This is a genomic window from Bordetella genomosp. 5, assembly GCF_002261475.1.
Lineage (GTDB): Bacteria > Pseudomonadota > Gammaproteobacteria > Burkholderiales > Burkholderiaceae_B > Bordetella.
Map to the genome: position 1 here is coordinate 173,015 of NZ_NEVN01000010.1, position 52,688 is coordinate 225,702.

Genomic DNA, 52,688 nt, shown 5'->3' on the forward strand with positions numbered 1-52,688 from the left:
AAGACATGAATCGCGTCTGGAGCGCCGAGCGCCTGGACTCGCCCACGACGCCCGATCGCCAGCGCGGCGCGGCGCTGCGCCCCTGGGTGCGGCGCGCCGACTGGCTGCTGGACCTGCACTCGATGCACGAACCGGGCGCACCGCTGCTGCTGACGGGCGTCCTGCCGCGCAATATCGCGCTGGCGCGCCGCCTGAAGGCGCCGCAGCACGTCATCGTGGACGCCGGCCACAAGGACGGCGTGCGCATGCGCGACTTCGAACACTTTGGCGACCCCGCCCGCGACGACGCCTGCGCGCTGCTGATCGAATGCGGCTTCCACGGCGACCTCTCCTCGCGCGACGTGGCACGCGACATGGTGGCTCGGATGCTGGTCGAATCCGGCGTCGTGGACGCCTCGGACCTGCCGGCAGGCTGGTTGCTGCCCGCCCCCGACGCACAACGCATCCTCGAAGTGACCGACGCCGTGGTGGCCCCGTCGATGAACGTGCGTTTTGCCGGCCCCTGGTCGGGCCTGGAAACCTTCGAACAGGCCGGCTCGCTGATCGGCTGGGCCGACGAGCAACCGGTCGTCACGCCCTACGACAACTGCACGCTGATCATGCCGTCGTTGCGGCAGCTGAAGCCCGGCGTAACGGTGGTGCGGCTGGCCCGCGATTACGCGGGCGCCTGACGCTCGCGTAACCCTGCCGGCCCTCGCCCACCCGCGGTAGCGGGTGGCCAGCGCGGGTCGGCGCGGGTCGGCGCGGGTCGGCGCACTACCCGCGCCATGCCGCGCGCCGAGCGGCGCAGCGGCCACGACCTGGCTGCGGGGCGCACAGCCACTTGTCGCGCCCGCAACGGCGGTATGCGCACGCGGTTATCTTTTCAGCGGCCCGGGCAGATCCACGTGCGGCGGCACGTCGTCGACGGGCCCGGCGGCACGATCTGGCGCCCGCTCCCGCTTGTAAGCCATCGGGCTGCACTTCATTTCCGAGCGGAACGCGAAGATGAACGACGATGCGGAGCTGTAGCCGAGCTCGAGCGCGATCCCGGTTACGTCGCGACCACTTTCCAGCAGCTCGATGGCTCTGAACAATTTCAGCCGGCGACGCCAATCGCTCAACGTCAGGCCGGTTTCCGCGACGAACTTCCTGGCCAGTGTCCGGCCGGACATCCCCAACTCGCGGCCCCACTCATCGGGGCCTCGGTAGTCGGCCGGGTGGTTGTACAAGGTCTCGCACAGCGTCAGTAGCGGCGCGCTGGTCGGCCATGCCAGGACCAGTGAAATCGGCGTCGCACGGCGGAGCTGGTCGAGTAGCAGCCGATACAAACGGCCGAAATAGCCATCCTCGTCCGTCTGCCCTTGAACTGCCGCCGCCTCGACGACGAGCGCCTTCAGTAGCGCAGACACGCCAAACACCGCGACCTCACTCGCGGAAAGCGTTCCGCCGGGATGATCGGCGAGCCAAAGGCTACGGTATTCGGCGCCCAGGAAAGAACCGACGCGATGGACGGTCCCGGCGGGAATCCACGCCGCCTGGTTCGGCGATATCGCAAAAGACTGCCCGTCCGCCGTCACCATGAGGACGCCCGAGACCGCGTATACGACCTGGTTCCACGCGTGCGTATGCGGCGCGAAGTAATTGCGCGCGCCGATCGACTGCACCCTCAGGGTGATCGGTGCAGGCGGCAGGACATCCGGCGGCGCGGTAATGGCTTCCCACGGTATGAGCGCGTTCATATGTCGCGGATTCTATATAGCTTGGCAATCTGTCGATAGACCAAGAATATAAGCTTGCGTTGTAATGCCAGCTTCCCTGTTCCCGCCGCACGCCGTTCTCAGCCATGAGCCAAAGTCACGTCTCTCCCGGGCATGATCGCCCCGATGTTCTGCCCGAAAGCGTTCAACAGGGCAACATTTGGCGCCTGAGCACCGCCCAGGCACTGGCCGGCGCGAATTCGGTCGTGGTGTTCGCGACAGGATCCATCGTGGGCAATATGCTCGCCCCGACGCCCATGCTGGCGACGCTCCCGATCTCCATCTTCGTGGTGGGCATGGCGGCATGCACGCTGCCCCTGGGCGCCGTCGCCAGACGCCACGGCAGGCGCGCGGCGTTTCTGCTGGGCACCGGCGCGGGCATACTCACCGGCCTGCTGGGGATGCTGGCGGTCATGATCGAAAGCTTCTGGCTGTTCAGCCTGGCCACGTTCTTCGGCGGTATCTATGCGGCCGTGGTCCTGTCGTTCCGCTTCGCCGCCGCGGACGGCGTCGAGCCCAAGCGGCGGGCGCGCGCGCTCTCGCTGGTCATGGCGGGAGGCGTCGCCGCCGGGGTCGTGGGGCCACAGCTCGTCACCTGGACCATGAACCTATGGCAGCCGCACATGTTTGCCGCCACCTTTCTGGCGCAAGCGGCGGTTGCCGCCATCGCCGCGTTCATCCTTCTCGGGGTCAGGCTGCCCCCACCCACCGCCGCGGAAGTCGCAGGCGGACGCCCGCTGTCCGAGATCGCGCTGCAACCGCGCTTCATCGGCGCGGTGATCGCAGGCGCCGTCTCGTACATGCTCATGAACTTCCTCATGACGGCAGCCCCGCTGGCCATGCACATCTGCGGCCACTCACAAGAGTCCGCCAACCTCGGACTGCAGTGGCACGTCATCGCCATGTACGCGCCTAGCTTCTTCACCGGCAGGCTGATCTCCCGCTTTGGCGCGGGACGCGTCGCGACCTCGGGGCTGGTGTTGATCGGTGTGTCGGCCGCGGTGGGGCTGGGCGGTATCGACGTCATGCACTTCTGGTGGTCGCTCATCCTGCTCGGCGTCGGCTGGAACTTCGGCTTTCTGGGCGCCTCCGCGCTGGTCCTGGAGTGCCACCGGCCAGAAGAAAAAACGCGCGTGCAGTCCCTCAACGACTTCCTCGTCTTCGGCCTGATGGCGATCGGCTCCTTCTCGTCCGGCGGCCTGCTGTCGGCGTTCGGCTGGAACACCGTCCTCTGGGTATCGTTCATCCCGCTGGCCCTGTCCGTCGTGGCCCTGGGTGTGGCCATGCAAAAACGAGTGCCGCGCTGAGCCGGTGAAGGCGCGTGGGCGTCGACCCGATTAATCGGAGTCAGACTACGATTTTTCGGGCAGCCTTCGGCATCAGCGGATTGCGCTTTGCGCGTTCTATTGCCCAAGGGTCCGCTGTGCAGCCTCCGCGGCGTCTCGAGCCAGCGCAGTGACCAAATTGGAGTCAGACTACGATTTCCTCGCGCAACTCGGAGTCAAATCGGAGTCAGACTACGATTTCCTCGAAGACCCCGCCTCGCCAGGTGCCGCCGAAAAGCAGGCGTCCATTCCAAACCCGATCATCTTGGGATGCTTCGCCAGATAGGCCCAGATTTCATCCCGTGACGTCAAAGGCTTGTGACCAAACACCACGTCCAGCCTTTGCACCGTCTCGATCACCGGTCGTCCCTTGCAGTACTCCCCGATTTCCGGGTGCCGCTCCCGATGCTCCACCTGCATCTGCGCAATCAACAGCAGGGCGGGCCGCCACCAGTCATAGGCAAAGTCCACGTGCTTGATGACGTCCGATGCCGAGTTCCGCTGCGCCAGCATCGCGAAGAAGTTGAAGATGTCGTCCAGCTTCAGCCGGTCCGCACGCTCCATCTTCCAGAATTCCATCGTTTTGGCTCGCTCGGCGTTTCCCTCCAGATCCATGATGGACTGCTTGATCGACTCCGAAGCGGGAAACGGCAACTGCGCCACGGCGTACAGGCGGCTCGCCACAAATTCCGCATACGCCCTGTGCCTGATCGCGGGGATCAACACCCGGAACGCCGCATCCTTGGTTTCCTGGAATTCGGCGCTCGTGAAGATCTGGAACATCTCGGAGATCGATCGCTCGACCGACTCCTGCTGTGCCTCCTTCGCCTGGTTCACCTGGAAAATCAGGGTAATAACGACACCGCCGAACGCCAACGCAGTGAACAGGACGTTCAACACTCCATACGAAGAGTTGAGCGGCTCTTTCAGCGAGTTCTCGGGCAAGCTTGCCCCGATAGGGTAGGCCAGCGCCCAAATAAGGACGGTAAGCGCCATGATCAGAATGGCGGTACCCCGCAAGGACGGGCGTTTTTTGTCGTTCATGGTCCGGTGAGGAAACAGAGTCGCAGGGGGGCACACCTTAGCAAATCGATAGCCTGTCTTGGTACTCGCCTTCAGGCGACGGACTTCATGGCCTCGACGCGATCCCGTATTCGCACGACCGCGCATCGTTCACGCCTTCGATGCCGCACGACCTGATGCGGCACGCCCATTACCCGGACACGTTACGGGCAGCCCTCACCTGAATCGGTTATCCTCGCTCCCGCCGGTTTGCGGCATCACTTCTATGCCCTCGCGGCCCCTCCCTGCATGATCCGGTTTCAACAAGTCTCGCTAGCAAGAGGCGTCAAGCCCTTGCTGGAAAAAGTCGATCTCATCCTCAACCCCGGCGACAAGATCGGCCTGATCGGCGCGAATGGCGCCGGCAAGTCCAGCCTGTTCTCCCTGCTGCGCGGCGAACTGCACGCCGACCAGGGCGATCTCAGCTATCCCCCGAACTGGCGCGTGGCCTACGTGGCGCAGGAAACGCCTGCGCTCGAGCGTTCGGCGATCGACTACGCGATCGACGGCGACGTGGAACTGCGCCGCCTCGAAGCCCGGCTGGCCGAGGTCGAAGCCGCTGACGACACGCCCGAAAACGGCCTGCTGATCGGTGAGCTGTACGGCGCCCTCGCGGATGCCGACGCCTACACCGTGCGCTCGCGCGCGGAACAGCTGCTGACCGGCCTGGGCTTCTCGATGGAGCAAATGGACCAGCCCCTGACCAGCTTTTCGGGTGGATGGCGGATGCGGCTGAACCTGGCGCAGGCGCTGATGTGCCCGTCCGAACTGCTGCTGCTGGACGAACCCACCAACCACTTGGATCTGGACGCCATCCTGTGGCTGGAAGACTGGTTGAAGCGCTATCCCGGCACGTTGCTGGTGATTTCGCATGACCGCGACTTCCTCGATGAAGTGGTCAACGTGGTGGTTCACGTCGATGAGCGCAAACTGAAGCGCTACGCGGGCAACTACTCTGCCTTCGAACGCCAGCGCGCCGCGCAACTCGAACTGGCGGCCGGCGCCATGGAAAAGCAGCTGCGCCAACGCGCGCATCTGGAATCGTTCATCAATCGCTTCAAGGCCCAGGCCTCGAAGGCGCGCCAGGCGCAAAGCCGGATCAAGGCACTGGCGAAGATGGAAGAGCTCGCCCCCTTGCGCGCCGCGGCAGAGTTTTCGTTCGAATTCCGGGAGCCGGACCGCGCCCCCGATCCGCTGCTGCGCATGGACGCCGTCCTGGCCGGCTACCCCGCCGCGGACGACGGCGGTGCCGACAAGATCATCATCAAGGACATCAATTTTTCGCTCCAGGGCGGCCAGCGTATCGGTCTGCTGGGCGTGAACGGCGCGGGCAAGTCCACCTTCATCAAGACCATCGCCGGAGAACTGCAGGCGCTGGGCGGCGAAGCGATTTTCGGCAAAGGCCTGTCGATCGGCTATTTCGCCCAGCATCAGGTCGAGATGCTGCGCCATGACGAATCGCCCTTGTGGCACATGGTCAAGCTGGCCCCCGGCACGCGCGAACAAGAGCTGCGTAATTTTCTGGGCGGCTTCAACTTCGCTGGCGCCATGGCAACCAGCAGCATCGCGCCCTTCTCGGGCGGCGAGAAAGCCCGCCTGGCCCTGGCGCTGATCGTCTGGCAACGGCCCAATCTGCTGCTGCTGGACGAACCGACCAATCACCTGGACCTGGAAACCCGCGAAGCGCTCACCATGGCGCTGGCGCAGTTCGAGGGCACCCTGGTGCTGGTCTCGCACGACCGCCACTTGCTGCGTGCCACCACAGACCAGTTCGTCATCGTCGCCGACGGCAAGGTCGCCCCGTTCGACGGCGACCTCGACGACTACCGCGACTGGCTGTTCCAGACCAAGCTGAACGCGAAGAAATGAGGTGCGGAAATACGGGGAAATCGGAATAAGGTGTCAGACTACCTTTTCAATAAGGTGTCAGACTACCTTTTCGACGGTTTCGACAGCTTCATCGAAAACGCAGTCTGACTCCGTTTTTCCGGTTTTCCGAAAACGCAGTCTGACTCCGGTTTTCCGTGCGGTGGCGCAATGGTTGGCCAGCCATGGCGTGGACAAGTCGCGGCTGACGGTCAAGGGACTGGGCGATACCCAGCCGATCCAGTCGAACCGGCTGGCCAACGGTTCGGACAATCCGCAAGGACGGGCGCAGAACCGGCGCGTGGAGTTCGTGCGGCCCAAGCGTTGAGCAAGCACTGCGTGGGGCCGGCAGCGGCCTCAGCCGGCCGACATTTGCGAGGAGTCCGCGGCCGTCAGTGCCACGTCCATGCTGACCAGCACCGGCGCGTTGCGCGGAAGCTCGCGCACGCCAATGACCGAGCGTGGATGCTCACCCTGGCGGCCGAAGATCGCGACCAGAATAAGGTGTCAGACTACCTTTTCGACGGTTTCGACAGCCTCGAACGAAATAAGGTGTCAGACTACCTTTTCGACGGTTTCGACAGCCTCATCGAAAACGCAGTCTGACTCCGGTTTTCCGCGGGCAACAACCAAAACTGGCCGCTTACGGCCAGTAGCGGTCATTACAAGGCAGTCTTGGATTTGGGAAAATTCCATCTCGTAAGCCCCGCCCCTTGTCCAACATGGTTCCGACCAGGTCGTTAGAATATTCGGACCTATAGTTTGCAGGCCCGCAATGGTTCTTCTGTCTTACGCGAGATCGGTCCGAGAAATGGCACGACATATACACCAACCATTAGCTACCGCGATCCACCGGCCTACGCCAGCTCATCTGGCGGAAATGCTCGACAGTCTGAGCGACGGATTCATGTCGATAGACAAGTCTTGGCGTTTCACGTACCTCAACGAGACCGCCGAGCGATATTTGCAGCAGGACCGGAAAAACCTCCTCGGACGCGGAATCTGGGAGTGCTACCCGGACTTGGTAAACTCCGGCTACTACCGAATCTATCGACAGACTGCTGCGACAGGACTTCCCGGGAGTCACACGGGCTATTACCCCCCGCTCCGCACTTGGTTCGAAGCGCGCTCATTTCGCCACGATGAGGGCATTACCGTACTTTTTCGCGACGTCACGCGCGAACACGAGCACGCTGCCCAGTTGGAGTTTGAAGCGAATCATGATTATCTGACCGGGCTGGCGAATCGACGCAGCTGCATGGAAGCGCTGTCTCGCGCGGTAGCTGAAGCTGCCTTGTTAAGCACGCCGAACGGCTTTTCTGTCGCCGTGCTATTTGTCGATTTGGACCATCTCAAGGAGGTCAACGACGCGTTCGGCCATGCTGTCGGTGATGAACTGCTGCGCAATTTTTCGATACGGCTGACCGCAAGTCTCGGCCCTCCCTATTTTGCTGCGCGCGTAGGCGGCGACGAGTTTGTTGTACTTTTGCGCAACACCACGAAAGACGCGGCAGAAGCGTGCGCATCTTCGGTGCTTGACACGCTTGCGATGCCGTTCGAAATAGGCGGCCTAGCGATCTCGCTGTCCGCCAGCATTGGTATCGCGCTAATGGGAGACGATCCGAAGTCCGCCGAGACATTGCTGAGCCATGCCGATACGGCCATGTACGCAGCCAAATCGGCAGGCGGACTTAAAGTGCGCACGTATGACGTGATACTGGACCGGGGCATGCGCAACCGTGTCGCATTGCGCTCCGATCTCCGTGCGGCATTTGCGGAGAACCAGTTCGAACTGCATTTTCAACCTCAGATCGCACTATCGGACGCCTCCCTGATCGGCGCTGAAGCACTCCTTCGCTGGCGTCATCCCGAACGTGGTTTACTGACACCTGCCGCGTTCTTGGCTTTGCTGCTGGAGTCTCCCTATGAAGGCAAACTTGTGGAATGGCTGCTCAATGCGGTTTGTCTGCATATCGCGGAATGGCAACGGATGGGCGTCATCGTCCCGCGAATCAGCCTGAATCTATCGGCTCGGCAACTACTCGATATGGGGCTTGCAGATCGAATTCACCATGTCGTCACCAAACACGGCATCCCCGTTTCCGTGCTTGATGTGGAAATCACGGAGGACTGCTTGGTAAGCGATATCGAAATGGCGACTTCAGTTCTCGCCACGCTGAAACGAGCTGGATTATCGACGTCACTTGACGACTTCGGCGCGGGATACTCAAGTTTGAGCTACCTGGTCCGACTGCCTGTCGACACACTAAAGATCGACAAATCCTTTGTCCGCGGGCTGGCCGCGTCAGACAAGGCCTCGGCGGTGATTCGAGGCATTGTGGGTCTCGCTCGCTCTCTCGGCATGAAAACTATCGCCGAGGGGGTCGAACACCAATGCCAGGCTGATGCATTGAAGGCCGCGGGCTGCGACTCCATCCAGGGTTATCTGGTCAGCCATCCGTTGAGTTCAGACGCCTTTGTCGAGTTTCTGCGACGAGGGTGACGGCAGAACGTGGGGCGTTGCGCTTTCGTGTGGGTGGTGAGTTTCACGGTCGGCTTTGGATCGTCATCGGCCGGCCATCGAGGGCGGCTCGCGGCCAGGAGCTGCCACTCGCGTTTCCGGTGAACGCTTGATCGTGCCTGATCGTCCAAAGTAGCTTTTTATTCAATATTTGTTGTATGATTGAATAATGAATGAAGATCAAGCCATTTCCGCTCTCGCAGGCCTTGCCCATCCTCAGCGGCTACGCACGTTCCGCGCCCTGGTTGTGGCCGGGCCTCTCGGCCTCACGCCCAGCGTGCTTGCCGACCAACTCGGCGTTGCAAGGAACGCATTGTCCTTTCACCTGAAGGAGCTAGCCCATGCCGGCTTGGTGAGCGTCGAGCAACAGGGCCGCAACCTAATCTATCGCGCCGACTTTTCCCAAATGAATGGGTTGCTCGGCTACCTCACCGAACACTGTTGCGAAGGTGCGCCCTGCGAGGCTTCCGCCATCGCCAACTGCACGACCAGCTAACCGGGAGTTCCCCATGAAGCGCTTTCATGTTCATTTGCACGTCGACGACTTGGACAGAAACATCGGCTTCTACTCCCGGTTGTTCGCGCAGGAGCCTGCACGCGTCGAATCGGATTACGCAAAGTGGATGCTTGACGACCCTCCAGTGAATTTCGCTATATCAACGCGCGGCGCTGGCGGAGGCGTAGACCATTTCGGGATTCAAGCCGATAGCGCGGAGGAACTGGAGGCGTTGAAGTCCAGCGCTGAGGCTGCCCGCTTGGTCCTAGAGGATCAGGGGGAAGGATCCTGCTGCTACGCCCGCAGCGAGAAATACTGGATCACAGATCCACAAGGTCTGGCCTGGGAACACTTCCACACGCTCGGCACCATTCTGACCTATGGCGCGCCAGCCGGCCAGGCCACCGCACCGATCTGCTCTGCACCGCCGGTGAAAGCGCCGGCGCCCACTAGTTGCTGCACCCCGAAGGCAACCATCTCCACTCGCTGCTGATAGGAATTTCTATGTCGCACCCACCTTTTAACGTGCTGTTCCTTTGCACGGGCAATTCCGCGCGTTCAATTCTGGCCGAAGGGCTGCTCAATGGACTCAGTCCTGATCGTTTCCGGGCGTACTCCGCCGGCAGCACACCCAAGGGCGAAGTCCATCCCCTGGCACTGAACAATCTCAAATCGTATTCGCTGCCGACAGGCGGCTACCGTAGCAAGAGCTGGGACGAGTTCGCGGGCCCCGAGGCTCCAAAGATGGACTTCATCATCACGGTGTGCGACAACGCGGCAGGCGAAGTTTGCCCCGTGTGGCCCGGCCACCCGATGACTGCGCATTGGGGTGTGCCGGACCCTGCCGCGCATGAGGGAAGCGAAGAAGAACGCATCAAGGCCTTCCACGACGCAGCGCGCATGCTCAAGCGTCGTATCGAACTGTTCCTGTCTTTGTCGCTTGATCGTCTTGACGCCATGTCGCTCCAGACCGAGCTGCGTGGTATCGGCCAGTCGCGGGAGTAGTCCGATGACGTCCAATACTCAGGCGGCGCCGGCTCCGCGCCAACGCCCAGGGATGAGTGTATTCGAGCGCTACCTCACGCTTTGGGTCTTCCTTTGCATCGTGTTGGGCGTAACGCTGGGCCAGCTCATGCCGTCGTTGTTCCAGACGATTGGACGCCTAGAAATCGCCCAGGTAAACCTGCCAGTTGGAATCCTGATTTGGGTGATGATCATTCCGATGCTGCTCAAGGTGGACTTCGGTGCACTAGGCCAGGTCAAGCAGCATTGGCGCGGCATCGGCGTGACGCTCTTCATCAACTGGGCCGTCAAGCCTTTCTCGATGGCCTTCCTGGGGTGGCTTTTCATCCGCCAAATTTTCTCCCCTTGGTTGCCCTCCGACCAATTGGATAGCTACATCGCCGGCCTGATTCTCCTGGCCGCGGCGCCGTGTACTGCCATGGTCTTCGTCTGGAGCCGGTTGACCGGTGGCGATCCGGTCTTCACGCTGTCCCAGGTGGCTCTGAACGACACAATCATGGTGTTCGCCTTCGCGCCCGTGGTTGGACTATTGCTGGGTCTTTCGGCCATCACCGTTCCGTGGGACACGCTCTTGGTGTCAGTCGGGCTGTACATCGTGATTCCGGTCATCCTCGCCCAGCTCTGGCGCCGCGCACTGCTTCGCCGCGGCCAAATGGCGTTTGAAGCGGCGCTGGAGCGAATCGGGCCGTTCTCGATGGCGGCGCTGCTCCTGACGCTGTTGCTGTTGTTCGCATTCCAGGGCGAAGCCATCATCGGCCAACCTCTGGTGATCGCAATGCTGGCCGTGCCGATCCTCATCCAGGTGTTCTTCAACTCGGGCTTGGCGTACTGGCTCAACCGCCGCGTTGGAGAGAAGCACAACATTGCGTGCCCATCTGCACTTATCGGGGCATCCAACTTCTTTGAGCTTGCCGTCGCCGCCGCGATCAGCCTGTTCGGATTCCAGTCTGGCGCTGCCCTGGCTACTGTCGTGGGCGTGCTTATTGAGGTGCCCGTGATGTTGCTGGTCGTACGGATCGTCAATCAGAGCAAAGGCTGGTACGACGCCGGCGCCAAGCGGAACTGATTCATGTCCGGCGCTCCGATTCGAGTAGTCGGCACACTGGGAACTGCTCAGACCCTAGCCTGGGCGTCGTCCTACTACTTGCCCGCGATGTTGGCAGATCCGATAGCCCGCGACCTGGGTGTATCCGCGCCCACGGTGTACGCGGCCTTTTCGATCGCCATGGTCGCATCGGCGTTGGTAGGTCCCTGGGCAGGACAAGCGATCGATCGTCGCGGCGGGAGAATCGTCCTGGTCAGCACGAGTTTGTTGTTTGCGTCGGGGCTGGGAATGCTTGCCGCCGCTCAAGAGGTGTGGACAATGGTTGCCGCCTGGCTCGTTACCGGGGTGGCGATGGGATCCGGACTCTACGAAGCGGCCTTCTCCTGCCTGGTGCGCCTGTATGGTCATCATGCCCGCGGCGCCATCACCGGGATTACGCTGATTGCTGGGTTCGCCAGCACTGTGGGTTGGCCGCTTTCCGCCTGGATGGAAGCCCAGTTTGGTTGGCGCGGCGCTTGCCTGGGGTGGGCAGGTTTGCATCTATTGGTCGGCCTGCCTCTGAATGCATGGCTCCCTAGGGCGGCAGACGTCTCAAAGGCAGAAACCCCAAGTGTCTCCAACAACGCACACGTCCAGTCGTCCCCACCTTCTTCCGAGCCGAAACAGCAGAGGTACGCCACGGCCCTCCTTGCGTTCGTCTTCGCAGCAACGTGGTTCATCAGCACTGCGATGGCAACGCATTTGCCGCGAATGCTGGAAGCCACAGGCGCGACGCTCACAGCTGCGGTGGCGGTCGGCGCGCTAATCGGTCCCGCACAGGTGGCTGGACGCCTGCTTGAGTTTGGATTCCTGCGCCAGGTTCATCCGTTGTTGTCAGCCCGGCTGGCGGCGCTTGCGCATCCCGCCGGCGTTGCGGTGCTGCTGACCGGCGGCCCCGCGATGGCCCCGGTATTCGCCATTCTGCACGGGGCTGGCAACGGCATTCTAACTATTGCCAAGGGCACATTGCCCCTGGCGCTGTTCGGCCCTCAGGGCTATGGCGCTCGCCAGGGCTGGTTGATGATGCCGGCGCGAATCGCTCAAGCGGCTGCCCCGTTTCTCTTCGGCCTTGCCTTGGACTCCTTGGGGGCCAACGCGCTGTGGCTATCCGGTGGCATTGGCTTGGCCGCATTCGGCGCGCTTGTGGTGTTGAGAGCGCGGTCCACGGCCAATTGAAAATCTAGCTTTGTATCAACAGAGAGATGTCATGAGCTCCATCACGATCTATCATAACCCTGCCTGCGGGACATCTCGCAATGTCCTCGGGTTGATCCGAAATAGCGGCGAAGAGCCGACAATCATCGAGTATCTGAAAACTCCACCCAACGCTGAAACGCTAGGGAAGCTGATTTCCGCTATGGGTATGCCGGCGCGCGACGTGCTGCGACAAAAGGGAACGCCCTACGATGAACTGGGATTGTCGGATCCGAAATGGACTGAGGAACAGTTGATCGGTTTTATGCTCCAGCATCCGATCCTGATCAACCGCCCTATCGTGGTGACGCCGCTGGGCACTCGGCTGTGTCGGCCGTCGGAAGCAGTCCTGGACATCCTGCCCCAGGCCCAACGTGGTGCTTTCAACAAGGAAGACGGCGAGCCTCTGATCGACTCGGAGGGGAATCGTGTCTAAGGTTCTCGCCGATTTGCCCAACGTTGACTCGTCCCTGTTCGCACAACCGAGCACGGCCGAGTTGTTTTCACCCGCGCGAGCTACCCATGCGCCTCGCTTCTTGCTGCTGTACGGGTCCTTGCGCGAGCGTTCCTACAGCCACTTGGTCGCCGAGGAGGCCGCGCGCCTGCTTCAGGCCCTAGGTGGCGAAACCCGGCTGTTCAACCCCTCCGGGCTGCCGCTGGTCGACGCCGCCAGCGAAGACCATCCAAAGGTCCGAGAGCTCCACGAACTGGTCCAATGGGCGGAAGGCATGGTGTGGAGTTCACCAGAGCGCCACGGCGCGATGACGGGATTGATGAAGACGCAGATCGACTGGATCCCGCTGTCAGTTGGGGCGGTGCGCCCGACGCAAGGCAAGACGCTGGCGGTCACTCAGGTTTCAGGAGGATCGCAGTCATTCAACGCGGTGAACCAAATGCGGGTTCTGGGGCGTTGGATGCGCATGCTGACCATCCCGAATCAGTCATCGGTCGCGAAGGCTTATCAAGAATTCGACGATGCCGGTCGAATGAAGCCCTCGCCCTACTATGACCGACTCGTCGACGTCATTGAGGAGCTTATGAAGTTCACCCTACTCACACGCGATGCCGCGCCATACCTGGTAGACCGCTACAGCGAACGCAAGGAATCTGCCGCGGCCTTGTCCGCACGGACGAGGCAGCAATCGATATAGCCCAAGGGGTTCGAGCGCTCAAAATTGCGCTATCTCGCGCGCTGGAGGAATGTCGGCTTTGGGTCGGATGCAGTCGGTCGGCTCGAGGTACTGTCCGCCCAAGTTACGGCCAAGGTCTCAAGTTGAATGAAATTCGACATCGGCCGCATACACCGATCTCCTACCCTCAACTTGAATGAACTTTTCGGTGCGAAATCCAAGTTGAATGAACTTTTTGGACAAAAAACCAAGTTGAATGAACCAAATAACAGCCGCTGGCTGCGTGCCGATCTAGGGCCCTTTTCTCGTTGAATTTTGGACCTCATAGGCCAAATCGGGATGCAACCCGCGTGGACTGGTCATCGACACATTTGTCAGCTGCCAACTTGAGTGAACCAAATCTCAAGTTGAATGAACTTCGACATCAGGAATTGGCCCCCACCCGACCCCAATTCCCCGCCCCACCAAAGATGTAACAGCACCGCCCCTCCCCCTTGAACCCTCAGAACTCATCCCTATAATTAGCACTCGTCGCCGGTGAGTGCTAACAGCGCTCCCGCGCTAAACCGATCATTTCTCTCTTCTTTAGAAACAGGAGTTCCTCATGGCCCTGCGTCCCCTGCACGATCGCGTGATCGTCAAACGCCTGGACAACGAGCGCAAAACCGCCTCGGGCATCGTCATTCCGGACAGCGCCGCTGAAAAGCCTGATCAAGGCGAAGTCGTGGCTGTCGGCCCCGGCAAGAAGACGGAAGACGGCAAGGTTCTGCCGGTCGACCTGAAGGTCGGCGACAAGGTCCTGTTCGGCAAGTACGCCGGTCAGAGCGTCAAGGTCGATGGCGAAGAGCTGCTCGTTATCCGCGAGGAAGAAATCCTCGCCGTGATCCAGTAACTGCGAAACCGATTTCAAGAAGGAAGCTGACAAAATGGCTGCCAAACAAGTTCTGTTTGCCGATGACGCCCGCGTGCGCATCGTGCGTGGCGTGAACGTTCTCGCCAACGCTGTTAAGACCACCCTGGGCCCCAAGGGTCGCAACGTCGTGCTGGAGCGCTCGTTCGGCGCCCCGACCGTGACCAAGGACGGCGTCTCCGTCGCCAAGGAAATCGAACTGAAGGACAAGTTCGAAAACATCGGCGCCCAGCTCGTCAAGGACGTGGCTTCGAAGACCTCGGACAACGCCGGTGACGGCACCACGACCGCCACCGTGCTGGCTCAAGCCATCGTTCAAGAAGGCCTGAAGTACGTTGCCGCTGGCTTCAACCCCATCGACCTGAAGCGCGGTATCGACAAGGCGGTTGCCGCCGCCGTCGGCGAACTGCAAAAGATCTCCAAGCCGGTCACCACCAGCAAGGAAATCGCTCAAGTTGGCTCGATCTCGGCCAACAGCGACAGCTCCATCGGCCAGATCATCGCTGACGCGATGGACAAGGTCGGCAAGGAAGGCGTCATCACCGTCGAAGACGGCAAGTCGCTGGAAAACGAGCTGGACGTCGTCGAAGGTATGCAATTCGACCGCGGCTACCTGTCGCCCTACTTCATCAACTCGCCCGAGAAGCAAGTTGCCGCTCTGGACGATCCGTTCGTTCTGATCTACGACAAGAAGATCAGCAACATCCGTGATCTGCTGCCGGTGCTGGAGCAAGTCGCCAAGTCGAGCCGTCCGCTGCTGATCATCGCCGAAGACGTCGAGGGCGAAGCCCTGGCGACCCTGGTGGTCAACAACATCCGTGGCATCCTGAAGACCACCGCCGTCAAGGCGCCTGGCTTCGGCGACCGCCGCAAGGCCATGCTCGAAGACATCGCCATCCTGACGGGCGGCACGGTGATCTCCGAAGAAACCGGCATGTCGCTTGAAAAGGCCACCCTGCAAGAACTGGGTCAAGCCAAGCGCATCGAAGTGGCCAAGGAAAACACCACGATCATCGACGGCGCCGGCGACGGCCGCTCGATCGAAGCACGCGTGAAGCAAATCCGTGCCCAGATCGAAGAAGCCACCTCCGACTACGACCGTGAAAAGCTGCAAGAACGCGTGGCCAAGCTGGCTGGCGGTGTTGCCGTGATTCGCGTCGGTGCTGCCACCGAAGTCGAAATGAAGGAAAAGAAGGCTCGCGTCGAAGACGCCCTGCACGCTACCCGCGCCGCAGTGGAAGAAGGCGTTGTGGCTGGCGGCGGCGTGGCTCTGCTGCGTGCCAAGCAAGCCATCACCGACCTGAAGGGTGACACCCCCGACCAGAACGCCGGCATCAAGCTGATCCTGCGCGCTGTCGAAGAGCCCCTGCGCACCATCGTCGCCAACGCCGGCGAAGAGTCCAGCGTCGTTGTCAACAACGTGCTGAACGGCAAGGGCAACTACGGCTACAACGCCGCGACCGGCGAATACGTCGACATGGTCGAGCAAGGCGTGCTGGATCCCACCAAGGTGACCCGCACCGCTCTGCAAAACGCCGCGTCGGTGGCCAGCCTGCTGCTGACGGCTGAAGCCGCTGTGGTCGAGCTGGTGGAAGACAAGCCCGCTGCTCCGGCCATGCCCGGCGGCATGGGTGGCATGGGCGGCATGGGCGGCATGGACTTCTAAGTCCCGCTGCACTGCCGGCGCCCCCGCCTCACTGGGGGCAGCCCAAGCAACAAAAAGCCTCGCAAGGTTCGCCTTGCGAGGCTTTTTTCATTGCGCGAAGCGCGGGCCGAGGCGTTGATCCGACGACGCCGCTCAGAACACCTTGATGTCGCCCTCTTTCACGACACGCGCCCAGTGATCGGTTTCTTTGCGCAGCCACTGGCCCATCTCGGCCGGCGTCATCGTCACCGGCTCGGAACCCAGCTCCGCGAAGCGCTGCTTCGTGTCGGCCTCGTTGACGATCTCGGCGATCGTCGCGTGCAGCTTCTCGACGATGGCGGGCGGCGTGCCGGCGGGCGCCATCAGCGTCTGCCAGGAGCCCGTGACAAAGCCCGGCAGGCGCTCGGACAAAGCCGGCGTGTCGGGAATCGGCGCGAAGCGCTCCGTACTCGCCACCGCCAGCATGCGGATCGTGCCGCCCTTGACCAGCGGATAGGTGGCCAGGAAGCTGTTCATCGCCACGTCGATCTGTCCGCCTGCCAGGTCCGACAGGACCTGCGAGCCACCCTTGTAGCCGATGTAGTTCCAGTCGATGCCGGTCTGGCTGGCGAACAACACGCCGGCCAGGTGCGTGATCGACCCCGGTGTTTCACCGAAATTGAGACGGCCCTTGTTGGCCTTGGCGTAATCGATCAGCTCCTGCACGTTGTGCACGGGCAGCTTGTTGCTCACCACGAGGATGTGCGGCGAGTACGCCACCACCGAGACCGGCGCGAGGTCTTCGGTCGGGCTGTAGTTCAGCTTCATGATGCTGGGCGAGATCGTGAGACTGCCCGAGTCCATCAACAGCAGCGTGTAGCCGTCGGCATCCGACTTGGCCACGTAACTGGCGCCGATGCTGCCATTGGCGCCCGCCTTGTTCTCGACTACCACGGCCTGCCCCCACCGTTCGGTGAGCTTCTTGCCGATCAGGCGTGCCATCACGTCGGACGCGCCGCCCGCGGGGTTGGGCACGACGATACGAATGACTTTCTGGGGATAGGCCGCGGCAGGATCCGCGGCGAAGGCGGTGCTGCCGGCGCTGGCGCCGAGGGCCGCGCAAAGGCCGGCGACCAGGCGCGCCAGCGTGCGCCGCTTGGCGGGCACGACGGCCGGCCGGGAAGGCAAGAACATGATGTCTCCTTGTCGTTATGCGGGCGCGGCCGACTGGAGACGGCGTGTGCCCGTGCCGGCCCTGGAGGACACGGCGGAGACATCTTCCGCTTAAGCTGTAAAATCTGTCAATAGCTGATTGCGCGAATGCGGGTTATCCAGCAGCGCCACGGCCGCCGAACAGCCGCGCGATCCCGCCTTGCAGATGCGCCACCATGGCCGCCCGCGCGCGCTCGGCGTCGCCCGCCTCGATGGCCTGCACGATGGCACCGTGCTCGGCAACGACGCGCTGGCGCCGCTCGGCCGAGAAGGGGCCCGACAGCTGGCGCACGAGATCGATGCTGAAGCGCGTCTGCGCCACCAAGGCCGTCATCGTCATCTCGAAGAAGCGATTGCCGCAGGCGGCCGCCACGGCGGCATGAAACGCGATGTCCTCGTCGATGCCGGGGTTGCCCGCCTGGAGCGCGCGCTCGAACCCCGCATGCCTGCGCACGATCTCGGCCACCGCCTCCGGATCGCGGCGGGCCGCCGCGCGCGCGGCGATTTCGCCTTCGAGGGCGCAGCGGAAATCCAGGAACGACTGGATGTCCGGAATGCTCGACAGCGAGCCGAACTCCACGATCTCGGCCTGCGGCTTGAGCGCCTCGACATAGTTGCCGGAGCCCTTGCGCGCGGAGATGCGCCCCTCGGCCCGCAGGCGCGCCAAGGCCTGGCGCAGCACCGGCCGCGACACCGACAGGCGGCGCGCCAGCTCGATCTCGCCGGGCAGGCGGGCGTGGATCTTGAAGCCCTCGCTGCCCAGCAGCGCCAGCAGTTGTTCGTAGACCTTGTCGCTGAGAAGCCGGTCGGTGGATGCGTGATTCATGGGGCGGGAGTTTGAAGCAAGCCACTGCCGCGAGCAAGGCGCCGCGCCAAAAGCTGTAAAGCAAAACGAACTTCTATTGACAGATTTTACAGCATTGCCGACACTATAAGCCCGCTTCCCCGATCAGGCCGTCTCGTCATGTCCCGCATCACCCAACTGCGCACGTATCGCCACCCCGACCGGCCCAGCCTGCTCTGGCTCGAGATCGACACCGACGACGGCCTCACCGGCTTGGGCGAGACCTTCCGCGGCGCCGCGACGGTCGAGACCATGATCCACGCAGAAATCGCGCCGCAACTGCTCGGGCGCGACGCCAGCGCCATCGAAAGCATCAACGCGCTGCTGACCCAACCCTATGTGGGCTACAACGCCTCCGGCGCCGAGATCCGCGCCGCCAGCGCCGTCGATATCGCGCTCTGGGACCTGGCCGGCCAGCGCCAGCAGGTGCCGCTGTATCAGGCGTTGGGCGGTGCCGCCCGCACCGGCATCCCCGTGTACAACACCTGCGCGGGCTACGCCTTCAACACGAGCGGCAAGCGCCGCGACATCGGCGCGGCCGATGTGTCGACCGGCCCTTACGACGATCAGGTCGCCTTCATGCGCGACGCGGGCGCCCTGGCAACCAGCCTGCGCGACGAAGGGTACGCGGCGATGAAGATCTGGCCGTTCGACATCTATGCGCCCAAGACGCAGGGCCAGACCATCAGCCTCAAAGACCTGAAAACCGGGCTCGAGCCCTTCAAGCGCATCCGCGACGCGGTGGGCGACGACATCGAGGTGATGTGCGAGCTGCATGGCTTGTGGGGCAACCACGCCGCGCTGCGCATCTGCCAGGCCCTCGAAGACTACGGCGTATTCTGGGCCGAGGATCCGATCTCCAAGATGGACGACGTCCATACGCTTGCCGACCTGCGCAGCCGCACCCGCACGCCGATCTGCGGCAGCGAATCGCTCGCCGGCCTGCCGGTGTTCCGCGACCTGCTCGCCGCCAATGCGCTCGACGTGGTGATGCTCGATCTGTGCTGGTGCGGCGGCATCACCACCGCGCGCAAGATTGCCGCGTTGGCCCAGGCCTACGCCAAGCCGCTCGCGCCGCACGACTGCACCGGTCCGGTCGCGCTGATGGCCGGCCTGCATCTGGCGCTGCATGCGCCCACGGCGATCTACCAGGAGGTCGTGCGCGCCACGCTGGCCACCTGGTACCGTGACCTCGTCACCGACCTGCCGCATATCGACGCAGGCGTGGCCCTGCCGCCCACGGGCCATGGCCTGGGCACGCGCCTGTCTCCTGCTTTCAAGGCACGCACCGATCTCCTGGTGCGCGCCAGCCACGTTTCCTGAGGACGTCCGACATGAAGATTCTGGTTGCGGGGCTGCATGCCCCCAACGCACCGCGCCTGGCCGCCCTGCTGGGCGCCGACCACGACGTGCAGGCCGCCAGCGCCCTGCCCGCGCAAGGGCCCATCGAAGCCGATGTGCTGGTCACCAACCGCCTCGGCGCCGACGAAGCCGCGCGGTTCCAGGGCCGTCTGGTGCATGTGCCCGGCGCGGGCGTCGACGCGATCTCGCAGGATGCCCTGCCCGCCGCCTGCCCGGTCTGCAACGTGCACGGACACGAGATCCCCATCGCCGAGTATGTGACGCACGCGCTGCTCGAGCATTTCCTGCAGCCCTGGCGCCTGCCGACCGAACTCGACGCGCGCGCATGGCCGGCGGTGTATGCCGCTCGGCCCTATCACCGCGAGGCCGCCGGCAGCACCGTCGCCATCCTGGGCTACGGCCACATCGGCGAAGAGATCGCGCGGCGCGTGCGCGCGCTGGGCATGCGGGTGATCGCCGTCACGCGCAGCGGCAAGGTCGATGCCGACATCGTGCCCGATGAGATCGTCACGACCGCCCAACTCGAAGACGTGCTGCCACGTTGCGCGGCGCTGGTGCTCTGCTGCCCGCTCACGCCCGAAACACGCGGACGCGTGGGCGCGGCCGCGCTCGAGGCCCTGGGTCCGGACGGGCTGCTCATCAACGTGGCACGCGCGGAGGTCGCGGACGAACAGGCGCTCTACGCATGCCTCGCCGACGGCCGGCTCGGCCGGGCGGTGCTGGATGTCTGGTATCGCTATCCCGCGGAAGGCGAGGTCGATGTGGCGCCGTCGGCATTTCCCATTCATGCCTTGCCCAATGTGCGCTGCACGCCCCATGTGTCCGCGCTCACGCCCGGCCTGCTCGAACGCCGCTACGCCTTCATCGCCGACAACATCCGCGCGCTCGCCGCGGGCACGCCGCTACGGGGCGTGGTGCGAGCCGCCGGCTGAGATCGGCTCAGCCGCAGAGTCCAGCCAGTTGTGCGCGCAACCAACCCAGCGCCGCATCGCCATCGCGACGAGGGTGCCACACCTGCTCGAACGCAAAGGCCGGCAGCGCCAGAGGCGGCGCGAAGCGGCGTAAGCCTTGGGGCAAGCGGCCGGCCACCAGGGTGCGCGCGGCCACGGTCAGCACCAGATCCGTTCCCGGCACGACATCCAGCGCGGCGCTCCAGTGGGGCAAGACCAGCGCGACATGGCGGCGCCCGCCGCGCGCGGCCACCGCGGCGTCGATGTCGTTGTCGCCATCCGGCCGCATCGCCACCAGCACATGCGGCCGCGCCAGCCACGGCTCCCACGACAGCCCCCCACGCGCGGGCAGGGTCGCGGCGTCGGCCACGCTCGTGAAATGCTCCTCGAACAGCACCTGGCGGCGCAGGTGATCCGGCATCGCCGGAAACACGCCGAGCGCCAGATCCAGCTCGCCATCGTCCAACTGGCCCAGCATGGTGTCGCGCCCGGCCTGGCTCACGGCCAGATCGATGCCCGGTGCCTGCGCGCGCAACTGACGCATCAGCGGCGGCAGTACCAGCCGGGCCGCGTAATCCGACATGCCCAGCCGCAGGCGCCGCCGCGCGGCACCGGGCTCGAAGGCGGGCGCGCGCAGCACATCGTCGAGTCCCGACAAGGCCTGACTCAGCGGCGGCAATAGTTCCTGAGCCCGCGCGCTGAGCTGCAGGCCGCCCTCGCGCCTGACCAGCAACGGATCGCCGAAATGGGCGCGCAGCTGCGCCAGCGCGTGGCTCACGGCCGGCTGGCTCTTGTGCAGCCGCAAGGCGGCACGCGTGACGTGGCGCTCGCTCAGCAGGGCATGCAGCGTGAGCAGTAGATTCAGGTCGATGCGTCGCAATTCATCCATGCGACGAATAATGCACGTTAGAAATAAGAATTTCCATTCGCATAGAGCATCGTTCACGCTGTCTGGGTCGAAACCGAACCAGGAAATCCCTCATGCCCGCGCTCGTGCCTCTGTTCATCGCCGTGCTTGCCGGCGCCGCCGTCCCGCTTCAGGCGGCCAGCAACGCCGCCCTCGGCCGCGCGCTGGGCCATCCGCTGTGGGCCACGCTGTGCTCGCTGCTGGTGAGCGTGGCGGTACTGGCGCCCGTGCTGCTCGCCGCCCGCGTGTCGGCCCCCACCCTCGCCCAGGCCACCGGCGGGCCGACCTGGCTGTGGCTGGGCGGTGTGGCCGGGGTGGTCTACGTAACGGCGGCGCTCGTCCTCGCGCCGCGCCTGGGCGCGGCCAATTTCATCGTCTGCGTGATCGCGGGCCAGATGCTGGCATCGCTGGTGCTGGACCATTTCGGTCTGATGGGGCTGCCGGTGCGGCCGACGAGCGGGGCGCGCCTCGCGGGCGTGACGCTCATTCTGTTGGGCATGGCGGTGGTGCAGTGGGACAACCGCTCGCCGCCCGCCGACACCGCTGGCACCCCGGCGTCATCGCAGCGCTGAGGGGCCGGGCACGCATCGTGCTGGGCAGGCTGACACGAAGCCGGATCGGCTTCCCTAAAATGGGGCTTGGACTCAGATCGGCTTGATTCAAGCCTGCCCCTGCAGCATTGCAGCAAACACGGACTGTACCCATGCGATTGCGCGCGCCCACCCTGCTCCGCTTCCTCCGCCCCAGAGAGCTCTTCGGCTTGCTGAAAGACTCGGCGAATCAGTGGTCCCGTCATCGGGCCTCAAGCAAGGGTGCCGCGCTATCGCTCTATATGGTGTTCTCGCTCGCGCCCATGCTGATCCTCGTGATCGCGGTGGCGGGCGCGTTCTTCGGCGAAGAGGCGGTGCGCTCGGAGCTGTTCGGCCAGGTGCGCGATCTGACCGGCGAGCGTGGCGCTGAGGTGATTCAGACCGTGCTGGCGAGCGCCCACGAGTCGGGCAAGGGCTGGCTCGCCGCCCTGTTCTCGATCTCGGTGCTGGTGTTCTCCGCCACCACGGCGTTCGCCGAACTCAAGGCCAGTCTGGACGAACTCTGGGAGGCCGATCCCGACCAGAGCAGCGGCATCCAGGGCCTGGTGCGCAGCCGCATGCTGTCCTTCGGGCTGGTGCTGGTGCTGGGCCTCTTCCTCCTGCTGTCGCTGATGGTCAACGCCGCGATGGGCGTGGCGCGCGGCTATTACGGCGACCTCTGGACCAACTCTTACGTCGCCATCATCGGCGAATGGATCTCCAGCCTGTTTTCCTTCGCGGTGGTCACGGCGCTGTTCGCGGTGGTCTTCAAGCTGCTGCCCAGCGCCAATGTGCTGTGGCGCCATGTCATTCCCGGCGCCGTCGTGACGGCCGCGCTGTTCCTGATCGGCAAATGGGGCATCGGGCTCTACCTGGGCAACGGCGCCGCCACCTCGGCCTATGGTGCCGCCGGCTCCCTGATCGCCCTGCTGCTGTGGATTTATTACTCCGCGCAGATCTTCTTCTTCGGTGCGGTATTCACGCGGCAGTACTCGCTGCGGGCCGAGCGCCTCGAACAAGGCGCGGCCACCGGAGACGCGCCCGCAGGGGCGACCGCGGTGCCGCCAGCAGGGTCTCCCGCCGCGGATGCTGCAACCGCCCGCCCCGTGTCCATGACGCCTGAGACCGTACCGGGCACCGCCCACCCGCAGACGAACACGGTGCCCCAGACGCCGTCCGCGCCGCCACGCCAAGACCTGCCCTGATTCAGGCGGGCGGCGGCACGCGCAATCGCGCGCTCCACGCCTGGATCTCGCGCCAGAGCCCGGCCTCCACCGGAATGCCGCCCGTTTCGCGCTCGCGCTGCGCATGCGCCTCGGGTTGGCCCGGCACCTGCGGGGCGCCGGGCTGTTGTGCCAGCTCGCTCGCCATCAGCGCCACGACACCGGCCAGCACGGCGCCGCCCGCGAAACGCCGCGGGTCGATCACGATGAAAAAGGCGCCGAGCCGACGCGGCTCATCCAGCCGCTCGTACATCGGCGATATATGCGGCCCGAAGGGATTGCCGTTCAACGGCCCGCAGAGCACCTCGATCATCATGGCGAGCCCGTAGCCCTTGTAGCCGTACTCGGTCCCGCCGAGCGGACGTAATGCCCGCACGGACTGCGCGTCGGTCGCGTCCTCGCCCGCCTCGTCCAGCGCCACACCCGGCGGCAGGCTCCGCTGCTCGCGCCGCGCGTTCATCACGCGGTTCCAGGGAATCGCCGTCGTGGCCATATCGAGGCACAGCGGTTCGCCGCCCTCGCGCGGCACCGCGATCGAGATCGGGTTGGTGCCGAAGAACGGCACATGGCCGCCAAAGGGCGCGGCGATCGCGTCGGAATGCGTGAAGGCCAGCCCGATCAGGCCGGCCTGCGCGGCGCGGCGGCTGTACAGCCCGACGGCTCCGCAGTGCGAGCTGTCGCTCACGCCGACGGCGGCCACACCCGCTTCCCGCGCGAGCTCGATGGCCAGCGCGTTGGCACGGTGCCCCACGATGATGCCCAGCCCTTGCCCGCCGTCGACCTGCGCCGTGGCGGGCCCGCTGCGGGTCACGCGGATACGGGGCCGCGCCAGGATGGAGCCATGCGAAAGACGATTGAGATAGTGCGGCAGCCGTGCGATGCCATGGGAGTCGATCCCCCACAGACTGGTCTGCACCAGGCTATCGGCGAGGCACACGGCATCGTCCTGATCCAGGTCGTGCGCGCGCAGGCAGCCCACGGCCCAGTCCCGCAGCGCCGCGGCCGGTACCCGGCGTATCAACGCCTCGTTCATGGCAGCACCTCCCTGACCGTCGCGGCCACGCCGCGCACGCGCAGCGCGCCGAGATGGCGGGCCAGCAGATTCGCGAGCGCCTCGTTACCTTCCAGATCGCCGAACACCGGACGGAACGTCAGCAGACAGGCGGCCTCGGCCAGCGGCCCCGCCTGGGCCTGCGCAGCGGCCAGGGCCAGGTGCTCGGCCAGCTCGCCGGCCAGGGGGTCGTCGATCTCATAGCGTGCACCGGTTTCGTCGTAGCCCCGCAGATAATGCAGCCAGCCCGCCACGCCCAGCGCCAGCAGCGTGGCCGGCTGACCGGCGCGCAGGCGGTCGCGCAAGGTATTCAGCAGCCGCTGCGGCACCTTCTGTGATCCATCCATGGCGATCTGCCGCGTGCGATGCGGCAGCGCCGAATTCGCGAACCGCGCCATCAGCTCGGCGGCATAGGCACGCGAGTCCAGGCCGTCGACCACGCCGAGCGTGGGCGCCACCTCGTCATTCAACAGGCAGCCGATCAACGCGCGCAGATGCGGATCGCTCACGGCCTGCGGCACCGTCTGGTGTCCGGCCATCGCGCCCAGATAGGCCAGCGTGGAATGCGCGCCGTTCACCATGCGCAGCTTCACGCGTTCGTAGGGTTCGGCATGCGGCACGAAGCGTACGCCGGGCACGCGATCCCAGGCCGGCCGCCCCTGCGCAAAGCGATCTTCGATCACCCATGCAAGATAGGGCTCTCCGACCACGGGCCAGGCATCGTCGGCGCCCAGACTCGCCGAGATGCGCGCGCGGTCGGCCTCGGTCGTACGCGGCACGATGCGATCCACCATGCTGCACGGAAACGTGCAATGCAGCCCGATCCACCGCGCCAGGTCCGGGTCGTACTCCTGCGCATAGGCGAGCACCAGGCCGCGCAGCGTCGCGCCGTTGGCCGGCAGGTTGTCGCACGAGAGCAGCGTGACGGGCGGCAGGCCGCGCGCCTCGCGCAACGCGAGGCCATGCACGATCATGCCGATCGCGCTGCGTGGCGCGTCGGGCGCGTCGAGATCGTGCTGGATGTCCGGGTCTTCCCAACGCAGCTGGCCCGTGGCGGGATCGTGCGCGTAGCCTTTCTCGGTGACCGTGAGGCTCACGATGCGGGTATCCGGATGCGCGATGCGCTCCAGCACGGCCCGCGGATCCTCGGGCGCCACGAGCACCTGCAGCACCGAGCCCACCACCCGCAATCGCTCGCGGATCGCGCCACCCGCCGCGCCTTCGCGCAACGCCAGCGTGTAGAGCCCGCCTTGAGGCGCGAGGGCATCGCGCGTGTCGGGATGACGCAGCGACACGCCGATGATGCCCCAGTCGCCCTGGGCCGGATCGGCGAGAACGCGATCGGTCACGTCCGCGAGGTGGGCGCGATGAAAGGCCCCGATCCCCAGGTGCACGATACCGGCGCGCAGGCGTTCGCGCGCATACGCTGGCCGTTCGACCCCGGCGGCCAGGAGCGCGAGTGAGGTGGGCGAGAGACGGGCGGCCATCGCGCTCACCAGTGCCAGAGCGTGCCGTCGTGCGCCTGCCGGTTCACCGGCAGGTAGGCACGCTGATACGGATACTTCGCGGCCAGGGCCTCGTCGATCTCCACGCCATGGCCGGGCACGTCGCCCGGAAACATCATGCCGTCGTCGAAGGTGTAGGCGTGCGGAAACACGGCATCGGTCTCTTCGGTATGGCGCATGTATTCCTGCACACCGAAGTTCGGCACCCACAGGTCGAAGTGCAGCGCGGCGCCCATGCAGATCGGTGAGAGATCGGTGGCGCCATGGCAGCCGGTGCGCACCTGATACACCGCGGCAAGATCGGCGATGCGGCGCAGATGCGTGATCCCGCCCGCATGCACGACCGTGGCCCGGATGTAATCGATCAGCTGATTCTGGATCAGGTCCTTGCAGTCCCACAGCGTGTTGAAAATTTCGCCCACCGCCAGCGGCGTGACGGTGTGCTGACGGATGAGGCGAAAGGCGTCCTGATTCTCGGCCGGCGTCGCGTCCTCCATCCAGAACAGCCGGTAGGGCTCGAGCGACTTGCCCAGCCGCGCCGCTTCGATGGGGGTGAGCCGATGATGCACGTCGTGCAGCAGATGCGTGTCCCACCCGACCGCGTCGCGCACGGCCTCGAACAGCCGCGGCGTATGGTCCAGATATTTTTCGGTGGACCAGTCGTGCTCGGAGGGCAGATCCGCGTCGGCGGGCTCGTAGAACATCCGCCCGCGCCCGACGCCGTACACGGCGTTCAGGCCCGGCACACCGCTCTGCGCCCGGATCGCGCGGTAGCCCATCTCGCGGTAGCGCAACACCGCTTCGACGGTCTCGGGGATGTCGCGGCCATTGGCATGGCCGTACACCATCACCCCCGTGCGGCTCTTGCCGCCCAACAATTGATACAGCGGCATGCCGGCCGCCTTGGCCTTGATGTCCCACAGCGCGGTATCGACGGCAGCGATGGCCGACATGGTCACCGGCCCGCGCCGCCAATAGGCGCCGCGATAGAGGTATTGCCAGATGTCCTCGATCTGGTGCGCGTCGCGTCCGATCAGGCAGGGAATCACGTGCTCGGTGAGGTAGGCTGCGACCGCGAGCTCACGGCCGTTGAGGGTGGCGTCGCCGATGCCCGACAGCCCCTCGTCGGTGTCGATCTTCAGGGTCACGAAGTTTCGTCCCGGGCTGCAGACGATGACGCGGGCTTGAGTGATCTTCATGAATAAACGTGCCTTCGATGAATGAGGGTTGCTACATCACCGCGCCCAACTGCCAGGGCACGAACTCGTTCTGGCCATAACCATGTTCTTCGCTCTTGCTGCGGCGCCCCGACGCGGTCTGCAGCATCAACCGGAAAATGCGCTCGCCCATCTCCGCCACGCTCTGCGCGCCGTCGACCACCTCACCGCAATTGATGTCGATGTCGTCGGCCTGCCGCTCCCACAGCGCGGTATTGGTCGACAGCTTGAGCGAAGGCGCGGGCGCACAGCCGTACGCCGAGCCGCGCCCCGTGGTGAAACAGATCAGGTTGGCGCCACCCGCCACCTGCCCGGTGGCCGACACCGGGTCGTAGCCCGGCGTGTCCATGAACACCAGCCCCGGCGTGCCGACGGCCTCGGCGTACTCGTAGACGTCGGTCAGATTGGTGGTGCCGCTCTTGGCGATCGCGCCCAAGGACTTTTCCAGGATGGTGGTGAGGCCACCCGCCTTGTTGCCGGCGGACGGGTTGTTGTCCATCTCGGCATCGTTGCGCGCGCAATAGTCCTCCCACCAGCGCACCCGCGCCAGCAGCTTGTCGGCGACGGCCTGGCTCTGCGCCCGCCGTGTGAGGAGGTGCTCCCCGCCATAGATCTCGGGCGTCTCCGACAGGATGGCGGTTCCGCCGTTTTTCACGAGGATGTCGACCGCTGCGCCCAGCGCGGGATTCGCGCTGATGCCCGAGTACCCATCCGAGCCTCCGCATTGCAGGCCCACCACCAGATGGCGCGCGGGCACCGGCTCGCGGCGCACGCGGTTGGCCGCTTCCAGCATGGACTCCACCAGCTCGATGCCGCGCGCCACGGTCTTGCGGGTGCCGCCGGTGTCCTGGATGTTGAACGTATGCAGCAGCCCGCTTTCGTGCAGGCCCTCTTGCGCCATCAGCCCGCCGATCTGGTTGGTCTCGCAGCCCAGCCCCACCACCATCAGCCCGCCGAAATTGGGATGCCGCGCGTAGCCACCCAGCGTGCGGCGCAGCACGCGAAGCGGCTCGCCCTCGCTGCCGGTCGCACAGCCTGCGCCGTGGGTCAGCGCCACCACGCCGTCCACCTCGGGATAGGCCGCGAGCGCGCCGGGATGCACGTCGCGCCGGAAATGATCGGCAATGGCGCGCGCCACGGTCGCGGAGCAGTTCACGCTGGTGAGGATGCCGATGTAGTTGCGCGTGGCGACACGGCCGTCGGCCCGCACGATACCGTCGAACGTGGCCGGCACCGCCGCGAAATCCGTCGGATGCGCGTCGGCGCCCACGGCGTAGTCGCGTTCGAAATCCGAGAACGCCAGATTGTGGCTGTGCACATGCTGGCCCGCCGCGATGTCCTGGCGCGCCACGCCGATCACCTGGTTGTAGCGCCGCACCGGCGTACCGGCCGCGATGGGGCGCACGGCCACCTTATGGCCGGGCGGCACCAGGCCGGACACCGTCACGCCTTCTGCCTCGATCCGGGTGCCCGACACCAGCTGACGCCGGGCGATCACCACGTTGTCCGCCGGATGGATCCGGATCACCGCCGCCTGCTGTGTCTGTGTCGTCATGGCGCCCCCTCAGGGCCAGCTAGTCGTCGATGCGCGCCGGATCCCAGGCATACACGCGCTGACGCTGCTCGCCCAGGCCCGCGATGCCCAGTTTCATCTCGTCGCCCGCCTTGAGATACACGGGCGCCGGCTTCTGGCCCATGCCCACGCCGGGCGGGGTGCCGGTGCTGATCAGGTCGCCCGGATAGAGCGTCATGAAGCGGCTCACGTAGCTCACCAGCTGCGCCACGCCGAACACCATCGTGCGCGTGCTGCCGTTCTGGTAGCGCTTGCCGTTGACCTCCAGCCACATGTCGAGCGCCTGCGGATCGGCCACCTCGTCGGCCGTCACGAGCCAGGGGCCGACGGGGCCGAAGGTGTCGCAGCCTTTGCCCTTGTCCCAGGTGCCGCCCCGCTCGATCTGGAACTCGCGCTCGGAGACGTCGTTGACCACGCAATAGCCCGCCACGTGCGCCAGCGCATCGGCCTCCGACACATAACGCGCGCGTTCGCCGATGACCACGCCGAGCTCGACTTCCCAATCGGTCTTGACCGAGTCCTGCGGCAGCACGACCGCATCGTTCGCGCCGACCAGCGCCGATGTGGCCTTCATGAACACGACCGGCTCGGCCGGCACCTGCAGGCCGGCCTCGGCCGCGTGGTCGGCGTAGTTCAGGCCGATGCAGATGAACTTGCCCATGCCCGACCAGGGCGGTCCGATGCGGCCGGGCCGCTCCACCAGCGGCAGGCTGGCCGGGTCGAGCGCGCGCAGGCGTTCGAGCGCGGCGCGGCCCAGGCCCGCGGCCGTCAGGTCCGGGATCACGCCGGACAGGTCGCGCACACGACCCTCGGCGTCGAGCAATGCCGGCTTTTCCTGGCCTTTGGCGCCATGGCGCAGCAATTTCATGGTGAGCTCCTTCTCATGTGTCAGTTGGACCAGCCACCGTCGATCAGTTGCACGGTGCCGGTAGTGAACGCGGATTCGTCACTCGCAAGATACACGGCCAGCGCGGCGATTTCTTCGGTGCGGCCGATGCGGCCCATGGGCTGGCGGGCGACGAACGCCGCCTCTACGGCCTCGATCGGCACCCCGCTCGCGGCCGACTGCTGAGCCATCCGCAACCGCAGCGACGGCGACTCGACCGTGCCGGGGCAGATCGCGTTGGCCCGGATCCCGCGCGCGACGAAGTCGGCCGCAACCGACTTGGTCAGCCCGATCACTGCGGCTTTGGTGGTGCCATACACGAAGCGGTTCGGCACGCCCTTCACGCTCGACGCCGCCGAGGCCATATTGATGATCGAACCGCCACCGCGCTCGAGCATGCCCGGCAGGCAGGCGCGGATGAGCCGATACATGGCACGCACATTCAGCTCGAACGAGAAATCCCAGGCGGCGTCGTCGCATTCGAGGATGGTGCCCGCGTGCACGTACCCCGCGCCGTTGAACAGAATGTCGAGCGGGCCCGCGGCGCGCGCCAGCGCTTCGACCGCGCCCGGATCGGTCACGTCGGCCACGCGCGTGTCGCACTCGCCCAGCCCGGCGAGCAGGTCGGGGTTGATATCGGCCGCCAGCACGCGCGCGCCCTCCCGCACAAAGGCCTCGGCGGTCGCGCGGCCGATCCCCTGGCCGGCCGCGGTCACGAGCGCCGTCTTTCCTTGCAGGCGTCCGGGCATCATTTCGCTCCCATACCCATGGTGGTGGGCAGCCACAGCGTGATCTGCGGGATGTAAGTGATGGCAATCAGCGCGATGAAGAGCGGCACCAGCCACGGCAGAATGGCCATCGTGGTGCGCTCCACCGACAGCCGCGCCACTCTCGCGAGCACGAACAGCACCATGCCCAATGGCGGGTGCAGCAGGCCGATCATCAGGTTGAGCGTCATGATGAGGCCGAAGTGAATCGGATCGATGCCGAGCTTCAGCACGATGGGCAGCAGGATCGGCACGAGAATCGTGATCGCGGCGATCGTGTCGATGAAGCAGCCCACGATCAGAATCAGCAGGTTCGCCATCAGCAGGAACACCCACTTGTTCTGCGTCACGCTCAGGATGGCGTCGGTGAGCGTCTGGGCCGCCTGCGTGGTGGTCAGCAGCCAGGCGAACACCGAGGCCGCCGTCACGATGAACAGCACCGATGCCGTGGTCTCGATGGTGTCGAACGATGCCTTGGCCAAGGTGCGCAGCGTCATGGAGCGATAGCGCACCAGACCGAGGAAGAGCGCCCAGATCACGGCGGCCACGGCGGCCTCGGTGGGCGTGAACCAGCCCAGCGTCATCCCGCCGATCAGAATCACCGGCGCCATCAGAGCCATCACGGCCGAGAAGTTGAAGGTCCAGTCGAGGATGAGCAGCGCCGCGAACGCGATGCCGGTGGCGATGTTGGGCGTCACGCCCATCTCCACCATCACCCAGATCGAGAACGGAAACGCCAGCACGATCAACACTTCGAGCGCCGCGCCGCCCAGCCGCTTCCAGCTGAAGGCCACGTCGCCGCCCCAGTTGTTGCGCCGTGCGTAGTAGGCAACGGTGAACATCATCAACACCGTGAGCACGGCGCCTGGAATCAAGCCCGCCAGAAACAGCGAGCCGATCGAGACGTTGGCCATCATGCCGTAGATCACGAACGGCAGAGACGGCGGGATGATGGGGCCCAGCGTGGCCGATGCGGCCGTCACGCCCACGGCGAATTCGGTTTCGTAGCCATGGTCTTTCATGGCCTTGATCTCGATGGTGCCCAGGCCCGCCGCATCCGCGATGGCGGTGCCCGACATCCCGGCAAACACCACCGAGCCGATGATGTTGACCTGACCCAGGCCGCCACGCATCCAGCCCACCAGCGCGACCGCGAAGTTGTAGATGCGGCCGGTGATGCCGGCGATGTTCATCAGATTGCCGGCCAGGATGAAGAACGGCACGGCGAGCAGCGGAAACGACTCGACGCCCGCGATCATGCGCTGCGCCACCACCACGTCGGGCACGCTGCCCGACACCAGCACGAACAGCAGGGCCGCGCCCGCCATCGAGACCGCCACGGGCAGCCCGAAGATCATCAACAGCAGAAAGGTACCGATCAGTATTGCCATGGTTCGCTCCGCAATGGCACCGAATGGGTGGGTGGCGTCGAGGCCGGGCTCAGTCGACCGCGTCGTAGGCCGAGGGGTTCTCGAGAATGGAATAGCCCTGACGCCAGTTCTGCACCGACACCTGCACCGAGCGCACGAACATCATCACGAAGCCGGCGAATGCCAACCAGTACACATAGGCCTTGTTCCAGAACAGCGTGGTCATGGGCTCGTCGCCCACCAGCGAGATGTAGCGGTACACCAGCCAGATGGCATAGGCGAAGAACGCCGTGCGGATCACGTCGATCACCGTGGACAACACGCGCCCGACCGGCTTGGGCAGGTAGCGATAGAGAAAGTCGACCTGGATGTGGCGGCAGGCCCGCACGCACATCGAGGCGCCGAGAAAGACCACGCCGATCAGGCAGTACACCGCCAACTCTTCCGTCCATGCGTACGAGTCGTTCATCACGTAGCGCGAGAAGAACTGCAGGAAAACCAATCCGGCCATGGTCCAGAACAGCGCGAGGCAGACCCAGTCTTCGAAGCGATAGCCGGACAGGTCGACGTGCTGCACGACCTCGTCGGCCTCTTCGAAACTCTGCACGATGTCCTGCACCGACGCGGTCGGGTGCGCCGCGCCCTGTGGCGTGGCGGTGGTGTCGGCCGCGGCCAGGCGCGCCGGCTCATGACCGGGCAGACCGGCCGTCTTGGCATTGGAGTACATGGGCTCCCCCTCGGGTGGCATGACGGCACGGCGCGGGGCGGACCCGCGCCGCCCCCCTTACTTGATGGCCTGGATGCGATCCCAGTCGGCTTTTTCGTAGCCGTACTGTTTGAACGGCACCTTATCCAGCACCGTCTTGCGGAAGTCCTCCACGTTGACCTCCGTCACGGTCAGCCCACGCTGCTTGAACACCGCCACCATCTTTTTCTCGCTCTCGGCCACCTCCTTGGAGGCCTTCTCGGCGGCCTGCTGCGCCACCTCGGTGAACACCTTCTTGTCCTCGTCCGACAGACTCTTCCAGAGCTTGCCGGAGATCACCGTATTGAGGTGATCGACGATATGCCCCGTCAGGATGATGTTCTTCTGCACCTCGTAGAACTTCTTGGCCTCGATCGTGGTGAGCGGGTTTTCCTGCGCCTCGACCGTGCCGTTCTGCAGGGCCAGATAGACCTCGGCGAAGGCAATCGGCGCCGTGTTCGCGCCGCACGCCCGCGGCATCGCCAGATAGGCGGCCACGTCCGGCACCCGCATCTTCAGGCCCTTCATCTCGGCACACGTCTTGAACGGCCGGTTGGAGGTCGACTGGCGCGTGCCGTAGTAGGTCGTCGCGACGATGTGGTTGCCGCTCTTTTCGTCGTAGCCGCGCGTGAGCTCTTTGTAGATATCGCTCTTGGTGTAGGCGAGCAGATGCTCGGGGTCGCGGAAGATGTAGGGGTAGTAGGTCACGCCGATGCGCGGGAAGGTCTTGGCCGCGAAGCTCGACCCGGAAATGATCATGTCGACGGTACCGAGCGTCAGGCCCTGGTTGATGTCGTTTTCCTTGCCGAGCTGCGAGGCCGGATAGACATCGATCTGATAGCGTCCGTTCGTGCGCTTGCCGATCTCCTGCGCAGCCCATACCGACGCGGTATGAAAGGGCTCGGAGGTCTCGTACACGTGGGCCCACTTCAACTTGTTCTGCGCCAGCGCACTACCCGACAGGGCGAGCACGGCGATAGCGAACAGCACCTTGGCGTTGCCTTGTTTCATGTTGTCTCCTCTCCTGAGGTGTTGGTCGCCGGCGGCCTGCCCTTGTCGGGTCGTTATGCGCCGCCGGCCCCGCTGAGGTCATGATTCACATACGAGTTGCACCTTGGTACTACGGGTACGGTCGGCCGCCAGTTCGAACGCCTCGGCGGCGCGTTCCAGCGGCAGCTGCGCACTCATCAACGGCCGCACATCCACCTTGCGCGTGCGCAGGTAGCTGACGGCCCAGTCGAATTCCACGCCCGCGCGAAAGGCACCCACGTAATCGAGCTCGCGCGCCATGATGTTGTTGGCCGGAAAATGCACGCCTTCGGCGGGCAGCGTGCCCACCTGCACGATGCGCCCGCCGCGCCGCGTGGCGCTCAGGCAGGTAGCGAGCGCGGCCGGGCTGCCGGCGGCTTCGATGGCGACATCGGCCACGTCGGCGAGCGGCTCGCCGGTGTCGGCGCGCACGCAGGTGTCGGCGCCGACCTGCTCGGCCATCACGAGCGCGCGGTCGGCGATGTCGCTCACGATGATGTGGGCGGCGCCCGCGAGCCGCGCGGCGATCACGCTCATGCAGCCGATCGTGCCGCCCCCGGTCACGAGCACGGTTTTGCCGAGCAGGTTGCCGGCGCGGTTCACGCCGTGCAGACCGATCGACAGCGGCTCGGCACAGGCGATCTCGCCCAGCGAGATGTCTTCGTCCACCGCGGTGAGCTGACGTTCGCCCATGACGAAGCGCTCGCGGAACATGCCCTGCACGTGGGGATAGACGCTCGCACTCCCCAGAAAACGCATATTTCGGCAGAGGTTGTCGCGGCCGCCGCGGCAGTAATCGCACTGGCCACAGGGGTGGGAGGGATTGATGGCGACCTTCATCCCGGGCGCCACGCGGGTCACGGCCTCGCCGACCCGCAGCACGATCCCCGACGCCTCGTGCCCCGGAATCAGCGGTTCGCGAATCACGAATGCCCCGACCTTGCCGTGCAGGAAGTAATGCAGATCCGAACCGCAGATGCCGGCGGCGCCCAGGCGCAGCTCCACCTCGTGCGGCGCGAGCGGTGCGCCGGCGGAATCCGACTCCAGGCGCAGATCGCGCGCGCCATGAATGCGACAGGTCAGGCTCATCATGAAGACTCCGCGGCAGCGCGGCCGGAAACGGCCGGAACGCCATCGGGCGCGGCCCAATTGGCGGTAAGACGATCGTGCGAGCACGACAGGTGATGGCGCATCGCCTCGCGCGCGCCGGCCGCGTCGCCGCGTGCGATCGCATCGATCACGCGGCGATGCTCGGTGATTGCGGCGGCCCAGCTCGCGGGGTTTTCAAAGTAGTCGCCCAGCTTCATCGATATCGGGTTGTGCCGCTCATCGAACAGCTCGCCCACGACGCGCACCAACACCGAGTTGTGCGCCATCTCGGCCACCCGCACATGGAACAGCCGGTCGCCGCGTATCGGCACGTTGCCGCTGTCCGCCTCGTCCTGCATCAGCGCGACCGCGTCGCGCAGCCCCGCGACGGCGCCGGGCGCAATCAGCCGCGCGGCCTCGGCGGCCAGCTCACCCTCGACCATCTGACGCGCCCGAATGGTCTCGAGCGGGCTCTCGGCCACCAGGCTGTCGCCTGCGCGTTCGGTGGAGCGCTTCACATAGATGCCCGAGCCCATGCGCACCTCGACCCAGCCCTCGACCTCGAGGGCGATCAGCGCCTCGCGCACCGACGGCCGCGACACACCCAGCTTGAGCGCCAGATCCCGCTCGGGAGGCAGGCGCGCCCCCTCGCGAAACTCGCCCGCCTCGATCAGCAGGCGCAGCTGATCGGCGATCTGGCGGTACAGGCGACGAGGTTCGATGGTCTGGATAGGCATGGGGCGGGACTGGGGACGACGTGAGACGGGCCGGGCGATGCAGGACTGCAAACGACGTGAGGCGGAAAGGGCGGAAAGGGCGGAAAGGGCGAAACGGGCGGTACGGGCGGTACAGAAGGTACGGGATGGCGAACGGCGTGCTGCGTGAGACGGCGCTGCAAGGGGCGGAGATACTGCCCCGATTTCGGTAAAGTGGCCTTACCAATTGACCGGAAGTTTGCGCTCGTCCGAATCTGCGTCATATTAGGGTTTATACTAGTTCGATCGATCCGGGCTTCAACCTTTCCACCCGCCCGCCCCCGCCCGCATTCCAATACGGGTGCCATGGTTATCTGGTAAAAAGCCGCCACCCCTGGCCAAAATTTTTCCTGCCCATGACGCACTCGCCGCATCCCTCGCCCTACAAAAGCACCGGTGGCCTGCGCCGCATCCTGAATGCGTTGCGCTACTCGCTGCAGGGCCTGAAGGCGGCGATCAAGTACGAGGCGGCGTTCCGGCAGGAGCTGGCGCTGGCCATCCTGCTGATTCCGGCGGCGTTCTTCCTGGGACGCACGACCGACGAGGTGTTCTTCCTGATCGCCTCGGTGATCCTGGTGCTGGTGGTGGAGCTGCTGAACTCGGCAATCGAGGCACTGGCCGACGCCTTGTCGGTCGAAACTCATCCCCTGCTGGGCCGCGCCAAGGATCTTGGCAGCGCCGCGGTGATGCTGATGCTCCTGTTCACCATCGCGGTGTGGGTGGGCGTCGCCATCAGCCGCTTCGTCATGAACTGAGGTCGGAAGCCCGAGCGCAATCACACTTGCGTAGGCTCCCCATTGTCGCGTGGCCCACTTATACTGATTTACATGATGCCCAACGCGACTTCAAATACCGACCGTATCGTCATTGTCGGCGGTGGCGCCGGCGGCCTCGAGCTGGCCGCCCAGCTTGGCCGCAAACACGGCCGTGACCGCGTCACGCTGGTCGATGCCCGCCCCTTCCACATCTGGAAGCCCTCCCTGCACGAAGCGGCCGCCGGCACGCTCGACATCCACCAGGAAGGTCTGTCCTACCTGATGCTGGCCCACCTGGCGCACTTCAGCTTCGCGCAGGGGCGCCTGCTGGGCGTCAACCGCGAACAGCGCAGCATCACGATCGACGCCGTGTCCGACGCGCATGGCCAGGAGGTGCTGCCGCGCCGTGATCTGGCCTACGGCACGCTGGTGCTGGCGCTGGGCAGCACGTCCAATTTCTTCAACACCCCGGGTGCGGCCGAACACGCCGTGACGCTCGACACCACCGAAAACGCCGAGCAGTTCCGCCTCACCATGCTCAAGGCCATGGCGCTGGTCGATCAGGCCAAGGTGCGTGATCCCGCGGCCCGCCTCGATCTGGTGATCGTGGGTGGCGGCGCCACCGGTGTGGAGCTCGCCGTCGAGCTGACCGAAGCCAGCCACGTGGTGAGCGCCTACGGCCTGCCCAACTTCCGCGCCGAACGCGATCTCGCGATCACGCTGGTGGAAGGCGCGCCGCGTATCCTGTCGGCCTTGCCCGAAAAAATCTCCGCGGCGGCCACGGCACGGCTGCTCGAGCTCGGCATTAAGGTCGAGACCGGCTGCCGCGTATCCGAGATCACCGCCGACTCGGTCAAGACGGCCGACGGCCGGGCGTTCCCGGCGTCGCTGTGCATGTGGGCGGCCGGCATCCAGGGCCCGGCCCTGCTGGCCACGCTCGACATGCCGCTGAATCGCGCAGGGCAGGTCATTGTTACCGATCGCCTCGAAACGCCCGATCCCCACATCCTGGCGCTGGGCGATTGCTGCGCGGCGCCGTGGGGTGCCGAGCGCACCGTGCCGGCCCGCGCGCAGGCCGCGCATCAGCAGGCCGACTACCTCGCCAAGAAGCTCACGGCGCGCCTGCGCAACCAGCCGGAACCCGACGAACCCTATGTCTACCGCGATCACGGCTCGCTGGTCTCGCTGGGCCAGGACGCCGGCGTCGGCAGCCTGATGGGCAAGCTGGCCGGACGGGGTCTCTTTGTAAGCGGTACACTGGCGCGCCTGATGTACATGAGCCTGCACCTGATGCACCACCGCGCGGTGCTGGGTGTTTCGCGCACGGCCTCCCTGGCCCTGGCACGCCTGCTGATGCGGCGTACCCGTCCGCGCGTCAAGCTGCACTGAGCCCGGCCGGGGTCCGCCCCGGCCCATCTGCCCCGTTGCCCCGATACCCATGAATTTCAAACAACGCCTCGACCACGCCTGGACCTCCCGCAACTCCCTGCTGCAGGTGGGCCTGGATCCTGATCCGCAGCGCTTTCCGCGCGAACTCGATGGCAAGCCCGATGCCATCTTCCAGTTCTGTCGCGACATCGTCGATGCCACCGCGCCTTACGCCAGCAGCTTCAAGCCGCAGATCGCGTACTTCGCGGCGCATCGCGCCGAAGCGCAGCTCGAGGCCTTGTGCGATCACATCCGCAGCCAGCATCCCGACCTGCCCATCGTGCTCGACGCCAAGCGCGGCGACATCGGCTCCACCGCCGAAAATTACGCCCGCGAGGCGTTCGAACGCTATCAGGCGCACGCGGTCACGGTCAGCCCGTACATGGGGCTGGACTCGGTCGAGCCCTACCTGGCCTGGGGCGACCGCGGCGTGATCGTGCTGTGCCGCACCTCCAACCCCGGTGGCTCGGACCTGCAATTCCTCAAGATGGAAAGCGGCGAGCCGCTCTATCTGCACGTGGCCGGCCTGGTGGCCGATCGCTGGAACGCGCAGGGCCAGTGCGGCCTCGTGGTGGGCGCCACCTTCCCGAACGAGCTCGCGGCGGTGCGCCAGCGTATCGGCGACGACGTGCCGCTGCTGGTGCCCGGCATCGGCGCCCAGGGCGGTGATATCAACGCCACCGTGAATGCCGGGGCCAACCAGGCCCGCAGCGGCATGATGATCAACTCGTCGCGCGCAATCATCTACGCCAGCAATGGCGACGACTGGCGCGAAGCGGCCGCGCAGGCCGCTCAGGGCCTGCGCGACGCGATCAACGCGGTGCGCTGACCGGAATCGCGCTTCAGCGGCGGTCCGCCGGCGAACCCACCAGTTCGAGCAGGCCGCGCAGCGCGACTTCCACCGCCGCACGCCGCACCTGCGTGCGGTCGCCTTCGAACACATGCGTGACCGCGCGCGAAGAGATCCCGCCCGCGGCGCGCATCGCGAATCCAAAGCACACCATCCCCACGGGCTTGCCCGGCGTACCGCCGTCGGGACCGGCGATGCCGGTCGTCGCCACGGACACGTGGGCCGTGCCGCTCGCGAGCAGCACGCCGTTGGCCATCTCGAGCGCGATCGGTTCGCTCACGGCGCCAAAAAGGTCGAGGGTCTCGGCCGACACCTCGAGCTGTTCGATCTTGGCCTGGTTGCTGTAGGTGACGAAACCGCGGTCGAACCAGTTGCTCGAGCCCGGCACCGCCGTCACGGCGCCGGCCACGAGGCCACCGGTGCACGATTCGGCCGTCCCCATCATCCAATCGTTTTCCATCAAGGCCTGACCCAGCATTTCTGCCAGCCCGTTCAGGGTCGCCTCACTCACCGAAGCCGGTGCCAATCCGTCATGTGTTTTATTGTCGAGCACGGTCATGCAATCACTCCGGTACGTAACAGGATCGCCATCACCAGCAAGGTGTAGGCGGCGGCCAGCAGATCATCGAACATCACGCCGAACCCACCTTTCAGGCGCGCATCGAAATACTTGATCGGCGGGGGCTTGACGATGTCGAACAGCCGGAACAACCCGAAGGCCAGGGCCTGCGCGGTCCATGTCGCGGGGGTGAGCCACAACACCAGCCAGAACGCCACCATCTCGTCCCATACCATACCGACGTGATCGGACACGCCGAGTTCCCGGCCGACCCGCTCGCACGCCCAACAGCCATACGCGAAGGTGAGGACGAGCAGGACAGCCATCGCCGCGTCGGGCATGGCAGGGACCAGCACCCAGATCGCCCAAGCAAGCAGCGTGCCCCACGTACCGGAGGCCGGCCGCACCAGTCCGCTGCCCAGACCGAACGCGAGCAGCCGGTGTGGATCCGTGCGTACCCACAGCCAGGACGGATAGATGGCGCGCGCGCGTTCGCGCATGGACGGAGACTTCGGCTCGTTGGAGGCAGACATTGGCGGGGCAGGATGGCACGGCACACGCCGTGGCGCGATGGTAGCAGGCCTACCCGGCGCCGAAGTGGTCGAAGCCGCCGGGCAACGCTTCCATCAGGCGGCCGTCGGCCTCGCGCACCTCGATGCCCGCCTCTGGCACGATGGCGCCGATCCGGCTCACCGGCACGCCGGCGCGCCTGGCGGCGTCGGCCACGGCGTCGCGGGCCGACGCGGGGGCCGTGAAGCAGAGTTCGTAGACATCGCCACCGCCCAGGATGGCGCGTCGGCGCACCGGTTCGGGCAGCGCCGCGATCGCGGCGGCGACAGGCAATGCGGCGTAGTCGATGCGAGCGCCCACGGCACTCGCCTTCAGAATATGGCCCAGGTCCTGCACGAGACCATCGGAGAGGTCGATGGCGGCATGGGCGATGCCGCCGAGCGCCTGGCCGAGCGCGACGCGAGGTTCGGGCCATTCGAGTGCCCGCCGGGTGGCGGCCAGCAGCGCGGTGTCCGGGGGTATCTGGCCGTCGAGAAGCCGGTAGGCGACGTCCGCCGCGCCGAGCTCGCCCGAGACCCAGATATCGTCGCCGGGACGTGCCGCGTCGCGCCGCAGCGCACGCGTGGGCGCGACCGCGCCGAACACCGTCACGCTGATGACCAGATCCTGCGGGCTGCGGGTCGTGTCGCCCCCGATCAGCGCGCAGCCATGGCGCGCCGCCAGCGCATGAAAGCCGTCGGCGAACGCGGCGAGCCACGCGGCATCGGCCGAGGGCAAGGCCAGGCCGAGCAGGCAGCCGATGGGCTGCGCGCCCATGGCGCCCAGATCCGACAGATTGACCGCCAGCGATTTGTGTCCGAGCGCCCGGGGATCGACGTCGGGATAGAAGTGGCGGCCCGATACGAGCAGATCCTTGCTCGTGGCCACCTGCATGCCTGCCGGCACCGGAAACAGCGCGCAGTCGTCACCGACGCCCAACATGCCATCGGGCGCGGGGCGGGTGAAATACTGGGCGATCAGGTCGAATTCGGATGGCACGGGGACTCCGGAGGTGAGTCGGCCATGGCCGAAGGCAGCGCGGGCCGGCGCGAGCCGGCCCTCACTGAATCAGCGGCGCTGCTTGGCGGCGGCCTCGACCTCGGCCGGGCGCACGTCGGCGGCCAGCTTGTCGAGCACGCCGTTGACGAACTTGAAGCCGTCGGTGCCGCCGAACGATTTGGCCAGTTCGACCGCTTCGTTGATGGCGACCTTGTACGGCACTTCAACGTGATGCACCAGCTCGAAGCTGCCGATCAGCAGAATGCCGTGCTCGACCGGCGACAGCTCGGCCAGCGGGCGGTCGACGTAGGGCGTGAAACGCTCACGCAGGGTGGGCGCCTCGCGCAGCACGCCGTGCAGCAAGGTCTTGAACCACTGCGCATCGGCCTCGGAAAAATCCTCGGCGTCGCGCAGGTGCGCATCGATCTCGCCCGCGTCCTGGGTACCTTCGCCACCACGCAGCAGCCAGGCGTACACACCTTGCAGCGCAAACTCGCGCGCACGGCGGCGCGCGCTGCGCGCGTTGGCGCGTGCCTGGACGGCGCTATCAGCGCTGGTCGTCGTCGTCGTCTTCTTCGTCGTCAAAATCTTCGTCCTCGTCTTCGTCTTCGTCTTCCTCTTCGGGCTCCAGCGCGGCGCACAGGTTGGCCATTTCGACCGCGACCTGGGCGCAATCGCGGCCCTTGCCTTCGGCACGCGCCTGGGCCTGCTCGTCGGTGTCGACGGTCAGAACGCCATTGGCGACCGGGATGCCGGTCTCGAGGGAAATTCGGGAAATCGCCGTGGCCATCTCATTGCTGACCACTTCGAAATGATAGGTTTCGCCGCGGATGACCGCGCCCAGCGCGATCAGGGCGTCGAACTCGAACGACTCGGCCATGCGGGCCAGCGCCACGCCCAGCTCGAGTGCGCCCGGCACGGTGGCGACCATGACGTCGCGCTCGTCGACGCCCAGTTTGGCCAGTTCTTCGAGGCAGGCGGCCAGCTCGGCCTGACCAACCTCTTCATTGAAGCGCGCCCGCACGATGCCGATGTGCAGGCCTTCGCCGTTCAGGTCGGGAGTGAGGATATAGGGGTTCATGAGTCGGCCTTATTCGTTGTTGCGGGAAGCTTGCGCAGGGGCGCAATCGTAACCTGTAATCGTGAGGGCGAAGCCGGCCATGCTCGGCATCTTGCGCGGCCGCGCCAACAGGCGCATCTGACCCACGCCCAGATCGCGCAGGATCTGCGCGCCGATGCCATAGGTACGAAGACCGAAACGCTCGCCGTCGGGCTGGGCCGGGCGCTGCGCCGGGTCGGTCCAGTGGGCGATCTGACCGAACAGATGCTCGACCGAGGATTGGCAATTCATCAGCACCAGCACGCCAGCGGGCGACGCCGCGATGGTTTGCAGCGCCGTGCCGACCGTCCAGCTGTGGGAACTGGCGCCCGTGTCGAGCACGTCGAGCAACGACGCGGGCTCGTGCACGCGCACCAGAGTCTCGCGTTCGGCTTCGACATTACCATGCACCAGCGCCAGATGGGGTGCGCCCGTGGCGTCGTCGCGGTAGGCGATCGCCTCGAACTCGCCCCAAGGCGTTTGCATGAGACGCGTGCCGACGCGCTGCACGATCGACTCGTGCTCGCTGCGGTACTGGATCAGGTCGGCAATGGTGCCGATCTTGAGGTTGTGCTCGCGGGCGAACTCGACCAGGTCGGGCAGGCGCGCCATCGTGCCGTCGGGCTTGAGGATCTCGCAGATCACCGCGGCGGGCGTCAGGCCGGCCATCTCGGTCAGGTCGCAGCCCGCCTCGGTGTGGCCGGCACGCACCAGCACGCCGCCGGGCACGGCACGCACCGGGAAAATATGACCCGGCTGGACCAGATCGGCGGGCTTGGCGTCGCGCGCCACCGCCACCTGGATGGTGCGGGCGCGGTCGGCGGCCGAAATGCCGGTCTCGACGCCTTCGGCGGCTTCGATCGACTGAGTGAAATTGGTGCCGTATCGCGTGCCGTTGCGGCTGGCCATCAGCGGCAGGTCGAGCTGGCGACAGCGGTCTTCGGTGAGCGTGAGGCAGACCAGGCCACGGCCATGCGTGACCATGAAATTGATCGCCTCGGGCGTCACGAACTCGGCGGCCATGACCAGATCGCCCTCGTTTTCGCGGTCTTCTTCGTCGACCAGGATCACGATGCGGCCGGCGCGCAGCTCGGCGATGATCTCGGGCACCGGCACGATACCGAACGAATCCGGCGCGGCGACCGGGGCAACGGATGAAATCTGGGCAGACATGGACGGCAGGACCTGGTCTAGGCGGGAAAACACGGATTTTACCGCCTCGCGGCACCTCGCGCGCGGGCGCGCTCGCCACGGTTACACTGCGCCCAGGAAACTTCCCAGAACGAAAACGCATAACCAAGGATCTCCCCATGCAAGCCCTGGCGGCCATGCCTGCCTCCGTCGCAGCCTCGGTACGTACCGTCCTGACGGACATCGATGACACCCTGACCACCGACGGCCGGCTTCCCGCCGCCGCCTATGCCGCCATGGAGCGCCTCGAGCTCGCCGGCATCCGTGTGATTCCGATCACCGGCCGCCCCGCCGGCTGGTGCGACCACTTCGTGCGCATGTGGCCGGTGCGCGCCGTCGTCGGCGAAAACGGCGCGTTCTATTTCGCCTACGACCGCAGCGCCCACCGCATGAAGACGCATTACTGGGCCGACGAGGCCACCCGCGCCGCGGACCGGCTGCGCCTGGACGAAATCCGCGACCGCGTGCTCCAGGAAGTGCCGGGCACCGCGCTCGCGAGCGACCAGGCCTATCGCGTGGCCGACCTTGCCATCGACTTCTGCGAAGATGTGCCCGCCCTGCCCGAAAAAGCCGTCAACAAGATCGTGCAGATCTTCCGCGACGCGGGCGCCGAAGCCAAGGTGAGCTCGATTCATGTGAACGGCTGGTTCGGCGACTACGACAAGCTGTCCATGACGCGCACGCTGTTCGAACGCGAGCTCGGCCAGACGGTCGAGCAGGCGCTCGACTCCACCCTCTTCATCGGCGACTCGCCCAACGACGAGCCCATGTTCCATTTCTTCCCGCTGTCCGTCGGCGTGGCCAACATTCAGTCGCAGCTGCATCGCATCAAGCATCGCCCCGCCTATGTGGCGAGCGAGCGCGGCGGTGAAGGCTTCGTCGAAATGGCCGAACGCCTGCTGGCCGCGCGCCGCAACCGCTGAATCCGCGCCTTCGCCATGCCCGCATCCAAAACGCCCGCAAAAGCTGTGAAAAAGGCGGCCGCCGGTGGGGCCACCACTTCGGCAGCCAGCGACGCGGCCGCCGCCAGGCCCGCCGCTGCGCACGCCGCTGCGCACGCCGCCAACGACGGCCGGCGCAGCATCCAGTCGGTCGAAGTAGGTTTCCCGCTGCTGGCCGCGCTCGTCGACGCCGGGCGGCCCCTGTCGCTGCGCGATCTGGCTGCCGCCGCCGGCATGACCTCCGCCAAGGCCCACCCGTATCTGGTGAGCTTCGTGCGCGTGGGCCTGGTGCAGCAGGACGCCATCACCAGCCACTACGAGCTCGGCCCCTTTGCCCTGCAAATGGGCCTGGTCAGTCTGCAGCGCCTCGACCCGGTGCGCGTAGCCATGCCCGAGGTCGCGCAATTGCAAACGCGGATCGGCCACACGCTCGGCATCGCCGTGCTCGGTTCGCACGGTCCGACGATGATCCACATCACCGAAGCGAGTTACCCGGTGCACGTGAACATGCGCAAGGGCACGGTCATGTCGATGCTGCACACCGCAACCGGCCTGGTGTTCGCGGCCTGGCTGCCGCCCAAGGTGGCCGACCACTACATCGCACGCGAAGAAGGCGATACCGCGGTGATCGCGAGCCACAGCCCCAAGATCACCACGGATCCCACGACGCTGCAGGCCGTGCTGGCCGACATCCGGGTGCATGGCATGGCGCGCGCCGTCGGCAATCCCCTGCCCGGCGTGGACGCGCTGTCGGTCCCCGTGTTCGATAACACCGGCAACCTCGTGCTGGCCCTGACGAGCATCGGCCCGTCCGGGCTGTTCGACGTTTCCTGGAATGGCGAGATCGCCCGCCCGCTGCTTGCCTGCGCGCAGGAGATCTCTCACAAGCTCGGCTGGCGTCCGTGAGCCGCACGGCACGAGACCCGATGCCTGCCGCATCCCGTCTCGGGCCCTGCCGTGCCCGCCCTGCCCGCGCCGCGCGCCCCACACCCTCTCCCGCCGCGCCTCGTCGCGGCGCATTTCGCCTCAGGTAGCACCGCGATGAAAACTCCCCTGCTCGTCCTTTGCCCCGTGAACGCCGACAATCTCGACGTGCTTGCGGAGCGCTATGACCTCGTCTACGCACCCACCGCCGCCGAACGTGGCGATGCGATCGCCGCCCACGGCGCGCGCATCCAGGCCGTGCTGACGATCGGCACGATCGGACTCACGGCGACCGAAATGGCCGCGATGCCTGCGTTGCAGCTGGTGTCGTGCCACGGCGCCGGCTACGAGAATGTCGACGTCGACGCCGCCAAGGCGCGCGGCATCGTGGTCACGAACGGCCGGGGCGCCAACGACGAATGCGTCGCGGACCACGCGATGGGGCTGCTGATCGCCTGCATGCGCGACTTTCGCAAGCTCGACCAGCTGTGCCGCGCGGGCGTATGGCGCACCAAGATTGCGCTGCCGCCCAACGTCTCGGGCAAGCGGCTCGGCATCCTGGGCATGGGCACGATCGGCGAAAAAATCGCAACGCGTGCGCGCGCCTTCCGGATGGACATCGGCTATCACAACCGCAATGCCAAGCCCGGATCGCCGTATCGTTACTTCGAGAATGTCCTGGCACTCGCGGAATGGTGCGACGTGCTGGTCTGCGCCGCGCCCGGCGGTGCGTCCACGCATCACCTGGTCGATGCCGCCGTCCTGAAGGCCTTGGGCCCCGAAGGCTTCCTGGTGAACGTGGGCCGGGGCAGCATCGTCGACACGCAGGCGCTCGCTGAAGCGCTGCGCGCCGGCACCCTGGGCGGCGCCGGCATCGACGTCTACGAGAGTGAACCCGATGCGCCCGCCGAACTCATCGACCTCGATCGCCTGATCCTGACGCCGCACCTGGCGGGCTGGTCTCCCGAAGCGATCGCGGCGCAGTTCAGCATCTTCCTGGACAACATCGACGGCCACTTCTCGGGCCGGGGCGCGGTCACCCCGGTCTGAGCCGGTCAGGCCCGCGGGCCTGCCGCGGACGGTGCATGCGCCGAGGTCGCGGATGCTGCATGCGCCGATGTCGCGGATGCTGCGTGCGCCGACGTCGCGGATGCTGCGTGCGCCGACGTCGCGGATGCTGCGTGCGCCGATGTCGCGGGTGCTGCGTGCGCCGATGCCACGGGTGCGAGGTTGCGATCGAGCATTCGCACTTCCACCCGCTCAGAATGCCGGCTTGAGCACCATCAGGAAGTACACCACCACCATCGCGACGAACGCGGGGTAGCCCAGGCCCTCCCACCACTTCGCGTAGCGCCAGTAGGTAGCCGGCAGCTCGCTCTTGCCCTCGGCGTGCGCCACGCGCGCCATTTTGGCCATTTCGGCCTGCAGCCACACCACCGGCAGCCAACACGCGCCGGCCAGGATGTACAGTCCGATCGAGGTCGCCAGCCACGGCGTGGTCCACGACCAGCCCACCGCATGCGCCAGCCACAGGCCCGACAGCGGCTGAAAAATCACCGCCGGCGTGGTGAACCACAGGTCCGCGCGCACCACCAGCCTCGACACCGCCGCGATGGCCGGCACGGACCGCGTGCGGTTCACGAAAAACAGATAAAACGCCGTGCCGAAGCCCGTGCCCACCATGAGCACCGACGAGATGATGTGCAACGTCTTGACGGTGAGATACATGTTCATGATTCAACCTCCTCGCTGAGCAGCGTGACCAGCAGCGCAATGACGGCTGCGTTCTTGATGAGCGGCGCGAACGGATGCCAGAGAAACGCCGGCAAGGCGATCGCGACGATCAGGGAATAGACGGTGACCAGCCCGAGCTGAAACGCCCAGAGCCGCCGGCCGGGCCGCCATAGCGTGAGCACGCCCAGCAGCAGATCGAGGGCGCTTGCCCCGTACAGCGCAACGAGCGCCACGGCGCCATGCAGCCCCAGGGGTGCCAGCAGCGCCAGACTGTCTTGCTGCGGATACCAGACCGCGCTGCAGAACGCCGTCCAGATCCAGATGAAGGCGAGCGCCGCGCGCAGCACGCCTGGCCGCCACGCCGCGAGTGCCGCCGCGCGTAGGCGCAGCGCATCCGCGGGCCCGATGAAATCCGCGATGCCGGCAGGCTGTCGTCCCAGCACACGGGCGGTGGGCTCGGCATCGGCCGTGTTGCCGGCCTGCAGCATGGCCCAGGTATCCCGCGTCAATAGCGAGCGCGGCACACGATCCAGCAGCGCCGCCGCTCCACCGATCAGCCACGCCGGCACCGCGATGCGCCATGCCGGCGCGAAGCCCATGGCGCTGCGATACGTGCCCAGCATGTCGCGATACGACACTTCGGTGCCGCCCACCAGATCGAGGATGGCGGGCACCTTCGCACTGTTCTCGACAAGGCGGCATACGACCTCCGCCAGCTCGGCCACGTGCACGGGCCGCAACCGCTGCTCGCCCGACCCGGGCAGAAAATGAACCGGCAGCGATGCGAGCCGCCGGAAAAACCGCGCGGACGCGCCCTGCTCGCCATACACGAGCGCCGGCCGCACGACGTGGTGCGCGATCGGCAGCGCGAGCAGATGTTCGTCGGCGGCACGCTTGCTGCGAAAGTAAGCGGTGCTGCCCTGATCGGCGCCAAGCGCCGACACTTGCACGATGCGGCGTACACCCGCCGCCACGCTCGCGTCGAACAACGCGATCGGCCCGCGCCGATGAATGGCCTCGAACGACTGCGCGCCTCGTTCCAGCAGGATCCCGGCGGCGTTCACGACAACGTCAACGCCCTCGAGCAACGGCTGCCAATGCGCGGGCTCGACGTCGCGCGCGAAGTCCACCTCGACCTCGTCCGGCAGGGTCGCGTGGCGCACGCCGCGCACGACACGATGCCCGTTCCGCGCAAGCGCCGCGCAGATCGCCGTCCCGATAAACCCGCTCGCCCCGCACACCAGAATATTCACGATCCCGCTCCGCTCCGGTCCATCGCTCGTCTGTCGTTTCAGTTATTTCTGTATAGACAGAAATTGCTGGCCCAAAAACAGGCGAATCGAGTTCGCCTGGTCCTTCTGATTGCTCACCCGGATCGAGTTCGCCTGGTCCTTCTCATTGCTCGCTCGAATCGAGTTCGCCCGGTCGTTCTCATTGCTCGCTCGAATCGAGTTCGCCTGGTCGTTCTCATTGCTCGCTGCGTGTCCTGCGTCTGCCTTTTGCCTACGCGCCGGACGCCACGCTCACTTGCCGCGACGCATGGTCTTGCTGATCTTGGCGCCCATGCCCAGCGTTTTCATCAGGGTTTCGGGCTTCATGCGCAGCATCTCGTCCGACCAGGTCGTCAGGATTTCCATGAACTCGAGCGTCTTGCGAATGCGCTCCTCGGTCTCGGGTTCGTCTTTGATCTCGGGGCTTACGAGACTATCGCGCAGCACGGTGAGCGTCGGGTCCACCTCGCGCTGGCGCCGCCCTTCCACGATCAGCTTGAACAGTTCCCAGACGTCGGTGGAGGTCTCAAAATGATCGCGACGATCTTCCATCACGTGCACCACCTTGACCAGCTTCCAGGACTGCAGCTCTTTGATGCTGGTGCTGACGTTCGAACGCGCCACACCCAGCGTCTCGGCGATCTCTTCAGCATGCAGGGGCTTGCCCACCAGATACAGCAAGGCATGGATCTGGGCCACGGTGCGATTCACGCCCCAGCGAGAACCCATCTCTCCCCAGTGCAGAATGAATCGTTCGGCGATCGGTGTCAGTATCATGGAGACACTGTATTTGATTTCTGAAATTTCTGTCAAGACAGAAATTGAACCGTTCGCCTGGCCACATTCGGCGCGTGGGGAGAGCCCGACCGGGCAGTGACATCCGGACAGTGACGCCCGGGGAGTGACGCTCGGGCAGTGACGCCGGGGGAGTGACGCCCGGACAGTGACGTCCGGGTAGTGACATTCGACTAGTGCCGTCCGGGTCGGACGCCCGGCTGGGACTGCCCGTCAGACCATCCCGGCTTCGGAGGCGTAGCGGATCAGGTCGGCGTTGGTGTTCAGATTGAGTTTGCGCATGGCCGAGCGCTTTTGCGTGGCCACGGTGGTGATGGCCCGGCTGAGCTGGTGCGAGATATCGGTCAGCGAATAGCCCTGGGCGAACAGCCGCACCACCTCGCTCTCTTTCTGCGACAACACGGGCTCTCGGCCGCGCCGCACCGAAACGCCTCCCGATTCGGGCTCCAGGCGATTCGCCACCTTTGGGCTGAGGACGGGGACCTGCGCGCCGATCATGACCTTTGCGCAAACTTGGGCAAGGACATTGGGGGGTTCATCTTTGCTGACGATGCCATGCACCCCCTCACGCAGCATGGATCTGAGCATGCCACCATTGTTGATCATGGTGAGCACCACGACCGGAATGTCGGGATAGTTGCGCTGGAGCAGGCCGAGCAATCGGGCGCCATCGAGGCCCACTCGTTCGGTTTCGTCGGACTGCATCGCGAAGTCTGTCACGATCAGGTCGCACGGCGCGGCCGAGATGGCCAGGCGCTCCAGCAGCGCATCACCGGAATTCACGATGGCCACGATGCAGAAGTCGCCTGACGACGATAAAGACTTCGCCACGGCAACCGGCACCAGCGGATGGTCGTCGGCGATGATCACGCGACACGCGGAAGACCACCCCGGTAGCAAGCTTCTTTTTGCGCGCCGCTGCCTCTTTAAACCGAGGCGGTCCCATTCGTTGTCGAAGATTCTGATCCAGCGCCGCTCGTTATAGGACCTTCTATTGACGATCAAGGCTTTCTCCGCGCTCAGGGGCTTATCGGGGTGTGGACTGAAGACATTTGCGAATGGCGCGGATCATCATCGAGCGGCGATGCGACCCTACGGCAAGTCGTCGGGCATCGTGGGTTTCCCGAGCAAGTAACCTTGCGCCCGCACCTCGGGGAGGCCCTGCAACAACACCCACTGGCGCAGGGTCTCGACCCGCTCTACCACCAGTGAGATGCCGATGCCCCTGCACATCTGGGCGACCGCCCTGATCACCTCCCAGGCACGTGGATCGGTCTGAGCCCCCTCGCCCCACGGCGTATCGAGCGAGAGCTTGAGGCCATCGATGCCGTATCTCAGCAACACGGCAAGATTCATGTATCCCCCGCCGAAGTCGTCGAGCACGACTTTCACGCCTATCTCGCGCAGTGCCGCGATCGCGCTGGCGGCGTACAGGCTGTCGCCCAGGGGCTCCCGTTCGGTGATCTCGATCACCAGGCGGCGCGCGTCGACGGCATGGGCCTGCAAGCTGCCGCAGACGTCTTGTACGAAGTCGGGATCTTGAAGCTGCTGCGGAGAGATGTTCACGCTGACGGGCACCGACTCGTAGCGGGTGCCCGACCAGAGCGCCAGCTGTCTGCACGCCATGCGCAGAACCTGCCGCCCGAATTCGACGATCAGCCCACTTTGCTCGGCCAGGGCGATGAAGGTGTCGGGCGTGGCGACATCGGCACCGTCACGGCGCCATCTGGCCAGCGCTTCGAGCCCCACCATGGCGCCGGAGGCGACGTCATGAATCGGCTGATAGACCAGGATCAGCTCGCCCAGCCTCATAGCCTGGGCGAAATCGCGGGCCGAATGTCGAGACGCTGAAATAAAGGGCCGGTTGACAACGTGGGCGAACGTGTCCGGCTGACCGCGAAGAATGGCGATGCTCCAAAGCTTTAGTGAATATGCGCAGCCTATTGAGACATCAGCCCACGGAATATAGAAATTCTTCGGTTTTCAGTGCGCAAACCCACCTGCCTCTTGCAACACGATTCTCCCGCGTCGTCGCTTCTACGAAGTCCGACGATCCGCGATGAGCAAACACTCGAAGGTTAGCGATTCTCCGGTCGGGCTCTCCTACATAAAGTTCCAGCCACGACCCGGTATTCGCAACTCGTCGACAACGCTCACATTTCATTCGTACTGCATGACGCCATTCATCGATCCGCTCGCCTTCCAACTCAGCTCGGCTCTGAGGTCATGCGCCTTTACGTCATCGCGCGGGCACGCGCGTACCTGCGCGAGGCGCACAGGAAGCCAGCGCTCATCGACACCGAATCAGGCGACTGTCTGTACGAGGCCGCCTGCCGTGGCGGCACGGAGGTCACCCACGAGAGCTTCGATCATCACGACTAGCCGTTGTGTCCGCCCGCCCAAGATCCGCGTCGCCCATTCGAAGGCGCCCGAGCAATCACACGCGGGCCGGTAATCCCAAACGTCGCCTGATCGACCACCAGACGTCGCAATGGCTCATCTCTGTCCATGTAGCGGCCTGACCCATTCTCTCTTTACGTCAGCCATCCCACCTGCCAGTGCGGCCTGACCTCACATATCGCTGAAACCATGAACAAGATCTTCAACATCGTTTGGTCCGAAGCCCGTCAGTGCTGGCTGGTGGTGTCCGAACTGGTCCGCAGTGGCGGACGGAGATTGTCTGTCAGTCGAGCCATCCAGGTGGCTTCGGCGGTCGTGGTGGCGAAAGCATTGAGGAGCCGCCCCCGTCCGACTCGTCTGCGGCCGCTCATGCTGAACATGGTGATCGCGTTTGCATCGGTATCCGTCATGCAGAACGCCGCGGCGCAGGTGAGATGGGCGGATGAGCAGCCGATCGGTGCAGGCTTCTGGGTGGGTGGCACCACCGGGTTTCTGACCTCGTTTCCCGGGAACAACGCGATCGTGCATCTCACGAGTGGCGAGCTCCTGGATACGGTCGTTCAATTCGGCAACCACCTGAGTCTGGAGGGTGGGAATACCAGAAACACCCAATTGCGCGGCACCGAAATTGTCAACTCGGGATCCGTCGCCCGCGGGACGCAGATGTTGCTGACGGACAATGGGTCCTCGCGCGCCGTCCAGATCGTGAGAGCGGGCGGGCTCGCAATCTCGACACTGGTGACCAATTTTGGCCGACAAGACATCCACAGCGGCGGCTCGGCATCTGGCGCCGTCGTCCAGACCGGCACGCAAATCATCCTGCGGGGAGGTACGGCAACCGCCACCAGAGTGAATGCAAGCGGCACGCAAAACGTCAGTGGGATCGCGTCGAGCACGACCATCACCAGCGGAGGTCGCCAGGACATCGCCAGCGGCGGCTCCGCCCACTTCACCGTCATCAGCTCGGGCGGCACTCAAACCGTCAATTCAGGCGGCGCCGCCACCGACACCACAATTCGTGGCGGCTCGCAGACCGTCAGTTCCGGCGCCAGCGCCACCTCCACATACGTCTACAGCAGCGGCACCCAGAACATCAGCTCGGGCGGCACCGCCGTTTCCACATTCATCAGTGGCGGCGGCACACAGAACCTCAGCGGCAACGCCTCCCGCACGCTGATCGACAACGGTGGCCAGCAGAACGTGGGTTCGAGCGGCTCAGCCACGAGCACCGTCGTGAACTCTGGCGGTACGCAAAACATCAACTCGGGCGGTAACGCCAACTCCACGGTCGTCAGCAGCGGCGGTACGCAAAACGTCAACAGCGGCGGTTCAGCCAGCCAAGTGCAGGTCAGTGGTACGCAGAACGTGAGCGGCAACGCCTCGGACACGAAAGTCGCCAGCGGGGGGCAGCAGAACGTGGGCGATGGCGGCTCGGCCACGAGCACCGTTGTGAGCTCCGGCGGTACACAGAACGTCAACAACCGCGGTAACGCCACTTCCACGGTCGTCGGCAGCGGCGGTACGCAAAACGTCAACAGCGGCGGTTCGGCCAGCAACGTGCAGGTCAGTGGTACGCAGAACGTGAGCGGCAACGCCTCGGACACGAAAGTCGCCAGCGGGGGGCAGCAAAACGTGGGCGATGGCGGCTCGGCCACGAGCACCGTCGTGAGCTCCGGCGGTACACAGAACGTCAACAACCGCGGTAACGCCACTTCCACGGTCGTCAGCAGCGGTGGTACGCAAAACGTCAACAGCGGCGGTTCGGCCAGCAACGTGCAGGTCAGTGGTACGCAGAACGTGAGCGGCGACGCCTTGGACACGAAAGTCGCCAGCGGGGGGCAGCAAAACGTGGGCGATGGCGGCTCGGCCACGAGCACCGTTGTGAGCTCCGGCGGTACACAGAACGTCAACAACCGCGGTAACGCCACTTCCACGGTCGTCAGCAGCGGCGGTACGCAAAACGTCAACAGCGGCGGTTCGGCCAGCCAGGTGCAGGTCAGTGGCACCCAGAACGTGAGCGGCAATGCCTCCGATACGCAGGTTGCCAGTGGCGCCCAGCAAAACGTGGGCGGTGGCGGCTCGGCCACCAGCACCGTCGTCAGCTCCGGCGCTACGCAGAACATCAACACCGGCGGTAACGCCGATTCCACGGTCGTCAGCAGCGG

Annotated in this window: 54 protein-coding genes (1 of these 54 cut by a window edge); 27 read left to right on the forward strand and 27 right to left on the reverse strand. The window is 65.5% G+C overall.

Going from position 1 to position 52,688, the window contains the following annotated elements:
• A protein-coding gene (locus CEK29_RS19335) for a succinylglutamate desuccinylase/aspartoacylase domain-containing protein (protein WP_094859038.1) crosses the window boundary here: on the forward strand, positions 1–671 show its 3' portion. Its footprint begins 277 nt before the window's first position; only the last 671 of its 948 coding nucleotides appear in the window; its start codon lies off the left edge, out of view; its stop codon occupies positions 669–671.
• 186 nt (positions 672–857) lie between these two features.
• On the opposite strand, the gene CEK29_RS19340 is transcribed toward CEK29_RS19335, so the two are convergent.
• Positions 858–1,721: an AraC family transcriptional regulator gene (locus tag CEK29_RS19340; RefSeq protein WP_094859039.1), complete on the reverse strand. Its 864-nt coding sequence runs from the start codon at positions 1,719–1,721 to the stop codon at positions 858–860.
• 104 nt (positions 1,722–1,825) lie between these two features.
• Between CEK29_RS19340 and CEK29_RS19345 the strand changes: the two genes are divergently transcribed.
• Positions 1,826–3,046, forward strand: coding sequence for an MFS transporter (locus tag CEK29_RS19345; protein ID WP_094801344.1), 1,221 nt, complete (start codon positions 1,826–1,828; stop codon positions 3,044–3,046).
• Positions 3,047–3,256: 210 nt separating this feature from the next.
• Here the strand turns inward: CEK29_RS19345 and CEK29_RS19350 are convergent, their stop codons facing one another.
• A complete protein-coding gene (locus CEK29_RS19350; protein ID WP_141218361.1) occupies positions 3,257–4,108 on the reverse strand; it encodes a hypothetical protein in 852 nt (283 codons plus the stop codon).
• 267 nt (positions 4,109–4,375) lie between these two features.
• Here CEK29_RS19350 and CEK29_RS19355 point away from each other — a divergent pair, with 267 nt between their 5' ends.
• The 13 genes from CEK29_RS19355 (at position 4,376) to groL (ending at position 16,016) form a co-directional block, all read left to right on the forward strand.
• Entirely contained in the window at positions 4,376–5,995 is a 1,620-nt protein-coding gene (locus CEK29_RS19355; RefSeq protein WP_094801340.1) for an ABC-F family ATP-binding cassette domain-containing protein, read from the forward strand.
• Between the two features lie 160 nt (positions 5,996–6,155).
• Entirely contained in the window at positions 6,156–6,320 is a 165-nt protein-coding gene (locus CEK29_RS19360; RefSeq protein WP_255176212.1) for a hypothetical protein, read from the forward strand.
• A 137-nt stretch (positions 6,321–6,457) separates the two neighbouring features.
• Entirely contained in the window at positions 6,458–6,598 is a 141-nt protein-coding gene (locus CEK29_RS23965; protein WP_176456937.1) for a hypothetical protein, read from the forward strand.
• A 274-nt stretch (positions 6,599–6,872) separates the two neighbouring features.
• Positions 6,873–8,495, forward strand: a complete 1,623-nt coding sequence (locus CEK29_RS19365) for a sensor domain-containing protein (protein WP_094859041.1) — start codon at positions 6,873–6,875, stop codon at positions 8,493–8,495.
• A 187-nt stretch (positions 8,496–8,682) separates the two neighbouring features.
• Complete coding sequence (locus CEK29_RS19370) at positions 8,683–9,009, forward strand: ArsR/SmtB family transcription factor (RefSeq protein ID WP_094859042.1); 327 nt, start codon at positions 8,683–8,685, stop codon at positions 9,007–9,009.
• A gap of 13 nt (positions 9,010–9,022) precedes the next feature.
• Entirely contained in the window at positions 9,023–9,502 is a 480-nt protein-coding gene (locus CEK29_RS19375) for an ArsI/CadI family heavy metal resistance metalloenzyme (protein ID WP_094859043.1), read from the forward strand.
• An 11-nt stretch (positions 9,503–9,513) separates the two neighbouring features.
• Positions 9,514–10,014 carry an arsenate reductase ArsC gene (locus tag CEK29_RS19380; RefSeq protein ID WP_094859044.1) on the forward strand — a complete coding sequence of 167 codons (501 nt, stop codon included), beginning with the start codon at positions 9,514–9,516 and terminating at the stop codon, positions 10,012–10,014.
• Between the two features lie 4 nt (positions 10,015–10,018).
• Positions 10,019–11,098 (forward strand): ACR3 family arsenite efflux transporter, encoded by a 1,080-nt coding sequence (gene arsB, locus CEK29_RS19385; RefSeq protein WP_094859045.1) that lies wholly within the window; start codon positions 10,019–10,021, stop codon positions 11,096–11,098.
• 3 nt (positions 11,099–11,101) lie between these two features.
• Complete coding sequence (locus tag CEK29_RS19390; RefSeq protein WP_094859046.1) at positions 11,102–12,292, forward strand: MFS transporter; 1,191 nt, start codon at positions 11,102–11,104, stop codon at positions 12,290–12,292.
• 31 nt (positions 12,293–12,323) lie between these two features.
• On the forward strand, positions 12,324–12,746 hold the full coding sequence (gene arsC, locus CEK29_RS19395; RefSeq protein WP_141218362.1) for an arsenate reductase (glutaredoxin): 423 nt from the start codon (positions 12,324–12,326) through the stop codon (positions 12,744–12,746).
• Positions 12,739–13,461 carry an arsenical resistance protein ArsH gene (gene arsH, locus CEK29_RS19400; protein ID WP_094859048.1) on the forward strand — a complete coding sequence of 241 codons (723 nt, stop codon included), beginning with the start codon at positions 12,739–12,741 and terminating at the stop codon, positions 13,459–13,461. The genes arsC and arsH overlap by 8 nt, the downstream gene beginning before the upstream one ends.
• A gap of 583 nt (positions 13,462–14,044) precedes the next feature.
• Entirely contained in the window at positions 14,045–14,332 is a 288-nt protein-coding gene (gene groES, locus CEK29_RS19405; RefSeq protein ID WP_094801319.1) for a co-chaperone GroES, read from the forward strand.
• A 34-nt stretch (positions 14,333–14,366) separates the two neighbouring features.
• Positions 14,367–16,016 carry a chaperonin GroEL gene (gene groL / locus CEK29_RS19410; RefSeq protein ID WP_094801317.1) on the forward strand — a complete coding sequence of 550 codons (1,650 nt, stop codon included), beginning with the start codon at positions 14,367–14,369 and terminating at the stop codon, positions 16,014–16,016.
• 132 nt (positions 16,017–16,148) lie between these two features.
• Here the strand turns inward: groL and CEK29_RS19415 are convergent, their stop codons facing one another.
• Both CEK29_RS19415 and CEK29_RS19420 read right to left on the reverse strand, forming a co-directional pair.
• The gene (locus CEK29_RS19415) at positions 16,149–17,168 is read right to left on the reverse strand and encodes a Bug family tripartite tricarboxylate transporter substrate binding protein (RefSeq protein ID WP_094859049.1); all 1,020 of its coding nucleotides are present in this window, start codon (positions 17,166–17,168) and stop codon (positions 16,149–16,151) included.
• A gap of 133 nt (positions 17,169–17,301) precedes the next feature.
• Positions 17,302–18,012: a FadR/GntR family transcriptional regulator gene (locus CEK29_RS19420; protein WP_094859050.1), complete on the reverse strand. Its 711-nt coding sequence runs from the start codon at positions 18,010–18,012 to the stop codon at positions 17,302–17,304.
• A 138-nt stretch (positions 18,013–18,150) separates the two neighbouring features.
• Here CEK29_RS19420 and CEK29_RS19425 point away from each other — a divergent pair, with 138 nt between their 5' ends.
• Both CEK29_RS19425 and CEK29_RS19430 read left to right on the forward strand, forming a co-directional pair.
• On the forward strand, positions 18,151–19,353 hold the full coding sequence (locus tag CEK29_RS19425; RefSeq protein WP_094801311.1) for a mandelate racemase/muconate lactonizing enzyme family protein: 1,203 nt from the start codon (positions 18,151–18,153) through the stop codon (positions 19,351–19,353).
• A gap of 11 nt (positions 19,354–19,364) precedes the next feature.
• Positions 19,365–20,324 carry a 2-hydroxyacid dehydrogenase gene (locus tag CEK29_RS19430; protein WP_094859051.1) on the forward strand — a complete coding sequence of 320 codons (960 nt, stop codon included), beginning with the start codon at positions 19,365–19,367 and terminating at the stop codon, positions 20,322–20,324.
• 7 nt (positions 20,325–20,331) lie between these two features.
• Here CEK29_RS19430 and CEK29_RS19435 read toward each other — a convergent pair whose 3' ends face one another.
• Entirely contained in the window at positions 20,332–21,231 is a 900-nt protein-coding gene (locus CEK29_RS19435) for a LysR family transcriptional regulator (protein WP_094859052.1), read from the reverse strand.
• Positions 21,232–21,323: 92 nt separating this feature from the next.
• Between CEK29_RS19435 and CEK29_RS19440 the strand changes: the two genes are divergently transcribed.
• A complete protein-coding gene (locus CEK29_RS19440; protein ID WP_094859053.1) occupies positions 21,324–21,821 on the forward strand; it encodes a DMT family transporter in 498 nt (165 codons plus the stop codon).
• A 131-nt stretch (positions 21,822–21,952) separates the two neighbouring features.
• Positions 21,953–23,023, forward strand: coding sequence for a YihY/virulence factor BrkB family protein (locus CEK29_RS19445; protein WP_094859054.1), 1,071 nt, complete (start codon positions 21,953–21,955; stop codon positions 23,021–23,023).
• Between the two features lies 1 nt (position 23,024).
• Here the strand turns inward: CEK29_RS19445 and CEK29_RS19450 are convergent, their stop codons facing one another.
• The 11 genes from CEK29_RS19450 to CEK29_RS19500 all read right to left on the reverse strand — a co-directional run bounded on the left by CEK29_RS19450 (position 23,025) and on the right by CEK29_RS19500 (position 35,010).
• Complete coding sequence (locus CEK29_RS19450) at positions 23,025–24,074, reverse strand: Ldh family oxidoreductase (protein ID WP_094859055.1); 1,050 nt, start codon at positions 24,072–24,074, stop codon at positions 23,025–23,027.
• Positions 24,071–25,579, reverse strand: coding sequence for a mannitol dehydrogenase family protein (locus CEK29_RS19455; RefSeq protein WP_094859056.1), 1,509 nt, complete (start codon positions 25,577–25,579; stop codon positions 24,071–24,073). Before CEK29_RS19455 ends, CEK29_RS19450 begins: the two co-directional genes overlap by 4 nt.
• 5 nt (positions 25,580–25,584) lie before the next feature.
• Positions 25,585–26,796: a D-mannonate dehydratase ManD gene (gene manD, locus CEK29_RS19460; RefSeq protein WP_094859057.1), complete on the reverse strand. Its 1,212-nt coding sequence runs from the start codon at positions 26,794–26,796 to the stop codon at positions 25,585–25,587.
• 31 nt (positions 26,797–26,827) lie between these two features.
• Positions 26,828–28,369: a UxaA family hydrolase gene (locus CEK29_RS19465; RefSeq protein WP_094859058.1), complete on the reverse strand. Its 1,542-nt coding sequence runs from the start codon at positions 28,367–28,369 to the stop codon at positions 26,828–26,830.
• A gap of 19 nt (positions 28,370–28,388) precedes the next feature.
• A complete protein-coding gene (locus CEK29_RS19470; RefSeq protein WP_094859059.1) occupies positions 28,389–29,255 on the reverse strand; it encodes a fumarylacetoacetate hydrolase family protein in 867 nt (288 codons plus the stop codon).
• 20 nt (positions 29,256–29,275) lie between these two features.
• Positions 29,276–30,022, reverse strand: coding sequence for an SDR family oxidoreductase (locus tag CEK29_RS19475; RefSeq protein WP_094859060.1), 747 nt, complete (start codon positions 30,020–30,022; stop codon positions 29,276–29,278).
• The gene (locus tag CEK29_RS19480) at positions 30,022–31,431 is read right to left on the reverse strand and encodes a TRAP transporter large permease (protein WP_094801290.1); all 1,410 of its coding nucleotides are present in this window, start codon (positions 31,429–31,431) and stop codon (positions 30,022–30,024) included. The genes CEK29_RS19475 and CEK29_RS19480 overlap by 1 nt, the downstream gene beginning before the upstream one ends.
• A 49-nt stretch (positions 31,432–31,480) precedes the next feature.
• Positions 31,481–32,158 carry a TRAP transporter small permease gene (locus CEK29_RS19485; RefSeq protein WP_255176213.1) on the reverse strand — a complete coding sequence of 226 codons (678 nt, stop codon included), beginning with the start codon at positions 32,156–32,158 and terminating at the stop codon, positions 31,481–31,483.
• A 36-nt stretch (positions 32,159–32,194) separates the two neighbouring features.
• Positions 32,195–33,166: a sialic acid TRAP transporter substrate-binding protein SiaP gene (locus tag CEK29_RS19490; RefSeq protein WP_094801286.1), complete on the reverse strand. Its 972-nt coding sequence runs from the start codon at positions 33,164–33,166 to the stop codon at positions 32,195–32,197.
• Between the two features lie 78 nt (positions 33,167–33,244).
• A complete protein-coding gene (locus CEK29_RS19495) occupies positions 33,245–34,276 on the reverse strand; it encodes an L-idonate 5-dehydrogenase (RefSeq protein ID WP_369597742.1) in 1,032 nt (343 codons plus the stop codon).
• Positions 34,273–35,010 carry a FadR/GntR family transcriptional regulator gene (locus tag CEK29_RS19500; RefSeq protein ID WP_094801284.1) on the reverse strand — a complete coding sequence of 246 codons (738 nt, stop codon included), beginning with the start codon at positions 35,008–35,010 and terminating at the stop codon, positions 34,273–34,275. Before CEK29_RS19500 ends, CEK29_RS19495 begins: the two co-directional genes overlap by 4 nt.
• A 374-nt stretch (positions 35,011–35,384) precedes the next feature.
• On the opposite strand from CEK29_RS19500, the gene CEK29_RS19505 reads away from it, so the two are divergent.
• The 3 genes from CEK29_RS19505 (at position 35,385) to pyrF (ending at position 38,040) form a co-directional block, all read left to right on the forward strand.
• Positions 35,385–35,783, forward strand: a complete 399-nt coding sequence (locus tag CEK29_RS19505; protein WP_094801282.1) for a diacylglycerol kinase — start codon at positions 35,385–35,387, stop codon at positions 35,781–35,783.
• A 72-nt stretch (positions 35,784–35,855) separates the two neighbouring features.
• Positions 35,856–37,172 carry an NAD(P)/FAD-dependent oxidoreductase gene (locus tag CEK29_RS19510; RefSeq protein ID WP_094801280.1) on the forward strand — a complete coding sequence of 439 codons (1,317 nt, stop codon included), beginning with the start codon at positions 35,856–35,858 and terminating at the stop codon, positions 37,170–37,172.
• Positions 37,173–37,221: 49 nt separating this feature from the next.
• Positions 37,222–38,040: an orotidine-5'-phosphate decarboxylase gene (gene pyrF, locus CEK29_RS19515; protein ID WP_094801278.1), complete on the forward strand. Its 819-nt coding sequence runs from the start codon at positions 37,222–37,224 to the stop codon at positions 38,038–38,040.
• Between the two features lie 13 nt (positions 38,041–38,053).
• Here the strand turns inward: pyrF and CEK29_RS19520 are convergent, their stop codons facing one another.
• The 6 genes from CEK29_RS19520 to ribBA form a co-directional block, all read right to left on the reverse strand.
• Positions 38,054–38,620: a CinA family protein gene (locus CEK29_RS19520; RefSeq protein WP_094859062.1), complete on the reverse strand. Its 567-nt coding sequence runs from the start codon at positions 38,618–38,620 to the stop codon at positions 38,054–38,056.
• The gene (locus tag CEK29_RS19525) at positions 38,617–39,120 is read right to left on the reverse strand and encodes a phosphatidylglycerophosphatase A family protein (RefSeq protein ID WP_094801274.1); all 504 of its coding nucleotides are present in this window, start codon (positions 39,118–39,120) and stop codon (positions 38,617–38,619) included. The genes CEK29_RS19520 and CEK29_RS19525 overlap by 4 nt, the downstream gene beginning before the upstream one ends.
• An 82-nt stretch (positions 39,121–39,202) precedes the next feature.
• The gene (gene thiL / locus CEK29_RS19530) at positions 39,203–40,168 is read right to left on the reverse strand and encodes a thiamine-phosphate kinase (RefSeq protein WP_094859063.1); all 966 of its coding nucleotides are present in this window, start codon (positions 40,166–40,168) and stop codon (positions 39,203–39,205) included.
• 69 nt (positions 40,169–40,237) lie between these two features.
• Positions 40,238–40,753, reverse strand: coding sequence for a transcription antitermination factor NusB (nusB, locus tag CEK29_RS19535; protein WP_094801270.1), 516 nt, complete (start codon positions 40,751–40,753; stop codon positions 40,238–40,240).
• A complete protein-coding gene (ribH, locus tag CEK29_RS19540) occupies positions 40,716–41,249 on the reverse strand; it encodes a 6,7-dimethyl-8-ribityllumazine synthase (RefSeq protein ID WP_094801268.1) in 534 nt (177 codons plus the stop codon). Before ribH ends, nusB begins: the two co-directional genes overlap by 38 nt.
• A gap of 9 nt (positions 41,250–41,258) precedes the next feature.
• Positions 41,259–42,440, reverse strand: coding sequence for a bifunctional 3,4-dihydroxy-2-butanone-4-phosphate synthase/GTP cyclohydrolase II (gene ribBA / locus CEK29_RS19545; protein ID WP_094801266.1), 1,182 nt, complete (start codon positions 42,438–42,440; stop codon positions 41,259–41,261).
• Positions 42,441–42,577: 137 nt separating this feature from the next.
• On the opposite strand from ribBA, the gene CEK29_RS19550 reads away from it, so the two are divergent.
• The 3 genes from CEK29_RS19550 (at position 42,578) to CEK29_RS19560 (ending at position 45,373) form a co-directional block, all read left to right on the forward strand.
• Positions 42,578–43,381 carry an HAD-IIB family hydrolase gene (locus tag CEK29_RS19550; RefSeq protein ID WP_094801264.1) on the forward strand — a complete coding sequence of 268 codons (804 nt, stop codon included), beginning with the start codon at positions 42,578–42,580 and terminating at the stop codon, positions 43,379–43,381.
• A 159-nt stretch (positions 43,382–43,540) separates the two neighbouring features.
• On the forward strand, positions 43,541–44,305 hold the full coding sequence (locus CEK29_RS19555) for an IclR family transcriptional regulator (protein WP_255176215.1): 765 nt from the start codon (positions 43,541–43,543) through the stop codon (positions 44,303–44,305).
• 135 nt (positions 44,306–44,440) lie between these two features.
• Positions 44,441–45,373 (forward strand): 2-hydroxyacid dehydrogenase, encoded by a 933-nt coding sequence (locus tag CEK29_RS19560; RefSeq protein WP_094859065.1) that lies wholly within the window; start codon positions 44,441–44,443, stop codon positions 45,371–45,373.
• 210 nt (positions 45,374–45,583) lie between these two features.
• Here CEK29_RS19560 and CEK29_RS19565 read toward each other — a convergent pair whose 3' ends face one another.
• From CEK29_RS19565 to CEK29_RS19585, 5 genes are all read right to left on the reverse strand, one after another.
• A complete protein-coding gene (locus CEK29_RS19565; protein WP_094801258.1) occupies positions 45,584–46,057 on the reverse strand; it encodes a DUF2269 family protein in 474 nt (157 codons plus the stop codon).
• On the reverse strand, positions 46,054–47,310 hold the full coding sequence (locus tag CEK29_RS19570; RefSeq protein ID WP_094859066.1) for an SDR family oxidoreductase: 1,257 nt from the start codon (positions 47,308–47,310) through the stop codon (positions 46,054–46,056). Before CEK29_RS19570 ends, CEK29_RS19565 begins: the two co-directional genes overlap by 4 nt.
• Positions 47,311–47,580: 270 nt before the next feature.
• Positions 47,581–48,105 (reverse strand): GbsR/MarR family transcriptional regulator, encoded by a 525-nt coding sequence (locus CEK29_RS19575; RefSeq protein ID WP_094859067.1) that lies wholly within the window; start codon positions 48,103–48,105, stop codon positions 47,581–47,583.
• A gap of 231 nt (positions 48,106–48,336) precedes the next feature.
• Positions 48,337–49,128, reverse strand: coding sequence for a response regulator transcription factor (locus tag CEK29_RS19580; RefSeq protein WP_249279093.1), 792 nt, complete (start codon positions 49,126–49,128; stop codon positions 48,337–48,339).
• 87 nt (positions 49,129–49,215) lie between these two features.
• Positions 49,216–50,088, reverse strand: coding sequence for an EAL domain-containing protein (locus CEK29_RS19585; protein WP_369597743.1), 873 nt, complete (start codon positions 50,086–50,088; stop codon positions 49,216–49,218).
• Positions 50,089–50,349: 261 nt separating this feature from the next.
• On the opposite strand from CEK29_RS19585, the gene CEK29_RS23970 reads away from it, so the two are divergent.
• A complete protein-coding gene (locus tag CEK29_RS23970; RefSeq protein WP_176456938.1) occupies positions 50,350–50,505 on the forward strand; it encodes a hypothetical protein in 156 nt (51 codons plus the stop codon).
• A 207-nt stretch (positions 50,506–50,712) separates the two neighbouring features.
• The coding region (locus tag CEK29_RS19595) for an AIDA repeat-containing protein (protein ID WP_176456939.1) at positions 50,713–52,688 on the forward strand (1,976 nt) is incomplete at its 3' end.

Bases quoted from the DNA above. Each gene is read 5' to 3' on its own strand.
- CEK29_RS19340 (WP_094859039.1), bottom strand. From the start codon at position 1,721: ATGAACGCGCTCATACCGTGGGAAGCCATTACCGCGCCGCCGGATGTC.
- CEK29_RS19345 (WP_094801344.1), top strand. From the start codon at position 1,826: ATGAGCCAAAGTCACGTCTCTCCCGGGCATGATCGCCCCGATGTTCTG.
- CEK29_RS19350 (WP_141218361.1), bottom strand. From the start codon at position 4,108: ATGAACGACAAAAAACGCCCGTCCTTGCGGGGTACCGCCATTCTGATC.
- CEK29_RS19355 (WP_094801340.1), top strand. From the start codon at position 4,376: ATGATCCGGTTTCAACAAGTCTCGCTAGCAAGAGGCGTCAAGCCCTTG.
- CEK29_RS23965 (WP_176456937.1), top strand. From the start codon at position 6,458: ATGCTCACCCTGGCGGCCGAAGATCGCGACCAGAATAAGGTGTCAGAC.
- CEK29_RS19365 (WP_094859041.1), top strand. From the start codon at position 6,873: ATGCTCGACAGTCTGAGCGACGGATTCATGTCGATAGACAAGTCTTGG.
- CEK29_RS19370 (WP_094859042.1), top strand. From the start codon at position 8,683: ATGAATGAAGATCAAGCCATTTCCGCTCTCGCAGGCCTTGCCCATCCT.
- CEK29_RS19375 (WP_094859043.1), top strand. From the start codon at position 9,023: ATGAAGCGCTTTCATGTTCATTTGCACGTCGACGACTTGGACAGAAAC.
- CEK29_RS19380 (WP_094859044.1), top strand. From the start codon at position 9,514: ATGTCGCACCCACCTTTTAACGTGCTGTTCCTTTGCACGGGCAATTCC.
- arsB (WP_094859045.1), top strand. From the start codon at position 10,019: ATGACGTCCAATACTCAGGCGGCGCCGGCTCCGCGCCAACGCCCAGGG.
- CEK29_RS19390 (WP_094859046.1), top strand. From the start codon at position 11,102: ATGTCCGGCGCTCCGATTCGAGTAGTCGGCACACTGGGAACTGCTCAG.
- arsC (WP_141218362.1), top strand. From the start codon at position 12,324: ATGAGCTCCATCACGATCTATCATAACCCTGCCTGCGGGACATCTCGC.
- groES (WP_094801319.1), top strand. From the start codon at position 14,045: ATGGCCCTGCGTCCCCTGCACGATCGCGTGATCGTCAAACGCCTGGAC.
- groL (WP_094801317.1), top strand. From the start codon at position 14,367: ATGGCTGCCAAACAAGTTCTGTTTGCCGATGACGCCCGCGTGCGCATC.
- CEK29_RS19415 (WP_094859049.1), bottom strand. From the start codon at position 17,168: ATGTTCTTGCCTTCCCGGCCGGCCGTCGTGCCCGCCAAGCGGCGCACG.
- CEK29_RS19420 (WP_094859050.1), bottom strand. From the start codon at position 18,012: ATGAATCACGCATCCACCGACCGGCTTCTCAGCGACAAGGTCTACGAA.
- CEK29_RS19425 (WP_094801311.1), top strand. From the start codon at position 18,151: ATGTCCCGCATCACCCAACTGCGCACGTATCGCCACCCCGACCGGCCC.
- CEK29_RS19430 (WP_094859051.1), top strand. From the start codon at position 19,365: ATGAAGATTCTGGTTGCGGGGCTGCATGCCCCCAACGCACCGCGCCTG.
- CEK29_RS19435 (WP_094859052.1), bottom strand. From the start codon at position 21,231: ATGGATGAATTGCGACGCATCGACCTGAATCTACTGCTCACGCTGCAT.
- CEK29_RS19440 (WP_094859053.1), top strand. From the start codon at position 21,324: ATGCCCGCGCTCGTGCCTCTGTTCATCGCCGTGCTTGCCGGCGCCGCC.
- CEK29_RS19445 (WP_094859054.1), top strand. From the start codon at position 21,953: ATGCGATTGCGCGCGCCCACCCTGCTCCGCTTCCTCCGCCCCAGAGAG.
- CEK29_RS19450 (WP_094859055.1), bottom strand. From the start codon at position 24,074: ATGAACGAGGCGTTGATACGCCGGGTACCGGCCGCGGCGCTGCGGGAC.
- CEK29_RS19455 (WP_094859056.1), bottom strand. From the start codon at position 25,579: ATGGCCGCCCGTCTCTCGCCCACCTCACTCGCGCTCCTGGCCGCCGGG.
- manD (WP_094859057.1), bottom strand. From the start codon at position 26,796: ATGAAGATCACTCAAGCCCGCGTCATCGTCTGCAGCCCGGGACGAAAC.
- CEK29_RS19465 (WP_094859058.1), bottom strand. From the start codon at position 28,369: ATGACGACACAGACACAGCAGGCGGCGGTGATCCGGATCCATCCGGCG.
- CEK29_RS19470 (WP_094859059.1), bottom strand. From the start codon at position 29,255: ATGAAATTGCTGCGCCATGGCGCCAAAGGCCAGGAAAAGCCGGCATTG.
- CEK29_RS19475 (WP_094859060.1), bottom strand. From the start codon at position 30,022: ATGCCCGGACGCCTGCAAGGAAAGACGGCGCTCGTGACCGCGGCCGGC.
- CEK29_RS19480 (WP_094801290.1), bottom strand. From the start codon at position 31,431: ATGGCAATACTGATCGGTACCTTTCTGCTGTTGATGATCTTCGGGCTG.
- CEK29_RS19485 (WP_255176213.1), bottom strand. From the start codon at position 32,158: ATGCCACCCGAGGGGGAGCCCATGTACTCCAATGCCAAGACGGCCGGT.
- CEK29_RS19490 (WP_094801286.1), bottom strand. From the start codon at position 33,166: ATGAAACAAGGCAACGCCAAGGTGCTGTTCGCTATCGCCGTGCTCGCC.
- CEK29_RS19495 (WP_369597742.1), bottom strand. From the start codon at position 34,276: ATGATGAGCCTGACCTGTCGCATTCATGGCGCGCGCGATCTGCGCCTG.
- CEK29_RS19500 (WP_094801284.1), bottom strand. From the start codon at position 35,010: ATGCCTATCCAGACCATCGAACCTCGTCGCCTGTACCGCCAGATCGCC.
- CEK29_RS19505 (WP_094801282.1), top strand. From the start codon at position 35,385: ATGACGCACTCGCCGCATCCCTCGCCCTACAAAAGCACCGGTGGCCTG.
- CEK29_RS19510 (WP_094801280.1), top strand. From the start codon at position 35,856: ATGATGCCCAACGCGACTTCAAATACCGACCGTATCGTCATTGTCGGC.
- pyrF (WP_094801278.1), top strand. From the start codon at position 37,222: ATGAATTTCAAACAACGCCTCGACCACGCCTGGACCTCCCGCAACTCC.
- CEK29_RS19520 (WP_094859062.1), bottom strand. From the start codon at position 38,620: ATGACCGTGCTCGACAATAAAACACATGACGGATTGGCACCGGCTTCG.
- CEK29_RS19525 (WP_094801274.1), bottom strand. From the start codon at position 39,120: ATGCGCGAACGCGCGCGCGCCATCTATCCGTCCTGGCTGTGGGTACGC.
- ribH (WP_094801268.1), bottom strand. From the start codon at position 41,249: ATGAACCCCTATATCCTCACTCCCGACCTGAACGGCGAAGGCCTGCAC.
- ribBA (WP_094801266.1), bottom strand. From the start codon at position 42,440: ATGTCTGCCCAGATTTCATCCGTTGCCCCGGTCGCCGCGCCGGATTCG.
- CEK29_RS19550 (WP_094801264.1), top strand. From the start codon at position 42,578: ATGCAAGCCCTGGCGGCCATGCCTGCCTCCGTCGCAGCCTCGGTACGT.
- CEK29_RS19560 (WP_094859065.1), top strand. From the start codon at position 44,441: ATGAAAACTCCCCTGCTCGTCCTTTGCCCCGTGAACGCCGACAATCTC.
- CEK29_RS19565 (WP_094801258.1), bottom strand. From the start codon at position 46,057: ATGAACATGTATCTCACCGTCAAGACGTTGCACATCATCTCGTCGGTG.
- CEK29_RS19575 (WP_094859067.1), bottom strand. From the start codon at position 48,105: ATGATACTGACACCGATCGCCGAACGATTCATTCTGCACTGGGGAGAG.
- CEK29_RS23970 (WP_176456938.1), top strand. From the start codon at position 50,350: ATGCGCCTTTACGTCATCGCGCGGGCACGCGCGTACCTGCGCGAGGCG.